Source organism: Listeria floridensis FSL S10-1187, assembly GCF_000525875.1.
In the GTDB taxonomy this organism is placed as follows: Bacteria; Bacillota; Bacilli; order Lactobacillales; family Listeriaceae; genus Listeria; species Listeria floridensis.
On the sequence record NZ_AODF01000001.1, the window covers coordinates 57672 to 115342 of the forward strand.

General features: G+C 40.7%; 50 protein-coding genes and 8 pseudogenes (2 of these 58 cut by a window edge). 20 read left to right on the forward strand and 38 right to left on the reverse strand.

The features are described from left to right. The 3 genes and pseudogenes from MFLO_RS17080 to MFLO_RS00310 form a co-directional block, all read right to left on the reverse strand. A protein-coding gene (locus tag MFLO_RS17080) for an ABC transporter ATP-binding protein (protein WP_420912508.1) crosses the window boundary here: on the reverse strand, nucleotides 1-805 show its 5' portion. 122 nt of this gene lie to the left of the window's left edge; the window shows 805 of its 927 coding nt (coding positions 1-805); it begins with the start codon at nucleotides 803-805; the stop codon falls past the left edge of the window. Beyond that, nucleotides 806-1602: pseudogene (locus MFLO_RS17085) on the reverse strand (ABC transporter permease); the annotation flags it as partial. After that, the gene (locus tag MFLO_RS00310) at nucleotides 1599-2081 is read right to left on the reverse strand and encodes a MarR family winged helix-turn-helix transcriptional regulator (RefSeq protein ID WP_036095502.1); all 483 of its coding nucleotides are present in this window, start codon (nucleotides 2079-2081) and stop codon (nucleotides 1599-1601) included. The gene MFLO_RS00310 and the pseudogene MFLO_RS17085, both read right to left, overlap by 4 nt. A 209-nt stretch (nucleotides 2082-2290) precedes the next feature. Between MFLO_RS00310 and MFLO_RS00315 the strand changes: the two genes are divergently transcribed. The 3 genes from MFLO_RS00315 (at nucleotide 2291) to MFLO_RS00325 (ending at nucleotide 4553) form a co-directional block, all read left to right on the forward strand. Then, entirely contained in the window at nucleotides 2291-3628 is a 1338-nt protein-coding gene (locus MFLO_RS00315; protein WP_036095505.1) for an MATE family efflux transporter, read from the forward strand. A gap of 96 nt (nucleotides 3629-3724) precedes the next feature. Further along, a complete protein-coding gene (locus MFLO_RS00320; protein ID WP_479481398.1) occupies nucleotides 3725-4084 on the forward strand; it encodes a magnetosome magnetite crystal formation protein family in 360 nt (119 codons plus the stop codon). Between the two features lie 76 nt (nucleotides 4085-4160). Continuing rightward, entirely contained in the window at nucleotides 4161-4553 is a 393-nt protein-coding gene (locus tag MFLO_RS00325; protein ID WP_036095509.1) for a hypothetical protein, read from the forward strand. 422 nt (nucleotides 4554-4975) lie between these two features. On the opposite strand, the gene MFLO_RS00330 is transcribed toward MFLO_RS00325, so the two are convergent. Continuing rightward, nucleotides 4976-5479 carry a GNAT family N-acetyltransferase gene (locus MFLO_RS00330; RefSeq protein WP_036095511.1) on the reverse strand — a complete coding sequence of 168 codons (504 nt, stop codon included), beginning with the start codon at nucleotides 5477-5479 and terminating at the stop codon, nucleotides 4976-4978. Nucleotides 5480-5590: 111 nt separating this feature from the next. Here MFLO_RS00330 and MFLO_RS00335 point away from each other — a divergent pair, with 111 nt between their 5' ends. The 3 genes from MFLO_RS00335 to pepC all read left to right on the forward strand — a co-directional run bounded on the left by MFLO_RS00335 (nucleotide 5591) and on the right by pepC (nucleotide 8358). Next, nucleotides 5591-6145, forward strand: a complete 555-nt coding sequence (locus tag MFLO_RS00335) for a biotin transporter BioY (protein ID WP_036095513.1) — start codon at nucleotides 5591-5593, stop codon at nucleotides 6143-6145. Between the two features lie 91 nt (nucleotides 6146-6236). Beyond that, nucleotides 6237-6926: a Crp/Fnr family transcriptional regulator gene (locus MFLO_RS00340; RefSeq protein ID WP_036095516.1), complete on the forward strand. Its 690-nt coding sequence runs from the start codon at nucleotides 6237-6239 to the stop codon at nucleotides 6924-6926. 106 nt (nucleotides 6927-7032) lie between these two features. Further along, nucleotides 7033-8358: an aminopeptidase C gene (gene pepC, locus MFLO_RS00345; RefSeq protein ID WP_036095517.1), complete on the forward strand. Its 1326-nt coding sequence runs from the start codon at nucleotides 7033-7035 to the stop codon at nucleotides 8356-8358. Nucleotides 8359-8703: 345 nt separating this feature from the next. Here the strand turns inward: pepC and MFLO_RS00350 are convergent, their stop codons facing one another. The 3 genes and pseudogenes from MFLO_RS00350 to MFLO_RS00360 all read right to left on the reverse strand — a co-directional run bounded on the left by MFLO_RS00350 (nucleotide 8704) and on the right by MFLO_RS00360 (nucleotide 11245). Beyond that, the gene (locus MFLO_RS00350) at nucleotides 8704-9156 is read right to left on the reverse strand and encodes a 2-thiouracil desulfurase family protein (protein ID WP_149022924.1); all 453 of its coding nucleotides are present in this window, start codon (nucleotides 9154-9156) and stop codon (nucleotides 8704-8706) included. 82 nt (nucleotides 9157-9238) lie between these two features. Then, nucleotides 9239-10151 (reverse strand): annotated as a pseudogene (locus tag MFLO_RS00355) (pseudouridine-5'-phosphate glycosidase). Then, nucleotides 10148-11245 carry a PfkB family carbohydrate kinase gene (locus MFLO_RS00360; RefSeq protein WP_420912507.1) on the reverse strand — a complete coding sequence of 366 codons (1098 nt, stop codon included), beginning with the start codon at nucleotides 11243-11245 and terminating at the stop codon, nucleotides 10148-10150. The pseudogene MFLO_RS00355 and the gene MFLO_RS00360 overlap by 4 nt, the downstream one beginning before the upstream one ends. Before the next feature lie 278 nt (nucleotides 11246-11523). Between MFLO_RS00360 and MFLO_RS00365 the strand changes: the two genes are divergently transcribed. The 3 genes and pseudogenes from MFLO_RS00365 (at nucleotide 11524) to MFLO_RS00375 (ending at nucleotide 14471) form a co-directional block, all read left to right on the forward strand. Further along, on the forward strand, nucleotides 11524-12717 hold the full coding sequence (locus tag MFLO_RS00365) for a quaternary amine ABC transporter ATP-binding protein (RefSeq protein WP_036095521.1): 1194 nt from the start codon (nucleotides 11524-11526) through the stop codon (nucleotides 12715-12717). Next, a pseudogene (locus MFLO_RS00370) lies at nucleotides 12710-13562 on the forward strand (ABC transporter permease). The gene MFLO_RS00365 and the pseudogene MFLO_RS00370 overlap by 8 nt, the downstream one beginning before the upstream one ends. A 12-nt stretch (nucleotides 13563-13574) precedes the next feature. Beyond that, nucleotides 13575-14471, forward strand: a complete 897-nt coding sequence (locus MFLO_RS00375; protein ID WP_036095523.1) for a glycine betaine ABC transporter substrate-binding protein — start codon at nucleotides 13575-13577, stop codon at nucleotides 14469-14471. A 195-nt stretch (nucleotides 14472-14666) separates the two neighbouring features. Here MFLO_RS00375 and MFLO_RS00380 read toward each other — a convergent pair whose 3' ends face one another. Then, on the reverse strand, nucleotides 14667-15428 hold the full coding sequence (locus MFLO_RS00380; RefSeq protein WP_036095525.1) for an SDR family oxidoreductase: 762 nt from the start codon (nucleotides 15426-15428) through the stop codon (nucleotides 14667-14669). A 167-nt stretch (nucleotides 15429-15595) separates the two neighbouring features. Here MFLO_RS00380 and MFLO_RS00385 point away from each other — a divergent pair, with 167 nt between their 5' ends. Further along, a complete protein-coding gene (locus MFLO_RS00385; protein ID WP_036095526.1) occupies nucleotides 15596-16159 on the forward strand; it encodes a TetR/AcrR family transcriptional regulator in 564 nt (187 codons plus the stop codon). On the opposite strand, the pseudogene MFLO_RS00390 reads toward MFLO_RS00385, so the two are convergent. From MFLO_RS00390 to MFLO_RS00415, 6 genes and pseudogenes are all read right to left on the reverse strand, one after another. Further along, nucleotides 16145-16860: pseudogene (locus MFLO_RS00390) on the reverse strand (pseudouridine synthase). The gene MFLO_RS00385 and the pseudogene MFLO_RS00390 sit on opposite strands and share 15 nt — an antisense overlap. 101 nt (nucleotides 16861-16961) lie before the next feature. Further along, nucleotides 16962-17201, reverse strand: coding sequence for a hypothetical protein (locus tag MFLO_RS00395; protein ID WP_051993340.1), 240 nt, complete (start codon nucleotides 17199-17201; stop codon nucleotides 16962-16964). Nucleotides 17202-17380: 179 nt separating this feature from the next. Next, nucleotides 17381-18148 (reverse strand): Two component regulator three Y domain-containing protein, encoded by a 768-nt coding sequence (locus tag MFLO_RS00400; protein WP_241433477.1) that lies wholly within the window; start codon nucleotides 18146-18148, stop codon nucleotides 17381-17383. A gap of 216 nt (nucleotides 18149-18364) precedes the next feature. After that, nucleotides 18365-18730 (reverse strand): DUF3221 domain-containing protein, encoded by a 366-nt coding sequence (locus MFLO_RS00405; RefSeq protein WP_036095528.1) that lies wholly within the window; start codon nucleotides 18728-18730, stop codon nucleotides 18365-18367. Nucleotides 18731-18813: 83 nt separating this feature from the next. Beyond that, nucleotides 18814-20586 carry an ABC transporter ATP-binding protein gene (locus MFLO_RS00410; RefSeq protein WP_036095530.1) on the reverse strand — a complete coding sequence of 591 codons (1773 nt, stop codon included), beginning with the start codon at nucleotides 20584-20586 and terminating at the stop codon, nucleotides 18814-18816. Next, a pseudogene (locus tag MFLO_RS00415) lies at nucleotides 20579-22307 on the reverse strand (ABC transporter ATP-binding protein). The gene MFLO_RS00410 and the pseudogene MFLO_RS00415 overlap by 8 nt, the downstream one beginning before the upstream one ends. A gap of 294 nt (nucleotides 22308-22601) precedes the next feature. Here MFLO_RS00415 and MFLO_RS00420 point away from each other — a divergent pair. Both MFLO_RS00420 and MFLO_RS00425 read left to right on the forward strand, forming a co-directional pair. Further along, nucleotides 22602-23369 carry an ABC transporter ATP-binding protein gene (locus MFLO_RS00420; RefSeq protein WP_036095532.1) on the forward strand — a complete coding sequence of 256 codons (768 nt, stop codon included), beginning with the start codon at nucleotides 22602-22604 and terminating at the stop codon, nucleotides 23367-23369. Between the two features lie 4 nt (nucleotides 23370-23373). Then, nucleotides 23374-25161: an FtsX-like permease family protein gene (locus tag MFLO_RS00425; RefSeq protein WP_036095533.1), complete on the forward strand. Its 1788-nt coding sequence runs from the start codon at nucleotides 23374-23376 to the stop codon at nucleotides 25159-25161. A gap of 62 nt (nucleotides 25162-25223) precedes the next feature. On the opposite strand, the gene MFLO_RS00430 is transcribed toward MFLO_RS00425, so the two are convergent. Further along, nucleotides 25224-25619 (reverse strand): VOC family protein, encoded by a 396-nt coding sequence (locus MFLO_RS00430; protein ID WP_149022925.1) that lies wholly within the window; start codon nucleotides 25617-25619, stop codon nucleotides 25224-25226. 125 nt (nucleotides 25620-25744) lie between these two features. Between MFLO_RS00430 and MFLO_RS00435 the strand changes: the two genes are divergently transcribed. Together MFLO_RS00435 and MFLO_RS00440 are read left to right on the forward strand one after the other, a co-directional pair. After that, nucleotides 25745-25963: a hypothetical protein gene (locus MFLO_RS00435; protein WP_036095538.1), complete on the forward strand. Its 219-nt coding sequence runs from the start codon at nucleotides 25745-25747 to the stop codon at nucleotides 25961-25963. Then, a complete protein-coding gene (locus MFLO_RS00440) occupies nucleotides 25908-26183 on the forward strand; it encodes a hypothetical protein (protein WP_149022926.1) in 276 nt (91 codons plus the stop codon). Before MFLO_RS00435 ends, MFLO_RS00440 begins: the two co-directional genes overlap by 56 nt. 71 nt (nucleotides 26184-26254) lie before the next feature. On the opposite strand, the gene MFLO_RS00445 is transcribed toward MFLO_RS00440, so the two are convergent. From MFLO_RS00445 to MFLO_RS00475, 8 genes are all read right to left on the reverse strand, one after another. Then, nucleotides 26255-27832, reverse strand: coding sequence for an amidohydrolase (locus MFLO_RS00445; protein WP_036095541.1), 1578 nt, complete (start codon nucleotides 27830-27832; stop codon nucleotides 26255-26257). Continuing rightward, nucleotides 27819-29060 (reverse strand): MDR family MFS transporter, encoded by a 1242-nt coding sequence (locus MFLO_RS00450; protein WP_149022927.1) that lies wholly within the window; start codon nucleotides 29058-29060, stop codon nucleotides 27819-27821. Before MFLO_RS00450 ends, MFLO_RS00445 begins: the two co-directional genes overlap by 14 nt. 139 nt (nucleotides 29061-29199) lie before the next feature. After that, nucleotides 29200-30042, reverse strand: a complete 843-nt coding sequence (locus MFLO_RS00455; RefSeq protein ID WP_036095544.1) for an STAS domain-containing protein — start codon at nucleotides 30040-30042, stop codon at nucleotides 29200-29202. Between the two features lie 166 nt (nucleotides 30043-30208). Beyond that, complete coding sequence (locus MFLO_RS00460) at nucleotides 30209-30691, reverse strand: GNAT family N-acetyltransferase (RefSeq protein WP_036095547.1); 483 nt, start codon at nucleotides 30689-30691, stop codon at nucleotides 30209-30211. Between the two features lie 146 nt (nucleotides 30692-30837). Beyond that, the gene (locus MFLO_RS00465) at nucleotides 30838-31407 is read right to left on the reverse strand and encodes a cyclic nucleotide-binding domain-containing protein (RefSeq protein WP_051993341.1); all 570 of its coding nucleotides are present in this window, start codon (nucleotides 31405-31407) and stop codon (nucleotides 30838-30840) included. Between the two features lie 249 nt (nucleotides 31408-31656). Further along, nucleotides 31657-32076 carry an Fpg/Nei family DNA glycosylase gene (locus MFLO_RS14365; protein WP_162148125.1) on the reverse strand — a complete coding sequence of 140 codons (420 nt, stop codon included), beginning with the start codon at nucleotides 32074-32076 and terminating at the stop codon, nucleotides 31657-31659. A gap of 25 nt (nucleotides 32077-32101) precedes the next feature. Further along, nucleotides 32102-32476: a DNA-formamidopyrimidine glycosylase family protein gene (locus MFLO_RS14370; protein ID WP_051993346.1), complete on the reverse strand. Its 375-nt coding sequence runs from the start codon at nucleotides 32474-32476 to the stop codon at nucleotides 32102-32104. A gap of 307 nt (nucleotides 32477-32783) precedes the next feature. Continuing rightward, nucleotides 32784-33122, reverse strand: coding sequence for a DUF805 domain-containing protein (locus MFLO_RS00475; protein ID WP_162148126.1), 339 nt, complete (start codon nucleotides 33120-33122; stop codon nucleotides 32784-32786). Nucleotides 33123-33247: 125 nt separating this feature from the next. On the opposite strand from MFLO_RS00475, the gene MFLO_RS00480 reads away from it, so the two are divergent. After that, complete coding sequence (locus tag MFLO_RS00480) at nucleotides 33248-33655, forward strand: GNAT family N-acetyltransferase (protein ID WP_036095550.1); 408 nt, start codon at nucleotides 33248-33250, stop codon at nucleotides 33653-33655. A gap of 59 nt (nucleotides 33656-33714) precedes the next feature. Here the strand turns inward: MFLO_RS00480 and MFLO_RS00485 are convergent, their stop codons facing one another. After that, on the reverse strand, nucleotides 33715-34467 hold the full coding sequence (locus tag MFLO_RS00485) for a WxL domain-containing protein (protein ID WP_036095552.1): 753 nt from the start codon (nucleotides 34465-34467) through the stop codon (nucleotides 33715-33717). Nucleotides 34468-34835: 368 nt separating this feature from the next. Here MFLO_RS00485 and pflB point away from each other — a divergent pair, with 368 nt between their 5' ends. Beyond that, on the forward strand, nucleotides 34836-37115 hold the full coding sequence (gene pflB, locus MFLO_RS00490) for a formate C-acetyltransferase (RefSeq protein ID WP_036095553.1): 2280 nt from the start codon (nucleotides 34836-34838) through the stop codon (nucleotides 37113-37115). Nucleotides 37116-37160: 45 nt separating this feature from the next. Here pflB and MFLO_RS00495 read toward each other — a convergent pair whose 3' ends face one another. Continuing rightward, on the reverse strand, nucleotides 37161-37934 hold the full coding sequence (locus MFLO_RS00495; protein WP_036095555.1) for an HNH endonuclease: 774 nt from the start codon (nucleotides 37932-37934) through the stop codon (nucleotides 37161-37163). Nucleotides 37935-38063: 129 nt separating this feature from the next. Between MFLO_RS00495 and MFLO_RS00500 the strand changes: the two are divergent. After that, nucleotides 38064-39480: pseudogene (locus tag MFLO_RS00500) on the forward strand (MFS transporter). A gap of 16 nt (nucleotides 39481-39496) precedes the next feature. Here MFLO_RS00500 and MFLO_RS00505 read toward each other — a convergent pair. From MFLO_RS00505 to MFLO_RS00565, 13 genes and pseudogenes are all read right to left on the reverse strand, one after another. After that, nucleotides 39497-40348 carry a helix-turn-helix domain-containing protein gene (locus MFLO_RS00505; RefSeq protein ID WP_036095558.1) on the reverse strand — a complete coding sequence of 284 codons (852 nt, stop codon included), beginning with the start codon at nucleotides 40346-40348 and terminating at the stop codon, nucleotides 39497-39499. Nucleotides 40349-40449: 101 nt separating this feature from the next. Next, nucleotides 40450-41061: a CPBP family intramembrane glutamic endopeptidase gene (locus tag MFLO_RS00510; RefSeq protein WP_051993349.1), complete on the reverse strand. Its 612-nt coding sequence runs from the start codon at nucleotides 41059-41061 to the stop codon at nucleotides 40450-40452. A gap of 226 nt (nucleotides 41062-41287) precedes the next feature. After that, nucleotides 41288-42000, reverse strand: a pseudogene (locus MFLO_RS14375) (class A sortase). 64 nt (nucleotides 42001-42064) lie between these two features. Continuing rightward, nucleotides 42065-43264, reverse strand: a complete 1200-nt coding sequence (locus MFLO_RS00525; RefSeq protein ID WP_036095565.1) for an isopeptide-forming domain-containing fimbrial protein — start codon at nucleotides 43262-43264, stop codon at nucleotides 42065-42067. Beyond that, nucleotides 43261-44469: an isopeptide-forming domain-containing fimbrial protein gene (locus MFLO_RS00530; RefSeq protein ID WP_036095567.1), complete on the reverse strand. Its 1209-nt coding sequence runs from the start codon at nucleotides 44467-44469 to the stop codon at nucleotides 43261-43263. Before MFLO_RS00530 ends, MFLO_RS00525 begins: the two co-directional genes overlap by 4 nt. Nucleotides 44470-44985: 516 nt before the next feature. Beyond that, nucleotides 44986-45621, reverse strand: coding sequence for a beta-phosphoglucomutase (gene pgmB, locus MFLO_RS00535; RefSeq protein WP_036095569.1), 636 nt, complete (start codon nucleotides 45619-45621; stop codon nucleotides 44986-44988). Next, nucleotides 45609-47795 carry a glycosyl hydrolase family 65 domain-containing protein gene (locus MFLO_RS00540; RefSeq protein WP_036095571.1) on the reverse strand — a complete coding sequence of 729 codons (2187 nt, stop codon included), beginning with the start codon at nucleotides 47793-47795 and terminating at the stop codon, nucleotides 45609-45611. The genes pgmB and MFLO_RS00540 overlap by 13 nt, the downstream gene beginning before the upstream one ends. Before the next feature lie 64 nt (nucleotides 47796-47859). Further along, nucleotides 47860-49014 (reverse strand): glycosyl hydrolase family 65 domain-containing protein, encoded by a 1155-nt coding sequence (locus MFLO_RS16110; RefSeq protein ID WP_241433478.1) that lies wholly within the window; start codon nucleotides 49012-49014, stop codon nucleotides 47860-47862. Beyond that, nucleotides 48938-50167 (reverse strand): glycoside hydrolase family 65 protein, encoded by a 1230-nt coding sequence (locus MFLO_RS16115; RefSeq protein ID WP_241433479.1) that lies wholly within the window; start codon nucleotides 50165-50167, stop codon nucleotides 48938-48940. Before MFLO_RS16115 ends, MFLO_RS16110 begins: the two co-directional genes overlap by 77 nt. A gap of 36 nt (nucleotides 50168-50203) precedes the next feature. Further along, nucleotides 50204-51226: a LacI family DNA-binding transcriptional regulator gene (locus MFLO_RS00550; RefSeq protein ID WP_036095573.1), complete on the reverse strand. Its 1023-nt coding sequence runs from the start codon at nucleotides 51224-51226 to the stop codon at nucleotides 50204-50206. Nucleotides 51227-51304: 78 nt separating this feature from the next. Beyond that, entirely contained in the window at nucleotides 51305-52120 is an 816-nt protein-coding gene (locus MFLO_RS00555) for a carbohydrate ABC transporter permease (RefSeq protein ID WP_036095577.1), read from the reverse strand. Beyond that, nucleotides 52120-52995, reverse strand: coding sequence for a carbohydrate ABC transporter permease (locus tag MFLO_RS00560; RefSeq protein WP_036095580.1), 876 nt, complete (start codon nucleotides 52993-52995; stop codon nucleotides 52120-52122). Before MFLO_RS00560 ends, MFLO_RS00555 begins: the two co-directional genes overlap by 1 nt. Nucleotides 52996-53072: 77 nt before the next feature. After that, nucleotides 53073-54461 carry an extracellular solute-binding protein gene (locus MFLO_RS00565; protein ID WP_036095582.1) on the reverse strand — a complete coding sequence of 463 codons (1389 nt, stop codon included), beginning with the start codon at nucleotides 54459-54461 and terminating at the stop codon, nucleotides 53073-53075. Nucleotides 54462-54778: 317 nt separating this feature from the next. On the opposite strand from MFLO_RS00565, the pseudogene MFLO_RS00570 reads away from it, so the two are divergent. From MFLO_RS00570 to MFLO_RS00580, 3 genes and pseudogenes are all read left to right on the forward strand, one after another. Beyond that, nucleotides 54779-56303, forward strand: a pseudogene (locus MFLO_RS00570) (AMP-binding protein). A 705-nt stretch (nucleotides 56304-57008) separates the two neighbouring features. Then, entirely contained in the window at nucleotides 57009-57401 is a 393-nt protein-coding gene (tagD, locus tag MFLO_RS00575) for a glycerol-3-phosphate cytidylyltransferase (protein ID WP_036095584.1), read from the forward strand. Nucleotides 57402-57438: 37 nt separating this feature from the next. Continuing rightward, nucleotides 57439-57671, forward strand: partial view of a CDP-glycerol glycerophosphotransferase family protein gene (locus MFLO_RS00580; RefSeq protein ID WP_036095587.1) — the 5' end (the start) only. 2104 nt of this gene lie beyond the right edge of the window; only the first 233 of its 2337 coding nucleotides appear in the window; the start codon lies at nucleotides 57439-57441; the stop codon falls past the right edge of the window.

A 57671-nucleotide genomic window follows, 5' to 3' on the forward strand; every position in this document is an offset into this window, starting at 1 on the left:
GGTCAGAATCTACAACCGAAGTAATCCGCTGCGCGACGATAATCGTAACAGCATTTTCAGTTTCCGGTTTTAAATTTTTACGTAGAGCAGCATCCGTTTTAAAATCAAGCGCCGAGAAGCTGTCATCAAAAATATAAATTTCTGGTTTGCGAATTAAAGCGCGAGCAATGGCAAGGCGTTGTTTTTGTCCGCCAGAAAAGTTATTTCCGCCTTGTTCAACGCGAGCATGAAGCCCTTTCGACTGACGTTCAACAAAATTTTTCGCTTGAGCAATTTCGAGCGCATCCCAAATTTCGCCTTCTGTCGCATCTTCTTTACCATAACGCATATTCGACTCAATATCCCCAGTAAATAAAACGGCCTTTTGCGGCACTAAGCCGATTTTTTCGCGTAATGCTTCCTGCTCCATTTCGCGAACATCCACACCGTTTACCTTCACAGAACCAGATTCGACATCATAGAAGCGCGGAATCATGTTTACAAGTGTAGACTTGCCTGACCCGGTACTTCCAATAATTGCAATGGTTTCACCGGCTCGGGCTTTAAAAGATATATTTTCGAGCACCGGTTTTTCCGCCCCTTCATAACGGAACGTTGCCTCTTCAAACTCAAGCATGACCGGTTTGTCGCTCGTTTTTGGTGTAGCCGGATCTACAATTTCAGCATTCATATCAAGCACTTCATTAATCCGTTCAGCTGAAGCTCCAGCACGCGGAATGAAAATAAAGACTGCAGAAAGCATCATGAAACTCATCATGATCTGCATAGCGTATTGGATAAATGCCATCAAATCGCCGACCATCATGCTGCCTTCGCTGATGAAGTGTGAACCAATCCAGATGATTGCGATACTCGTAAGATTCATAATCAGCATCATGATTGGGCTCATGAGCGCAAGCAAGCGGTTTACTCCGATCGCAGTCACGGCATAATCATTATTGGCTTCTTCAAATTTAGAAAGTTCATCTTTGTTGCGGTTAAATGCACGAATAACACGAATCCCCGTCAAACCTTCCCGAATGACGCGGTTTAATTTATCCATCTTTTTTTGCAGATTTTTAAACATTGGCATCGCTTTTCCGCCAAGTCCAATTACAAGCAAAAGCAGAAGCGGCAACACAACCACGAAAATAAGCGAAAGTTTAGCGTCATGCTGACCGCCATAATAATTCCGCCTATCAGCATGATTGGTGCCATCACCATCATCCGAAGCATCATATAAAGGACGTTTTGAATTTGAACCACATCATTTGTTGTCCTTGTGATTAATGACGAAGTTCCCACTTTATTAAATTCCTGCAATGAAAAATTTTCAACTTGATTAAAAATCTTGTCACGTAAATCGCGTCCGAACCCCATCGAAATTCGCGATGCTAAATAAACGATGACAACAGATAAAAGAACGGCTCCGGCAGAAATCAAAAGCATGAAAGAACCCGTCTTCCAAATATAGCCTTTGTCGCCTTGGACAATTCCTTTATCAATAATATTCGACATTAGCGTTGGTAAATATAGCTGTCCTAAAACTTGGACAAATGTAAGAATAAGTACTACTGCAATTCCAAGCGAGTACGGTTTCAGCCGTTTCATTAAACGCATCATTTTGGCGCTTCGCCTCCTTCTTCATAGTTCGCTTTGCTGTTTAAATAGTCCGTAAGTTTGCTGAGTAGACGGATTAATGTCCGCATGTCCTCTTCTCCTAAGTAATCTTGCATATCAAGGAAGCTTTCACGAAAATACTCGACTATTTGATCAGTCAGTTTTTTCCCTTTATCCGTAAAATTAATGTAAGCTGCCCGCTTATCCGCAGGATTTTGGATTCGCGTAATTAATCCTTTTCCCTCTAGGGCATTGATTTGCTGGGTAACACTCGGTTTAGATACGCGTAGCCGCTTTCCAATTTCGCTTACACTGACACCAAGCTCTGAATCACTCATGCGAACACCGTGAAATAACGTAAACATGAAACGAATCTCAGCTTTTGTGTAACCGTCAATCTGGAAGTTCATCATTTCAGCACGCTTGAAGTGCATGAAAGCCCGTACAACTGATTGTCCTAAATCCAACTCTTCTGATTGCATCTCATTGCCCTCCTTTTTATTTAGTTTACTTAACTAAGTATATGAATTTTTGACTAAAAGTCAAGTAAAAGATTCGTCATTTTTCCTAATCAAAGTGTAAGAAATTAAACATCTTTAAATTATTCAAAAAAGGCTATACTTATAGAAGTGATTCGCTTATAATATGTCTTGCTACTAGTTTCATTCCCTTTTTGAAAGGAGGACGATAAATGGATTCAAAGAAGACCGCTTCTCTCAGTTTATTTGCACTCGCTTGGCCAATATTTCTCGAACAATTTTTACGTATCATGATGAGTTATATTGATGTTTTTATGTTAGGGCATTATTCGGACGAAGCCGTTGCTGCAACTGGGGTAGCTAATCAAATTCTTGTTATTTCTATTATTATGTACGGTTTTATTAGCGTCGGTGTACAAATTCTGCTTGCACAAATGATAGGTGCGAGAAAACACGATATGATCGAAAAAATTATTACAAACGGGTTGATTGTCGCCTTTCTAATTGGACTGGTTATGAGTGTTGTTTTTATCTTCGCAAGCGACAGCTTCCTTCGACTTGTTGGCTTGAACGAAGAGCTTGTCCGTGTCGGATCGCCATTTCTTGAAATCATCGGCGGGAGTTCGATTATCATTGCGATTCACTCTTCGATTTTGCCAATTCTTCGTGTTCACGGCTATGTACGCCAAGCCATGCTTGTTCCAATCACACTCAGTATTATTAACGTAATCGGCAATTATTTATTTCTTTATGGCCCGCTAAGCTTCCTTGATCTTGGTGTGGCTGGAGTTGGGATAGCGACTATGGCGGCGAATTTTATCGGGATGGTCATGGCTGTTTATATGTTGAAAAAATATATTGGATATATATTCACTTTCGGGAAACTCAAATTTTATTCTAAAAAGCTACTCTTCGCCATTTTACGGCTAGGCCTACCCTCAGCTGGGGAAAACATGTCCTATGCCGGTTCTCAGTTAGTTGTCACTGCAATCATCGCGTTACTCGGAACGGAAGCTTTGACGACAAAAGTCTATGCGTCAAGCGTAAGTCAGTTTGTAGCTCTATTTGCCATTGCGATCGGTCAAGCTTCACAAATTCTCATCGGACGCTCGGTCGGCGCAAAGGAACTTGACAAAGCCTATAACCAAGGGCTTCGCAGCTGGAAAATTGGACTCGCCATTGCGCTTTCGGTCAGCATTTTGCTTTATCTCTTTGCCGAGCCGATTATGGGGCTTTTCACGGACAGCGAAACGATTATCCAGATGACGAAAGAGCTATTTTTACTTTCGATCGGGCTTGAACTTTTCCGTGCTACAAATATTATTTTAATCAGTAGTCTTAATTCAACAGGAGATGTGCGCTTCCCGTTCATTGTCGGCATCATTGTCATGTGGATTGTCAGTCTGCCGTTTTCTTATCTTCTCGGAATCACAGCAGGGCTTGGTCTAGTCGGCGTTTGGCTTGCTTACTTGATTGACGAAGGCATTCGTTCAATTTTGATGTATCGCAGGTGGCGCAGTAAAGTGTGGACGCTCAAATCTGTATTATAACTTACAAAACTGTCACGCGAATTTCAGAAATTGTCACATGATTCGAATGAACGCTAAACATCCTTCCTTTATAATGAAACTATGATAAAGGAAAGGATGTTTTTTATGAACAGCCACAAAATGGTTAAATCGCTCAGCTATTTCAGCATATTTTTCGCGCCGATCTTAGTTCCGCTTTTCATTTGGGTTTTTGGCGAGGCAAAAGACATTCGTCATCATGCTAAAATCGCGCTTATCTCTCATCTTGCACCAACTATCGCTTTATTCTTTGCATTTTCGATTTTCTCACTTGCACATATCAGCACCGATAGCGCGGATACTTTAGGATTTATCGCTTTTGCAGGAATAATTTCGTTTATTATCTTTTCTATTGTATTATTTTTCTTCAATATCATTCGAGGTGTACAAATGCTCGTTCAAGATGATGAAGATTATTATGCCGCTGAATATAAATAAGTCAAAAAGCCGGAACAGCACATCCGGCTTTTTTTTTGATATACTAGATACGTGAAAAAATGGGGGTGAAAAATAGGTGCGCTTTATATTTGCTTACTTAACCGTGTTTGTCTTAGGAATTTTTTCTTGTCTGGGACTTGAAGCGCTGCTTTTCGGCGAACTGACAGCTCAGCTTATTTTTACCGCAATATTATTTGCTGCGCCGATCGTCCTTGTTGGCGGGACAGTTGCCGAAATTTATTACGGTTTTGGAAAACGCGTTTCTTGGCAACGATTTGCAATTTACGGCTTTGGTTTTGGTTTATTTGTAACCATTATTATCACAAGTATTTTGCAAATAGCGTCGATGGCCGTTGTCATTTTGATTTCTATTTTAGGTGGCCTAGCCGCTGCCGTCTTGGCTTTGATTTTCTTCAGTTTCCGTGGCGGAAAATCCGGCAGCGGAAAAGCAGTTAATCGTGCTGAATAAAAACAATGAAGAACAGCTGCTTGCATGTTATGCGTTGCTGCTTTCTTCATTTTTTTTTGTTTTTCCTAAAGAAGTTTTAAATAACTTATACTTAGAGAAACGGAGATTATCTCACGAAACAGTCTCACTTAAAAGGGTTACAACAAAACGGGATGTATGAAATATAGACAACTTATGACCATGAATATTTTGCTCTCTGCTTTATTTACGATCTCTCAAGTACATATTTATTTGTTGAAGTATTGTGTTCAGATGGTCAAACTGCTGGATCATCGAGGCAATAAGTAGTGCGCTTATGCGACGAGTGACAATCCTCAAAATAAAAGCCCATTGCTGAGCACACAGCAACGAGCTTTTTGATGTAACTAGATCATCTTTTCGAAATCACTCTATCAATGTATCTTTGAAAGCAAACTTTAAACCTACCTCTCATCTTCTTCCACATTATGAGTCAAATGAAGCCGAACTGTTGGGAGTTTGTAGCCATAAAAATCATCATCAAACCGTTCAAATTCAACAAAGCCTTTACGTAAATAAAATGTAAGCGCCGATTCATTTTCTGCCTCAACATTTACAAACATCGGAAGCGGTAAATTAAAAAGATGAATACCTTCTTCTAAAATTCGTGTCCCGTAGCCCTTCAACTTTTCGTCTGGTAGCAAATAAAATGCTGATAGTTCGCTTTTCCCTTTATCCAGTTCGATAAAATTGGCAAAGCCGAGAATTTCACCTTCCCGTTCGAGTACTACAAACGGCGTCGCACTGATTCGATTTTGCAGTGTATCTTCATTGTAAAATTTGTTTAAAAAGCTGTCTTGAACTTCTTCTGGAATAATTGTTTCATAGGTATCATGAAAGGAAATGACTGCCACATTTCGAATAAATTTCGCATCTTTCGGCTCTGCTTTTCTAATTATTGTCGTCATCACGAAACCCCCTAATTAAAGCGTTGCCAATATTTACCCTTTTTCCCTTGTCAAAAAACCTTTTTAATGTTAACCTTTAAAAATAAAAGTTTACAATAGGAGGAACTTGTTTTGCGAAATCAACAATTAAAATTTCTGATATTGGATTCATTGTTTGCCATTATCATTGCTATTTTAGCACAAGTTGCCATTCCGATTGGTCCTATTCCATTTACAGGACAGACCTTTGCAATTGGACTTGCTGCAACAATTTTAGGGGCAAAACACGGAACCATTTCGGTTTTTGTCTACATTATGCTCGGCATAATCGGTATCCCCGTTTTTCAAGGGATGACTGCCGGAATAGGTATTCTCATTGGAATTACAGGCGGATATATCATCGGCTTCTTAGCCAATACCTTCATTACAGGATACATCCTAGATAAAACGCGCTATACGACTGGGATAGCCATCACTGCGAACATTATCGGGGCGCTATTCACACTTCTCTTTGGAATGATTTGGCTTAAAATTGGAGCAGGAATGTCCCTTACCAAATCCTTTTACATCGGATTTCTCCCTTTTCTCATCCCAGGCATTATCAAGGCTGCCCTTGCCGGCATTTTCGGAATTATGATTCGAAATCGGTTGGTTAAAAGCCGCCTACTTTCAGAGAAAAAGCTTTAAACGCTCATCGTTACACAGTTCAATTAATACAAAAACCCCTGATTCTTGATTATAATAGAAAAGTAAATTTTTGAAAAAGGGGAAGCTACATATGTCATTTGAAAAAGAGCTGGAAGAGTCTCACGGTGATTTATTGCAGCAGTTGCAGTCAAAAAGGGAAGCCGTTCTTCCATACTCACGAGTTCATTTTAAACGCGGTGAAACCATCCTTTCTGAAGGAGAAAATCATTCCTTTTTTTATATCATTTTGGATGGAGCCGTTTCAATGAATAAAGAAACCTATAAAGAAGATACTATCCTCGCTTTTTTCGGAAAAGGCGACCATCTTGGGTTTTATCATCTTGACGAGCAGGCGGTTTCACCCGTTTCCTATGAAGCTGTGAGTGAAGTCAGTGCTTACTGCTTCAAACGAAGTTATGTTCGTGCAGAGCTTGAGCAGCAAAATAATTTGCTCTATAGATTGGCAAAGGAAACACTGACTCCTGCCTTGGAACGCGAAGCAGTCGTTCATCTTCCGTCTAACGAAAAGATTTTGGCCGGACTTCTTACTATCGGCACCAAATTCGGACGTTTGGAAACTGATGGTTCTTGCCTTATCCCTTATTATTTCACGCAGAAAATCCTAGGTAATTACTTAAATCTAGCACGTGCTTATGTGGCAACAAACCTGCGTAAATTAGAAGAAGATGGTATCCTGATGCTTTCTCCGAAACCTTGGCGTATCAAACAGTTCCATAAACATTGTGAGCGGCTTAAGCAAGACTATCTGCTTCATAGATAGCACAAGCGGCACGAGCTTTTTAGCTCGTGCCGCTTGCGTTTTCTTGCAGTTCTTGCTTTTCTAGCAGTATACTAAAATAGTATTGAAGTGAAAAAGGAGGATTCCCATGGAAAAATCAATAAGTCACAAACAAATCACAGCTTTTTCTAACAAACTCAAACAAAATCCTGCTAACCAAATTTTTAAAGATGCGATTATGAAAAACGGTATCAAAGCTACCACCGAAAATGGTGAAGTCATCCGCCAAGTTCAACCTGTTTTTTCGACAGAAATTGCAACAGACAAAGTGAGCAATCAGAATCAAAGCGGTCGCTGCTGGATGTTCGCTGCATTAAATACATTCCGGCATCAATTAAACAGCGCATTCGGCTTAAAAGACTTCGAACTTTCCCAAAACTACATTAATTTTTGGGACAAATTTGAAAAAGCAAACTATTTCCTCGAAGCAATCTCTTCAACAAGCGATAAAAAACTAGACAGCCGCACCGTTTCCTTTTTACTTGAAACACCGCAGCAAGATGGCGGACAATGGGACATGCTCGTGTCGATCATCGAAAAATACGGAGTCGTTCCAAAAAGCGCAATGCCAGAAACTTTTGGAAGCCAATCATCACGTGAGTTGAACGAGTTGCTGAATGCACGCTTGCGAACTAATGCAGCAATTTTACGCCAAGCAAAAGAAAAAGATCGACTTGCGTTAAAAGAAGATATGCTTGCAGAAATCTATCAAATCCTCATGTTCGCACTTGGCGAACCGCCTGAAACATTTGATTTTGAATACCGCGATAACGAAAATAAATACCATCAAGAATTGAACATGACGCCTCAAACATTCTATCAAAAATATATCGGCTTGAACTTGGCTGATTATGCTCCGGTCATCAATGCCCCGACAGCCGATAAACCATTCAATCAAACATTCACCGTTGACTTCCTTGGAAATGTCGTTGGCGGCAAACCAATCAAGTATCTAAATGTAGATATAGATACCTTAAAATCGCTCGCAAAGAAACAAATTGCATCTGGTGAAACCGTCTGGTTCGGCTGTGACGTCGGACAAAGCTCCGAACGGACAAGCGGTATCATGGACCCAGCAATTTTTGATTTGAAAACAGCATTCGGTTTCAAGACAGCGATGACAAAAGCTGAGCGACTGGATTATAAAGAAAGCATGCTGACACATGCGATGGTTTTAACCGGATTCAACGAGAAAAACGGTAAGGTCGATCGCTGGAAAGTAGAAAATAGTTGGGGTGAAAAAGTCGGAAATAATGGCTACTTTACTGCCAGTGATGCGTGGATGGATGAATTTACATTCCAAGTTGTTATTCACAAAAAGTATCTGTCAAAAGAACTCCAAGAAGCATTGAAGCAAGACCCTATCCACTTAAAACCGTGGGACCCAATGGGATCACTTGCCAGCTTTAAGTAATAGTATTTCGATGAATTCATTAAAAAGCTGAGAATTTCAAAAAATTCTCAGCTTTTTTAACATATAATCTATGAAATTCAACAGCACGAAATCCCATGTCATTACTTTTTGGTAATTCTGAGTCAAAGTACACCTTCACAAAATAATAGTTGTACCTTAATTTACATTTTTAGAAATTTTTTTTATTAAGTGATTGCTAATATAACACATACACAGTTTATAAAAAGTGAGGTGACTATGATGCCCGATGTTAGTGACTTCGTTTCAGATATCTAGAGATTAATTGAGCCTAGCAAGAATCTAGGCTCGCAAGGCCAATCAAGCTGATCAGCCGTAGCACTTGTTTTATCCCAATTTCACTTCTTCATCTGACAACACCTCAATTCCATGAAGCTTCAAATAAGCTGCTGTCACACCAAGTCCAGCTTTTGCTTTTCCGCTAAATGTCCCGTCATAAATTCGGCAAACGCCACACGATGGGCTTTTTTCTTTTAAAATTACCGTTTCTATCTTCAATCTTTCAAGCCGTTCAAGAGTTCGCTTCGCTCCTTTGAGGTAAGCATCTGTGACATCTAAGCCATCAATATCCTTCACTCTCGCAGCTCCATTCCACACATCAAAGCCGTCACCACCAACAATTTCGGCCGGTTTACGCGGTATGTCAAGCCCACCAATCACTTCTGGACAAAGTGCAATCGCTTTACCCTGTATGACTAACTCTTTCAATTCGTAGTTTTCTTTATGATTCCCGTCGTATCGACACGGAATTCCCGCAAGACAGGCGCTTACCATCTTCAAAAAGCAGCTCCCCCTTCTTGTTTTTAATTTTACTCTAACAAAAAAACGCCATGACCTCAAGTTCCGAAGCCATGGCATGCTTTTATAAATTTTGGTAGGCTACCGCGATTTTTGAACCGATTAACGCATTATGTTTCACCAGCTCAATATTTGCTTCAAGGCTTTTGCCTGCCGTAAGTTCTTTTACTTTTCCAAGCAAGAACGGCGTAACATCTTTTCCGTGAATTCCATTTTCATCCGCTTCAGCTAAAGCTTGCGCGATGACACCATTGATCACATCCGCATCCATGGCGTGCTCTTCCGGAATTGGGTTGGCAATCACTGCACCGCCGCCAATCTTAAGATCCCACTTGGCTTTTAAGCTTTCTGCAATGATTTCTGGTTCATCTGCACGAATCGTTAGTTCAATCTCACTTGTCCGCGTATAAAATGCTGGAAGCACGTCTGTTCCGTATCCGATCACTGGAACTCCCTTTGTTTCCAAGTATTCCATCGTCAAACCAAGATCAAGAATTGATTTCGCCCCTGCACAAATTACCGCTACATTTGTCTTCGCAAGTTCTTCCAAATCCGCCGAAATATCCATCGTCGTTTCCGCACCGCGATGCACGCCGCCGATTCCCCCAGTAACAAAAATCGGAATTTCTGCAAGCTCTGCACAAATCATCGTTGCAGCTACAGTGGTTGCGCCAAGTTTTTTTTGTTGCAATTAGATAGCCGATATCTCGTCTAGAAACCTTAGCAACTTTAGAACTTTTCGCAAATAATTCAAGTTCTGCGTCTGACAACCCAATCTTGATTTCACCATCCATGATTGCAATCGTTGCTGGAACGGCTCCATTTTGACGGATAATTTCTTCTACTTCACGCGCCATCTCCACATTTTGCGGATAAGGCATTCCGTGTGAAATAATCGTTGATTCGAGTGCCACAATAGGCTTCCCAGCAAGTTTCGCTGCTTTTACTTCTTCTGAAAACGAAAGATATTTTTTCATTTTAATTCCTCCAAATCTTTTTCTAATTGAGACGCTGACAAGTCTTGTCTCACGGTATATTCTGACATTAAAGTTTTGGCTGCATTGATACTTCCTGCTTGGATGGTTTCACGGAGCGGACTTCCGCTAAGCCATGCGTAGATAACCGCTGAGCAGAAGGCATCCCCGGCACCCGTAACATCACGAATTTCATCTACGATAATTGCCGGTTCATGTAGGATTCCTTCGGCGTTATTTCCCGCCATCGCCCCAAGCTTCCCATTTGTGACAACAACATTTTGAATACCGAGTGCAAGCCACTTTTCGACAGCTTGTTTCCAATCGGCCTCAGTTTCAATTGCCATTCCAAGGTATGTTTCCGATTCATCGCGATTGCAGATCAGCCACGTCACTTGCGATAAATCTCCCGGCAGGCGCTGCATTTTCGGAGAAGAAACAGGCACTAGGATAAGCGGCGCCTGATTGATCTCGGCCGCATTAGCAAGGTAGCTGAGCGTTTCTTTCGGACAATTCAAATCTGCCACAATCGCACTTGCATTTGAAAGCAGGGCATCATTTTTAGCAATTACAGCTGGCGTGAGATGGTCGTAAGCTTCCATGTCAGCAAGCGCCACATGCAGATTGCCGTTCGGCTCTAACACAGCAGTATATGACCCTGTTGCAACCCCAGAAAACGCCGTAACATAATCCAGATTCATATAAGCGCCGCTCGCCTGACGAATCGCATCCCAGTCCGCATCCAAACCAGATACCGTCAGCAAAACCGCATCCTTTCCAAGACGACCCAGATTTTCCGCCACATTCCGCGCCACTCCGCCGGCGCTCTGCGTAGAACAAACCGGATTTGATGTCCCAAGCTGTACATCTTCTTTTAAATAAAATTTGCGATCTACATTTGCCCCGCCAATACAGATAATTTGTTTGGCTTCATTTAAAATATAGGCTTTCCCGAGAATTTGACCTTTGCGAATCAAACCCGATATTAAATTTGCAACAGTTGGTCGTGATAAATTCAATATTTCTGCCAATTCTTGCTGTGAAATATAGGGGTTTTTTTGAATTGAACGGAAAATTATTTCTTCTTTTTCGTTCATTTTTTGATCGTGTGCTTTCAGTTGAACAACCTCCCTTCTAAACTTTTGTTTATTATTTAAACTTAAGTTTATTTTAACATAAAAACGTTTTTATACAAGCAAAATTAAAATTTTTTTTAATTCACGACAAGCCCCAAGCTGATGCGCCTCATTACGATAATAAAAAGTTATGAATAATCGTATCGGATGAATTTTACTGTAATATTCGTTACAATGGTAGATGTTCGTTTTATTTCGCAAAAAATAAAACGCTGGAACGTAAGAAAGGAGCAATTAATTTGAGTAAAATAGAAGTTAAGAACTTAACGAAGATTTTCGGTAAGAAAGCTTCGAAAGCTTCTTCGCTACTATCTCAGGGTAAATCCAAAACTGAGATTTTAAAAGAAACTGGAGCTACAATCGGTGTTAATCAGGCTTCCTTTAAAGTCGAAGAGGGAGAAATCTTTGTGATTATGGGGCTTTCTGGAAGCGGGAAATCCACACTTGTGCGGCTTCTAAACCGATTGATTGAACCGACAAGCGGTGAAATTTGGTTAGACGGAAAAGAACTTTCAAAGCTTGACAAGAAGCAACTTCGCGAGGTGCGCAGAAAAAGCATGAGTATGGTTTTTCAAAGTTTTGGTTTATTTCCAAACCGCTCGATCTTGAGCAATGTTGAATACGGTCTTGAAGTACAGAAAATTCCGAAAACAGAACGTGCACAAAAGGCAGCGGAAGCGCTTGAGCTTGTAGGGCTGTCTGGTTACGGTGAACAATATCCATCTCAATTATCTGGTGGAATGCAGCAACGTGTCGGACTTGCTCGTGCACTTGCAAATAATCCGGATATTCTTTTGATGGATGAAGCTTTTTCGGCACTTGATCCGCTTAATCGTAAGGATATGCAAGATCAACTGCTCGACTTGCAAGACAAGATGCAAAAGACCATTATTTTTATCACGCATGATTTGGATGAGGCGCTTAGAATCGGCGACCATATTATGATTATGCGCGACGGCTCGGTTGTTCAGACTGGAACTCCGGAAGATATCTTGGCGCACCCAGCAAATGATTATGTTGAGAAATTTATTGAAGATGTGGATCGTTCGAAGGTCTATACAGCAAGCAATGTTATGATTCGTCCTGAGATTGTTAATATCGAAAAGGATGGTCCACGCGTTGCACTTAAACGAATGCGTGAAGCGGGGACATCAAGTATTTTTGTTGTTCGCAAAGGTCGTGAACTCGTTGGAATTGCTCACGCTTCAGATGTTTCTAATCTCGTGAAGCAAAATATTTCTTCGCTTGAATCTGTGATTCAAACGGATGTTCCAACAACAAACCCGGATACTCCGCTGGTTGAATTGATGGATCAAATGGCCACTACGGCGATACCGGTTGCAGTAACAGAAAATGGCAAACTACGCGGTATTATTATTCGCGGCTCTGTTCTTGCTGCACTTTCAGGAAATGAGGTGAATGCGGATGCCTAATATTCCAAGTATTCCACTTGCAGAGTGGATTGATAATTTGGTAGATAGTTTAACGCAATTTGAAGGTTTTTTTTAATGTGATTACAAATATGATAGGCGGCGTTGTAAATGCTTTTCAGTGGGTTTTTGATCTTCTTCCCGCCTGGTTATTTATTATTTTGGTTCTTCTTCTTACTTTTTGGATCAATCGGAAGAAACAAAAATGGGGATTGCTTGTTTTTGAACTGATTGGGCTTCTTTTGATTTGGAACCTCGATTTTTGGCGCGACATGACGCAAACACTAACACTTGTTTTGACAAGTAGTTTGATTGCTCTTGTGGTCGGAATTCCTCTTGGGATTTGGATGTCGAAAAGCAATATAGTTGAAGCGATTTTCAAACCAATTCTTGATTTCATGCAGACAATGCCGGCCTTTGTTTACTTGATTCCAGCTGTTGCTTTCTTTGGAATCGGGATGGTTCCTGGGGTTGTTGCTTCGGTCATTTTTGCAATGCCACCTACTGTGCGGATGACAAATCTTGGGATTCGCCAAGTTTCGACGGAGCTCGTTGAAGCCGCAGATTCTTTTGGCTCAACAGGCTGGCAAAAGCTGATTAAGGTTGAACTTCCAATGGCGAAATCAACCATGATGGCTGGGATTAACCAAAGTATTATGCTTTCGCTTTCTATGGTTGTTATTGCTTCGATGATCGGTGCAATGGGGCTTGGAACACGTGTTTATTTTGCGGTTGGTAGAAATGATGCCGGCGGCGGTTTCGTAGCTGGGATTGCCATTGTTATTGTTGCCATTATTCTCGACCGTTTAACGCAAAGCTTTAATAAAAAGAACAAGATTGAAAACTAAGGAGGAATCAAGATGCGAAAAAAATTAGCAATCGTTGCCTTGGTTAGTGCGCTCCTTCTGGTTCTTTCCGCTTGCGGAACGAAGCTCGCTTCCTATGATCCAAAAAAACCGCTCGGCGAACAAATTAATTACACGATTACTGGTATTGACGCCGGTGCCGGTATTATGCTCTCAACGCAAAACGCGATTAAAGACTATAAACTAGACGACTATAATTGGCAACTTCAAACAAGTTCTACGGCCGCTATGACTTCTACGCTTGAAAAGGCGATTAAGGATAAGCGTCCGATTGTTGTAACCGGCTGGCAGCCTCACTGGATGTTTACAAAATTCGATTTGAAATTCCTAAAAGATCCAAAAAACGTATACGGCGATGCTGAAAACATTCACACAATCGTTCGTAAGGGACTGAAGCAAGATATGCCTTCTGCCTACACAGTGCTTGATCGCTTCCACTGGACACCTGAAGATATGTCGAAAGTGATGCTTGAAGTGAACGACGGTGTTGACCCAGAAAAGGCCGCGAAGAAGTGGATTAAGGCAAATCCGGATAAAGTGAAGGAATGGACTGACGGTGTTGAAAAGGTAAATGGAGACGCAATTAAGCTGACTTATGTGGCTTGGGACTCTGAAATTGCTTCGACAAATGTGGTTGCAGAAGTGCTTCGCCAGTTGGGTTATAAGCCAACAATTCAAGCAATGGAAATTCAACCAATGTGGGCTTCTGTTGCGACAAATGCAGCCGATGGTATGGTTGCGGCTTGGCTTCCGAATACGTCAGGTGTTTACTACAAAGATTATAAGTCCAAGGTTGAAGATTTAGGTGCGAACTTGGAAGGTGCGAAAGTCGGCCTTGCGGTTCCAACCTACATGACAAATATTAATTCGATTGAGGATTTGAAGAAATAAAAAAGAGAAGTAACCAGCTCGAAGCGAGCTGGTTACTTCTCTTTTTTGCTACTAAAATGCCAGGTGCTTAAATAAACGCGATGCGGCAGGTTATTTTTTTGATCATATTCGTATAAGCAAATCAATATCTGGATCATCTTTATACGTAATAGAAAGCTCGTAACCGTCGCCAGCCTAGCTTTTTTTTAAAAGTGATTAATACGCTGTCCAACCGCCATCTGCCTGAACAACGACACCATTCACAAAGCTCGATTCGTCTGAGCCTAAGAATAGTGCTACTTTAGCAATTTCGTCAGGTTCCCCAACGCGCGGGCTTACGCCCATTCCAACCATTGCACGCGCTTGTCCGAATTCGCTTGGTGCCGAAATTGTGTTCCCGATATTCGTGTTCACTGCTCCTGGTGCAATCGCATTACAGCGAATGTTTTTGGTTGCATACTGGAAGCCCACGTTTTTCGTAAGTCCGACAACCGCATGTTTGGAAGCTGTGTATGCTGCTCCAGCACGAGAACCGAATAATCCACCCGCTGATGCGATATTAACAATTGCTCCACCGCCAGCTTCCTCAAAAATTGGAATGGCTCTACGAATCGCACGCATCACACCTGTTGTGTTAACGGCAAGCACGCGATCCCATAAGTCATCCGTCAGTTCCGCAATCGGAACAAAGTTATCCATAATTCCAGCGTTATTAACTAAAATATCCAGTCTACCATAAGTATCCATTGCAAGGTCTATCATCGTATCAACATCTGCTTGTTTCACTACGTTTGCTACAACCGCGATCCCCTCACCGCCAGCTGCTTTAATTTCTTCTACTGTTTTTTCTGCTGCTTCTAAGTTTAAATCTGCAACAACTACTTTCGCTCCTTCTTTAGCATACAAAATTGAAATTTGTTTCCCCATGCCAGAAGCTGCGCCTGTAACGACTGCTACTTTATTCTCTAGTTTCCCCATCTTTTATTTCCTCCTTGATTCGCTTTTTGTTGCAAGAGTATAACCTCTTATATAAAGTATACGCGCGCTTGTAAGCGGATGCAATCAGTAAAGAGAAGGCTTTTTGTTGCATAAGCAACAGATTTTTGATATATGTTGTTTATGGAAAAAGATGGGAGCAAGGCATAATGACAGATAAACGCATTCAAAAAACAAAGCGAGCTTTTTATCAAGCTTTTCTTGAGTTGTTAGATACTAAAAATGTGGAACAAATAACCGTCTCAGACCTCGTCAAACAAGCAGACGTTAACCGTACTACTTTTTACAGGCATTACCGGGAAAAGGAAGATTTATTAAATGAAATGATTGCAGATGTACTTGCTGATTTACGGCGAGCTTATAACGAACCATATCAAGCGGAAGCCCATTTTTCAGTGCACCAGCTCCAACCGGATATGATTAAAATTTTTGATCATGTTGAAAAAAACCAGAAGTTTTATCATCATGTCATTACTTCTAAAATTGGTCCCGGATTCCAAAACGAAGTATGCAACGTCATCAAAAAGTTAACGCTACGAGATGCCCTTCATTTTGATCATTCGGCTGATGCACCGAACTTAGAACTGCTCGCGAGCTATCAATCACACGCGATCTTTGGCATGATTGTTTATTGGGTTGAGACAAATTTTCATGATTCTAAGGAGTATATGGCAGAACAGCTGTTTTTGATATTAAAACTAAAACGCCTGTAACGCTTCTAATTCACTTTTTGATAGTTCGCGGTACGCCCCGAGCGGAAGATTTGGATCGAGCACAAGGCTTCCCATTTGCTCGCGTTTTAGATAGGTCACTTTTTTTTCCGCGCGCTTCGAACATTTTTTTTCACTTGATGGAATTTCCCTTCGTGAATAGTCACGCGTGCCTCGGATTTTACCTCAGTTGCCGTCAAAATTGTTAGCTCGGCTGGAAGCGCTGCGTAGCCGTCTAAAAATGTAACGCCCTTTTCAAAAACAGTGACATCTTCATCCGTAAGTTTTCCTGTGACCTTCGCAAAATACACTTTGTCGACATGCTTTTTCGGGGCAAGCAATCTATGCGCCAAATCGCCGTCATTCGTGATTAACAGCAAGCCCTCTGTATCTTTATCCAGCCGTCCAACGGGGAATAGACCGCGAAAACGATCTTCCGGTTGAAACAAATCAAGAACTGTCCGGCTTCTTTCATCCTCTGTTGCACTGATAACCCCGCTAGGTTTATGAAGCATAAAATAGCGTTTGGCCGCATAGTCTATCAACTGTCCGGAAACAATAACCTGATCTCGTTCTGGATCGATTTTTTGAGCTCCGTCGCGAACGCGCAGACCATTCACCGTCACTTCTTTTTTCTTTAGCACCGTCTTAACGTCCTTCCTCGTGCCATAACCGGCATGTGCCAATAATTTGTCTAAACGCATGTGGAAAACTCCTTTTTCATTGTCGAGCTTTTTGCGCTCGAGCTCTCTTGTCCGATTCTAACAGTTTTTCTTGCTTGAAACAACGAAAAAAAAGAACCCGTTTACGAGTTCTTATATGTGCTTTCTAATTTAGCTGCGTAGCAATTTTCTGCTTCTTGCCCCGACAATGTTTGCTGCAGTCGATATTCATCCAGCTTTCGCTCGATCAAAACAAGAGTTTTAAAACCGTCGATACTGGCTTGCTCGTCAAGCAGTTCTTTCAGTTCAAGAAACAGCCGCTCAAGTTGTTTTATATCTGTCTGTGTTGTTAGTGGTTCTTGTTTTTTATCTCCCTTTCTCATTGCCGATTACCTCCTCATGTAACCCCTTACTTACTCTCTATTTTACTCAAAATCAGCGGCTTTAAACCTATTTTGATAAAATTTCACAGATTATACATATTTGAGTCCCTTTGACGATTTTTGACTCCCTTTTGCTATATAAAAATACCTCAAATCAAAATAGATTCGAGGTATAACGACTACTTCTTATCTGATGTTAAATCATTTAGCGTTTTAACTAAGAACTGCGGGAAGAATTTAGCCACTTCGCCATGCTCTTCGTATTCTTCTCTGTCGCGATGAAGCTCATAGCCTTCTTCTTCCAAGTCATCAAGCAAAAAGCTGATATGCTCCCAGTATGTGTGTTCCTTATCCGAGTAGTGAACATAGAAAATCGGCTTTTTCTCCGGCTTAGATTTAATTCGGTCAGGAAGAATTTGGTTGAGCTGATCAACTGTATAAACAGGCGGATCACCGGCGATTCCTTTAAAAGTGTTTGCTTTTTGCGGAATATCAGTCAGATAGTTTCCAAGCAAATACTGCGGTGCCCCAGCAATAACAGCATCAGCACCAAGTTTTACAGCATAATACATTGCTGCGTAGCCGCCTTTACTTGTTCCAATAAATATAATTTTTTTGTAGTTACGTTCCTTCATTTTTTTGCTGACAAGTTCAGTCACAGCATCTTCAAGCGCAGAATCCCCATAATCAAGCAAGTAATAACCGGCGATTTTATTGTGTCCAAAATTATCTAAGATAAATAATCGATCAGCGTCAACTTCGTCAGTCGTCTTAATGTAATTGTATGTTGCCGGAAGTCCCGGACGCGGGAAGGCATTAAAGATCACCACTAAATGATCACGGCTCTTAGATTTTTTAAACATATAATCAAGTGTAAGGCCGCTTTGATGATGGTACTTACGGCTAAGAAACCGAAAATAGATTTTGGCCATTGTTTTTTTCAGCATTAGAATAACCTCGCAACTCATATCATATTTTAGAAGCAGTTTATTGCTACTTTCCATAGAATATCTTTCTATTTTTATTATACCTTAGCCGCGTGAACCCTTACAATAACTACAATAGTCGTATTTCACTATCCTAAAGAAACATTTTAATCAAAAATATTTAGACTTCGTAATAAAGAAAACAAATTACTAAGTTACACTATGAAATATCACACTTCAACTTTTGACGATTTTTATAATATATTTATAGGCAATTCTTTCCGGAGAGCTTTCCTCGACTTCAAAGCCGCTCTTCAAATACACATCCACTTTATCCCCCACCTTAAGATCTGCCACATTCAACGACCTTTCATCTTTCTTATTTTCAATCTTGCTAATTGATTGAAGTTCAACCGGTCCCTCGACTTTTTTGCCATCCTCAGTTTCAAGGTTGTTGACGGAAACGCTCGTATCTCCGCTAGCCCCGTTTTGATACACTTCGCCCGTGTAAATGACATATTTTTCTTTTGGTTCTTCTTCTTTGCCGCAGCTTGCCAAGACAACCGCAAGAACCATTGCTAAGCTGATTAATACTTTTTTCATAACTTCTCCTTCAAAAACTTTTCTTCCATTATAACATGAAAAAGCCCCGCTTCTTCCTCGGAAGAAGCGGGGCTTTTTTCGACTTATTCAAGCACAAATTGATTATGATAAAGTTCGGCATAAAATCCTTTTTGTTTCAGAAGCGATTCATGCGTCCCTTCTTCAATTACTTCACCTTGATGAAGAACTACAATATGATCGGCATCTAGGATTGTTTTGAGTCTATGTGCAATAACAAAACTCGTTCGTCCTGAAATGACATTATCCATTGCTTTTTGGATTTTACTTTCCGTAACTGTATCCACATTACTTGTTGCTTCATCAAGAATCAGCAAGCTTGGGTTCGTTAAAATCGTGCGCGCAATACTAACAAGTTGTTTTTGACCCACACTGAAAATGTTGTTTTCATCGCTAATTTCAGTTTCATATCCTTTATCAAGTGTCATGATAAAATCATGAATATGAGCTTGTTTTGCCGAAGCAATAACTTCATCACGCGTTGCATCTGGTTTCCCGAACGAAATATTATCATGGATAGTTCCTGAGAACAAGACTGAATCTTGGAGCACAATTCCAACTTGTTTACGAAGCGAGTGCATTTCGATATCGCGGATATCTGTTCCATCAAACAATATTTCACCGGAATCGACATTGTAGAAGCGATTTAACAAGTTCATAATGGTGGTCTTCCCAGAACCAGTAGGCCCAACAAGCGCCACCATTTGTCCTTTTTCGAGCTTGATGTTCACGTCTTTTAGAACAGGTTTTTCAGGCTTGTAACCGAAATTAACATGATTCAGTTCCACGCTTTGATGAACACCATCAATGTCCTTCACATTCGGGCGCTCAACTTCGTCTTTTTCTTTGAAGACTTCGCTCACGCGGCGGGCACCGGTAATTGCGAGTTGAAGCATACTATATTGAGACGAAATTTGCGTAAGCGGCATATAGAACTGCTGCGAATACTGCACAAACATCACGATTAATCCGAGCGCTACTGTGCGGTCAAGGCTACCGTTCAGCGCGAGGTATCCACCGAAGAAAATAACGATTGCTGTGTTTAACAGCGAAATCCCTTGCATAACTGGGAAAAGCAACCCTGAATATACTTGTCCTTTATATGTCGCATTTTTTACGATGCTATTGTGTTTCGTAAAGCCTTCAATGGTCTCTTCCTCAAGTCCGTTTGTGATGATCACTTTTTGACCGGAAATCTTTTCATCAATATACGCATTAAGACGTCCGAGGCTATCTTGTTGAAGATCAACATAACGGCGCGCTTTACGAATGATTACAGCTGCGATAGCAACGGCGAACGGTGAAGCAATCAATGTAACGAGTGCCAGTTCGACATTTTGCATGAACATCATGATGATAACACCGATCATCAGTGCAAGATTGGATAGTACTTGCACGAGCGCTTGGTTAAGCGTGTTCGAGATATTATCCATATCGCTCGTGAAACGACTTAGCATTTCACCGTCATTATGACTGTCAAAGAATCGGATTGATAGTTTCTCCATTTTTTTGAACAAACCGATCCGCATCCGGTTAGTCGATTTCCCAGAAACACCAGCCATAATGATACTTTGGACAAATGTTGCAACGGATGTCAACACGTAAAATAGTAACAGCAGAAGTAAGATATGATGGAACTCTGTTTTGTCGTCAATACCTTTTGTAAAGAGATTAACAGCATAGTTGGCAAGCTCTTGAATAGCGTTTCCCATATATTGTGGAGCTTTTACTTGTAAATAAGTGGCTCCAATAACTGCAAGTAAAACAACAAGCAGTTGAAGCTTATATGCGCGGAGATAATGCCAGAAGAATTTTGTAATCTGTTTAAATTCACTCATTATCCCACACATCCTTTCCTTTTTGGGTCTCATAAATTTCTTGGTAAATCGGGCTTGTTTCAAGAAGTTCATGATGACTTCCTACTGAAACAAGATGCCCATCATCAAGTACTAAAATCTTATCAGCTTGAATGACAGAAGAAATTTTTTTGAGCAATGATAAACGTGGTTGTGTCTTGAAGTTCTTTTCCAAGAGCTTCTTTAACTAGTTTTTCTGATTTCGCATCAAGTGCGCTCGTACTATCATCGAGAATCAAAATTTTCGGGTTACCGATTACGCCGCGCGAAATGGAAAGCCGCTGTTTTTGACCGCCAGAATAGTTATTCCCGCGCTCTTCAACGATAGCTTCATAGCGTTTATCTTGACGTTCGATAAATTCTTTCGCTTGTGCAATCGCCGTTGCATGCTCCATTTCTTGTTCAGACGCATTTCTTTTCCCGTGACGGAGGTTATCCGAGATAGTTCCTGAAAAGAGAATGGCACGCTGGAGAACAAGCGAAACCGTGTTGCGTAGCGTATTTTTATTCAGATGTTTTAAATCCTTGCCGCCAATCAAGATTTCTCCTTCTTGCGGGTCGTAAAGCCTTGGAATTAGTTGTGCCAAGGTCGACTTGCCGGAACCAGTAGCCCCAACTACGCCGATCATTTCCCCAGGAGCCACTTTAAAGGAAATATCCGAAAGCGAATCTTCATCATCGCCCTCATAGCGGAAACTGACGTTCTTAAATTCCACACTTCCTGTAAGCTCTTCTTCTTTTGCATCTGGATCATAAGTGATATCTGGCTCTGTATTTAGCACTTCGCTGATCCGTCCAAGTGAGATGAAAGCCCTTGAAGCCATCATTGTCATCATTCCGCCGATAATAATCGCCATCATGATTTGCATCAAGTAGTTCATAAAGGAGGCAATGGCTCCGATGACAGTTGGATCATCCTTGACCATGTCGCCGACAAAATAGATTGAAACGACCACCGCTAGGTTTGATACAAGCATGAAAGCAGGAATCATCACAGAAAAAAGAATCCCAACGCGAATGGTATGATGCGTTAGACTGTCGCTAGTTTTTGAAAAGCGTCCGATTTCATTATCTTCTTGAACAAAACTTTTAACAACGCGCATCCCAGCTAAGTTTTCTTTAGCAATCGCATTGACTTTATCAAGGAACATTTGAATTTTGGCAAAGTGCTTGCCCATTGCGCCGAAAGTCAGCATTACAATGAGTACGACTAAAACGACGAGCAAAATAATGACCCACCAAAGCGCCGGTAGGGTAATCATTGCCAAAATAAAACTTCCGATAAACATGATCGGAATCCGTGTTAGTGATTGAAGCGACATCATCACGAGATTTTGAACTTGTGTAATGTCATTTGTTTGCCGGACAACTAAGTTTCCGGTTGAAAATCTTTCGATATTACTGAATGAAAAAGATTGGACTTTGCGGAAACTGCTTTCGCGGATGTCCGCCCCGACTCCCTGCGCAATTTTGGCAGATAAAATTGTATTTAAGATACCTGCTATTAAGCCAATAACTGCAATGACGATCAAGAGAATCCCAATCGAAGAAATGTCATCCATCTTATCTTTCACGATAGCATCTAAAACTTGCTGCAGAAGTTTCGGCTGCCATAATTGTGAAACGACCATGATCGCAACGAAAAGTGTTGAAAAGATAGTCTCGACTCGATACTTTTTCAAGTGTTGTAGTAAAATTTTCATTGTTTCCCTCCCCATTCGAAACGAATTTGACGAACACTTATTCTAATTCAATTAAAAATGTTTTTCAAGCTTTAATTAAATAAAGTTTGAAAAATAGGTCTTCAGGCTGATTATTAAAACTCAATTTGAACATGGAAACCCGCATTTGACGCTTTTTGCGGCACTTTTTTGCTAAACGTAAAGTAAATGACAATATTGTAAGATGCAACACCTTTTTTTTGTCACCTGAGTCGAGGGTATTGCTACTCTGTTTAGGTTAGGGTAGAATTAAGATATTCTTAGGAGGTAATCATTGTGACAAATAATGTGGTTCAAGTTGAACATGTTGAAAAAATTTATGGCAAGAAAAACGAAAATAAATCAGTTGCATTACAAGATATTTCTTTTTCAATGAAGAAAGGCGAATTTATCGGTATTATGGGACCATCTGGTTCTGGTAAAACAACACTTCTCAATGTACTTTCAACGCTCGATCGTCCGACTGGCGGCGAAATTTCGATCGCTGGACGTGATGTGACACAGATGAAAAACGATGAGTTGGCAGATTTCCGTGCCCAGTCGCTCGGCTTCATTTTCCAAGATTTTAACTTACTTGAAAACCTGACGTTATATGAAAATATTGCGCTTCCGCTTTCCTTGCAAGATGTAAAAGCCAAGAAAATCAAGGAACGCGTTGAAATTGTATCGAAACAGCTTGGTATCCATGATATTTTAATGAAATTTCCGGCTGAAGTTTCTGGTGGACAAAAGCAGAGAACTGCTGCTGCGAGAGCGCTCGTTCATGAGCCAGCAATTATCCTTGGTGATGAGCCAACTGGCGCACTGGATTCTAAAAATGCTACTGGATTGCTTGAAACGATGACGGATTTAAATCAAAATCAAGGCGTCTCCATTTTGATGGTAACGCATGATCCCCAAAGCGCAAGCTACTGTGAGCGCATCCTTTTCATCCAAGATGGAGTGCTTTATAAAGAACTAAACCGCAGCGGCAGCAGGAAAGCCTTTTATCAAGAAATCTTAGATGTGCTCGCAACACTTGGTACCGAGCAGGACGGGGAGTGATCACATGATTTTTAAACTCGCACTTTCCAGTATGAAAAGTCGTTTAAAGGATTACGTTGTACTACTGATTGGTCTTGTTATGGCCATCTCAATTTTTTACATGTTTGAAACGCTCGCTTTAAACGATGCTTTTATTAAAGAAAATTCGATGATTTCAGCAGTTGGTTTCGTTTTCCATGCAGGTTCCGTATTGCTTGCAATTATCACAGTCGCATATACGATTTACGCCACTTCATTTCTGTTCTCGCTTCGACAACAGGAATTTGGGATGTATATGACTCTCGGTGCTAAAAAACGTAAAATTTCGTTGATTATGTTTATCGAAACGATGTTTATCGGCCTTTGTTCACTTGTGATTGGCTTAGTACTCGGAACTGTTCTTGCAAGTGTTGTTGGTAATCTTTTAATGAAACAACTTGATTTTACCTCTACTACTTATGCACCATTTTATTTGCCTTCACTATTTACAACTGTAGCGTTTTTCGTTATTTTGTTCTTACTCGCAGCATTGTTTAACTTATTCCGACTCTCAAAAGTCACTGCGCTTGATCTCGTTCATGCAGAATCGAAAGCCGAACATATTGTAATCCGCAAAAAAGCGGTTATTTTTAAAGCTATTCTCTCAGTTATTTTGCTTGTCATCGGTTATTACGTTATGATCGATATTCGAAACACTCAGTTTGCCGGTATTATTATTGCTCTTTTTGCTATTACTTCCGGTACTTATCTTTTCTTTGCCACGTTTTTACCACTTGTGATTAAAAAGTTGCGAGATAAACAAATTAAGAAAAGCAAACGACTTAATTCTTTTACCTACGCCCAGCTCAGCTTTCGAATTAGTCAGCTTTCACGTGTCCTCGCAACAGTAGCTATGCTGATTGCACTAGGAATGGGGGCTATCGCGGTAGGGTTTGCATTCCAAAATAATGGTATTTTACTTGCAGAACGCACCGCACCATATGATGTTGCCATTGCAAATCCAACGAAAGCTGAACAAGACGTGATTGACACAATGAAGTTCAAAGAAGATTTTCAATATCGTTTTAAAACGGATGCTAAAACCATCTATTTTAACTTAAAAGAATTAAAGGAACATAAACCACTTGGAACAAACTTTACAACGAGCGGTATGGCAGAAGCGAAACGGATTAATGCGAATCCGGATACAGATTCGGCGGACTGGAATCAGTTGCTTCGTTCTTCAATTCCACTGTCCATCATTGGTGAGCGCGACATCAAATTTGTTGAAAATGACGTGTTCGCTCAACAAGCAGGAAAATCCGGCGTACTCTTCTTCGGGAAAGTTCCAGACTTTGAATCTAGTCTCACTTCACTTGAAAAACTCGATAAACTTGAGCAAAAGCGCGATTCTGAAGGTATTATGAGTAAATATGCCACTTATACCAACTATAAAATGTTCGCAAGCGGAACCGTGTTCATGGGATTCTTCCTCGGTTTTGCATTTCTTACCATGATGGCAAGCTCGCTCATGTTCAAAATTTTAACGGGCGCGACGCAAGACATCAAACGTTATCAAATGCTTGAAAAAATTGGAGTTAGACGCCGCTTGCTTGAACATTCAATCCGAAAAGAAATGTTTTTGATTTTCTTATTCCCAGGAATCATCGGATTTATCCACGTAGCAATCGGGATGGAAATGTTCTCGTTTCTGATGGTTAACCCCTACTACCGCTTCTTTATTCCGGTTCTCCTATTCCTTGCGATTTACAGTATTTATTATTTCATCACAGTTTGGCTTTACAAAGGAATCGTTTTGAAAAAAGCAAAATAAAAAAGAAAGAAGCCGGCGTGGATAAACCAATTCTCCGCTAGCTTCTTTCTTCTTTGTTTTGACTAGTAAACTAATTGCCATGTCACGCCGAAGCGATCCGTAATCCAGGCGACTTTTTGAAAGTCGCCGACCGCTTCTGGTCCCATCATGACGGTTCCACCTTCCGAAAGGGCTTCAAACAGTCGATCAAATTCAGCTTCAGCGTCAAGCTTGAATAAAAAGGAAGTTGCCCAGCTAAATGGCACCGCATACTTTTCTTCCATATCCATTGCCATGAACTTCTCACCGGAAAGCTCAAATTCGGCATTCAGAACCTTGCCGGGCTCGCCTCGCTCGCCCTCACTGAAACGCGTCAGCGAAAGCAGTTTACCATTCGCAAAGAGCGACACATAAAAGGTTACAGCTTCTTCTGCATCCCCGCTAAATGTTAAAAAAGGAGTAATTTTCGAATCCGTCATAAGCATTCCTTCTTTCTGTATTTTTTACCATTTACCCACTTTTTGGTATTTTAATCCAGCTACTTTTTTAGCTTTTTTATGTTATACTGGATTTACAATAGAATGACAAGGGGGGACTCAGCAACATGAAGGATATCTTAGATTACCTTGAACAGCATGTTGAACAATTAGTCGATTATTGGTTATCCTCATATTATGTCAAATCAAATGAATATGAAATGCGCAAGCACATTGACGGATTTATGCTTGCTCAGCGCAATGAAACGCTGTCGCTTTACGAGGCGGCCTTTGAAAACATTAAAAAAAAACGTTCATGCCGTTCCGGTTTTCGAGGCACTTGGTGAAGACCGCCGCGATATGGATACAAGCTTCGAGGATGTTTACCGCAATTATCATTCCGTTTACTCTGCCGCACTCGAATATTTGTCGATTCAAATGAAAAACGGCAATGTCCATTTTGAGGCTACTGCTTTTAGCGAGTTTGTTTTATTTTTCCGCAAGATGGAAATGAACTCCGGCTGGTATTTGTTTAACGGCTACTTAAAAAATAAGATTTTAAAATAGTTTTTAAAAAAACCTGCGTCAGAAATTTCGATTACGAACTCTGATGCAGGTTTTTCAATTTATTTCCTTCGCTACCGTTCAAAAACCGTCTTGTCATTCACGATCGTTCGCACCACTTGAATCTCTCTCAGTTCACCTTCCGAGCACTCAAATGGATTTGTCGCAACAACCGTAAAGTCTGCCACAAAACCAGGTGCAATCTTGCCGCGCGAACCTCGCTTATAGCTCGCCTTCGCGCTCCCAGTCGTATAAAGCTGCACTGCTTCATAAACAGTCAAGGCCTCTTCTTCAAAATAACGTTTTCCGTTCAAATCACGATTTGCTGAACGGACAACCGCCGCATGAATTCCATAAAACGGATTTGGAATCTCAATGGGCGCATCACTTCCGCCTGCAAGATCAAATCCATTTTCAAGCAGGGTTTTCCAAGCAAATGCACGCGGCGGATAATTTTCTCCGAGCACATCAAGCGCCCAAGGCAGATCACTGCTTAAAAATTGCGGTTGAATATCAAACAAAAGCGGCATCCCTTTCGCTTCTTCGATCAACTCATCCGTGAGCCAAGGCGTGTGAATCATCCGATCGTGTTGCCCAGAACGCGGCGGGTATTTCTTAAGCATTCGAATCACATCACGAAACGCCGCGTCACCCAAAATATGAATCGCAACGGGAAGTTCGGCGCGCCGCGCGCGCCGAACAAGCGCCTCAAATTCCGCATCTGTTTGAATTTTAAGCCCATGCTGCTTCGGATCATCTGCATATCCAGCCGTCATATAAGCCGTTCTCGAACCGACTGTCCCATCATAAAAAATCTTCATACTATCAAGCTCGACATAAGGATGCCCATCCATGAACTGCTCGTGAGAACTTTCAAAGGCATCAAATTCTGCATTATGAATCAAAAGCTGCGCTCGAAATGGGAAATCATCCGAGAACGTTTCCCGAAAAGCCGCCAGCGTGCCGTTAAAACCGTTAAAATAATGCAAATCCTCCGAATGAGCACCCGTTATTCCCTTGCTCCACAAATCGCGAACCGCAAGCTTGAGCCACCTTACCAAATCGGTTGTGTGAGGTTCTGGAAAGCGATCCGTAGCCAGATAAGTCGCATTATCGCGCAGTATCCCCGTAAATTCCTGTTTTTCATCCAAAACGATTTCACCGCCACCAGAAAACGAATCTTCCGGCGTAATCCCTGCCGCCCGAATAAGAGCCGAGTTTACGCTGACGCTATGATAATCAATCCGTCGCACCAAAATTGGATTCGTCGCGCTCACCGTGTCAAGATCTTGCCGCGAAAGTAGCGTCGGATCGTCCGTCCATGTGTTCTCGTCGTAGCCTTCAACAAACAGCCAATCGGTTTTGGATAAAGGAGCAAGCCGCATGCGAATACGTTCGAGAGCTTCCTGTTTGGAATTTGTGCCGCTTAAATTCAAGCGTTCAAGAGCCTGACCGTACCAAAGCAAATGAATATGCGAGTCGACAAGCCCCGGCAAAACCGTATTCCCAGCTAGACTAATCCGCTCCGCCTCCGGAAAATCATCCGAACGGACATTCACCGCTTTAATCACTCCGTTTTCCACAAGCACATTATCGGTAAATTCCCCTTCCTGTTCCATCGTATAAAAACGTGCATCCTCATAAAGCTTCACGCTGCTCCGCCTCCTTCAATACAAATTTAGCTTGATCGCGTTTTTGCAAAACGCGCTGCAAAGTGATCGAGACCGCCGCAAGCGCGAGCAGAACAAAAATGCCGATAAAAAGTGTTGTAATACCGCCAAAGCTTGTGACAAGTGTTGCCCCAAGAAACGGGGCAAGCATCCGCGCCGCAGTTGCCATTCCGTTCACAAGCCCTTGATAAAGTCCTGCGCTCCCCTTTGGGGCAAGCTGATAAGCGATCGTCGGAATCGCCGGCCAAGCAAACATCTCACCAAGCGTCAGAAAAATCATCCCGAGCACAAAACCGCTATAAACCGTAGCGTTCATCGCCACAACAAACGACAGCGCAAAAAGCACAATCCCAATGTAAATCTGTGCATGCAAGTATTTCTTAAAACGCGACACAACTGGAATCAGCACAAACTGTCCAAGCACAATAAGCGCCCCGTTTAAACTCCAAAGCTTTCCGTATTCTGCATTCGTAACACCCATTGTATCCACCATGTAAGTTGATAAATTCGATTGCCACTGAACGTGAGGCAATTGGCAAAACAAATAAGCTGCGAGCAGAAATACCATCGAAAATGCCCCAACAAGCGTTGGCAACGAACGCTTCATACCACGTTTTCGGTGCTTTGTGTCCCCATTCACCCGTTCCGATTTCCAGTCGATTTGGCGGAAAAACCAAAAGAAGAATCCAGCATAAAGAACGGCAAAAGCAAAGGCCCCGATATAAACTGTTCCCATCCCAAACTCACTTAATAATCCAGCAAGGAACGGCCCAACTGCCACACCAATATTTTGTGCTACATAGATGGCATTAAATCCGGTGCGTCCGCCGCTTGGATGCGTCAGACCTGCGGCAGCATAAAGACCGGAAAATACCATTCCCATCGCGAACCCGACAATCCAAAGATTCCAAACAAACGATGGAAAGCCGTGAAATAAACTGAGGCTAAGAGTACCACCTACTAAGATAATCGTTCCAATCACAAGCGAAATGTATCCAGAAAAACGGTCAAAAATCAAACCGCCGATAATACTCGAGATAATCCCGACGAATGAATTTACAAGCAGAACTGCGGATGCCGATGTTGCTGACATGCCAAGTTCGCCCGTCATGTAAATCATATTAAACGGCCAAATAAAAGATAAGCCGGTGTATAAAAGTACCATTCCAACGATGACAATCCATAGATCACGAGGTAGTCGTTTTGTCACTTTTTTCTTTCCTCCCACTTTTTTATAATCCTGAACTAGCATATCACAAACGTTACCAACACAAAAAAGGGGCGGAACTGAGAAAATGAAAAGGACTAGATTTGCAAGCAAAATTGCTACATCACTCTAGTCCTTGGCTTTATTTTTTTGCTAACCCATGTTCAATCACAGCAGTCAGCGTCGCTTCAATTTTAACATCTTCAAAGTGGATTCCAAGTTGAATCGCCGTCTGCGCCACTTCTGGGCGAAGACCGGAAAGCGTCGTTTTTACACCGATCAAGCGTAGCGTCTCGATCAGTTGGAACAGCTCCTGTGCAACCATCGTATCAATAATCATCACGCCAGATAAGTCAATAAACAAATGAGTGATTTCACGTTTTGCACATTCTTCAATCGTATGCTCTAAAACCACACGCGCCCTTGCTGTATCAATATCCCCTACAAGCGGTAAAAGTGCTACTTCTTTCGTCAACGGAATAATCGGACAGCTCAGTTCTAAGATCGTTTCCTGCTGTGCATGAAGCCGCTCTTCTGCCTTATGTGAATTTTCACGAACAAACCAAACCATAATATCGCTGAAACGCTTAATAATTTTCCGGTTCCAATACTTAATTTCTTCGTAAGATAATACCCCTTTATGCGTCTCGCAAAAATCTTGAATCAAGTCAAGATACTGCTCTTCGACACGAAAAAATTGTTCAATAATTTCATGAACCGGTGTATCTAAATGTTCCACATCACTCGATAATTCAACCAGCCAACTTCTAAATAGTTCAGCGAAATTTTGATCTCCCTCTAAAAACAAACGGCAAAATAATAAATGAAACTGATAGTTCTGCTGTTTAAGACGTTCAATAACCTGCGTGTCAGAAGTAGCATAAACCCCGTGCAACCCTTCATGATCCATTGTTGCATACCAATTTTCAGTCAAGTCGCTTGTCTGCTCCATTAAAAAATCATACAATTCTTTACTTTTGTACAACCTAATCTCCCTTTCTTAAATGTTTTCCCCTTGTGACAATAAGTATATACTAAATCACTTTTTTTGTAAAAAGCATCACAATGAATTTTGTGTTGTGGAACCCCTTCCAAACATTGCTAGTCTGGCACAAAAAAAGCGGCGCAGGAAACCTGCGCCGCACACACTCTCAGTTCAAATTTTTGCGATAAAACTTTGAATCTACAGCCATCACATCAAAATCAACTGGTAAATCTGCCTGATTGATCTCTTCATAGCCATTTTTCTCATAAAATCGATGAGCCGCCTTAAACAATGCAGTTGTTCCTAGATAAATCCGCGTTTTACCTTGTTCCGCGCAAAATTTTTCTAGAGTTTGCAGCAACCCCAGCCCTGTTTGATACTTTTTTCCGCGGTAAAGAGGATCAGTAAACAGCTTGCGAATTGCGACATTGCCGTCACTTAAAAAAATGACAGCGATTGTTCCAATAACTTTATTCCCTTCGAGAGCTATCCAAAAATGACCTTTTGCACCAGAATAATAACTTGGAATATCTGCTAAATCCGGTTGATCGCTGAGCGTAATCTCAACCCCAAACTCCTCTTGCTGGATTCCTAATACAAGCTGCGTGATTTGCTTTTGATATTCTGCTTGATAGCTTTTTATTTCCATATCCTTCCTCTTTCCCGCCTCGAAATCGCATCATTTTTTACTAATCAAACCTTCTCACTTTCCTGCATTAATGTCAATCGCTTTGAGCTGAGTTCCATCAAAAAAGCCTCTAACCCCATTAAGGTTAGAAGCCTTGGTTTGCTAAATTAAGATTCGATGCTCACTGGTTCTTCAAGCGGAATACAATTGGGACGAGTTTCCCAGTTTTTCTTATCTAAAAGTACCCAGTTGCGGTTTCTGATCGCGATCATATTTTCCATTAACAAATCATTTTTAATCTTCACAAAATATTCACGGCTAACATTGCTGTAGCGTGCAAGTTCAGACTGATTGCAAGAAATTGGAATATAAATTTCATTTTCGCTCTCAACGCCGATATCTAAAGCAATTTGATAAACAAGCGCTTCAACACGTTGTCTTGCTGGTAAACGATAACGCTCAAGCGCACCAGCTAAACGGTGAATGTTTTCTTCTGCGATTTCTTCTAAATATTTTTCATCTTCAATTTCAAGCAAGAAGCACTTGCCACGTGAAAAATATTGGAAAAATGACGCGCCTTCCGGATCAACGTGAAAAACGCTACCTTGTTTTAAAACCTTTATTAAAGTTCCATTTGATTCTTGCATGATATGGCCATCCACAACAAGAAACAGCCCTTTTTCTTTAATTTCTTTGTTTCCAGAAAACGATAAAACATTCTTTTTAGATACGTACATATTTTTTCCTCCTTCAGGACTTAGCAGTAATCATGTATTTTAAAAAAAGATGAATCGCGATTTTTTAATCTATAACTTCATTATAGCTTGATTTTTTTCCACTATCCTATCCTAAAAGATAAAATACAGTGCAATATGTGACTTTTTTTTTTACAATTTCGTCAAAAAGTACATTTTTAGAAGTGAATTTTGCTGATTTGCTAGACAAAAAACATTTAAATCACGATTTTTCAGTTTTATTAAAAAAGACTATTCAAGCGGTTGACAATGTATACAATAATATATTGATCCACCCAAATAAGCTTGTTTTACAATTTCTCCGCCGCAGACTGGACAAGGATTCTTGAATGTCTTTTGCGATAGAATCGTTTGGTACTGTCCTGCCTCTCCGAACAGATCCTTTTCTGTATCCCTGCCACCATTATCACGTATTTCTGCTAAGACATGCTTGATAGAAACAAACAAGCGATGCTTATCTTCTTCCGTTAAAGAAGCCATCTTGCATTTAGGATTAATTTTGGCTCGAAACAAAATATCTTGTAGTGTACCGTTTCCAAGACCTGGAATGCGCTGGTCTGTTGCCAAAAAGGCTTTTACACTCCATTTTTCGTTAGTCATTAAACTCAGGAAATACGTTTCATCAAACTCTTGCGAATAAGGTGATGGCAACTCATGTGCAGCAAGCCAGTATGGATTAGCATATTCCGTTTTTTTTAAACAAAAAGAACATACCGTACATTCTAACTGTGGCAGCTAAAGCTGATCCGTCGGTGAAACTTATGAGAATTTGATGTTTCTTCGGAGTAGCATCATGCGGCTGTAGCAGATAAAAGGTCACTCCTTCACTGAAAGTAAATTGATACTCACCGAAATCCCATTCAATGAACCCGCCGTAAGAACGAATCGACTGTATTTTTTTGCCGACTAATTTTTCACTATAAGGTTCATTTGCTTCAGTAAAGAAGGCAAATTTATGCGGAGAGAATTGCGTTATGACATTGCTGATTTCTTTCCCCTCTAGAATCTTCATTTGTTTTGCAATTACCTGGCTTTCAGGAAGTTCAATCATTCAAAATACCTCCTTAGATTTTTTTACAAAAAAAAAGCCAGAAGCATCTGGATCCGAGCGTCTGACCTTAATGGGATGGAGTGACTTCTGTTAATTTGCAAATCGTACAGATGCCTGGTGAAGCGAATACGAATCACATTTTTAACAGCGTGCCTTGTAACATAATCAATTTTATCATAAAGGAAAAACGAAAAAATAGTCTATTGTAGTAAAAACGCGTAGCAAATGTGACCATTTCTTGACAATTTTATCTTAATCTCTTGATTTTCGTATTCCAAAGATGAAAAATGCAATGATACAAACAATATTAATGATGAGAACCGTATAAAAAAAACAGTAACGAAGCGGAAAACATCAAACAAGCGCGACTGATAATATAAAAACCGATAAAGACTAGCGTAACCTTTGGATTCACTTGGCTGTCGTTTGCTCTTCTGCTTACAAGTGTCATTAGCGGAATTGCACAAATCAAATCAAATAAAATTGAAAGATAGCTGAACACACCTATATAATAGGAAACACGTAATAGAATTTGACTGATAACGAGAAAGGAAAGAATGTTGACCCAAAATTCCGTTCGCTTTGCTTTCCCAGAAAAATTAATATAGTTGATCCAAAAAGATTGAAGTGCTTTTAAATAAATCATCGTCTGCTCCCTTTTCAACATAATCATTTTCTTCTTTTTAGCTTACTTGATATTGTTTCATTTAACAACCTAGCTTTGAAAACTTGCTACCAGTTGTGTATGATAATAAAAAAAGGAGAAGTATTATGAAAATATCACATGAAATTCCACGTGCTGAAGAATATGTGCATCTACGTAGCATCACTGGATTAAGCATTAAAACCATTGAAAGTGCAAAAATTGCCTTACCGAATTCCGTTTTTGCAGTTACAATCCGCGACAACTCTAACGGAACCTTAATCGGAATGGGACGAATCGTTGGAGACGGGGCTTGCATGCTTCAAATCACAGATATTGCAGTTAATCCAGCTTACCAAGGCCAAGGTTTCGGCAAAAAGATCATAGCCGAGCTGATTGATTTTATTGAAAAAAAACTGCCACAAGATGCTTACATCAGCTTGATTGCGGACTTGCCTGCTGATCGACTTTACAAGCAATTTGGCTTCGTTGAAACAGCTCCCGACTCAATCGGAATGACTCTCAAGCGCAACTAAAAAAAAGCCTTGGCGCGCTAAAAAGCGCGCCAAGGCTTTTTTAAAAAATTAAGTAAGTATCAAAGTGGACCGTCAAGTAAGTTCCACGTTAATGTCGTGCTATATTCTTCGTTTGCTGCTTTTATAGATGTTCCTGGAACATGAAGCTTGATACTTTTTTCTCCATTTGCAGACGTTCCAAAATTAGCAAACCAAGTACCCATTCCTTTACCAGCTGCAGCTGTCAGAACTGTATTGGCTTGTCCGATATGAGCCACTTCAATTTCAAAATCAGTGGCAGGTGTAGGCGGAGCAGCCAGGCTAGTACCATTAGTGTTAATATTGGCGAATGAAAGTTGCGCCCCTACAAGGATATTACCATTTACCGCAGATTTGAATTGACCTTGTTGTGTCACTTGAAGAGTCCAACCCGCAGACGTTCCACGTTTATCTGTTACCTGAACATAGTTAGGAACCTGCTTTGTCGTTCCATCTTGAAGAAGCAGTTTATCGAGTTTTGCGTAATAATCTTGATCCGCCGCAGAAATGTCTTGATCGCCAAACTCAATATTCGAAGCACGGTCAATACTTAATGAACCTCCTGTTCCAGGCTCAACCGGATGTTTCGCTCCAGGATCTGGCACAACTGGATTCTTTGGATCTGGACTACTTGGATCTAATGGCGGAGTTACACTTGTATCTTCCTTAAAAGTCACATACCCTTTCGATGTTGTTTGAGCTAATGATGATGGCGCTGCATATGCTCCCGACGCAAAGCTAAGCACTGCTGCTGTGCTTAGCACACCAACTGCTGCAATTTTTACTAATTTCATTCTTCTTCCTCCTTTATTTTTAAACTACACCCCTACTTTAAAGCTTTTCTCTTCTTCTTTTTCGATACATTGTCTCAAAAAAAAAAATCGCACAAAATTTTGACAGCCTACTTTTTCAAACCCCTCATCATTCAATTTTTTCCCGCCAAACTCCCTCTGCCTCAATCTATCTTTCTTTCATTGATACAGAATCTTAGAACTGTATTAAAACACCCTTAAAAATCGTATCTCGTTATATAAAAGATTTTATCTTTTTACTATTGTTTTCGCTTTCACAATAGGTTATGATCATAGTGATAAGAAATATTGCTCATTCACTCACGTTAAATAGTTAACAAAATAAAGGTAACTTAGGAGGAAAAAACGCTATGACAAAAGCATGGGAAGGTTTTAATGGTACAGCTTGGCAAGATTCCATCAATGTTGGCCAATTTGTACAAGATAATTACACACCTTTTGAAGGAGACGAAAGCTTCTTAGAAAACAGCACACCACGTACAGTTGCATTAAATGATAAAATTAATGATTTAATTGCCGAAATGGACGCTAAAGGCGGCGTTCTTGATATGGATAATAAAATTGTATCAAACGTTGCCTCACACAAAGCCGGTTACGTAGATAAAGATTTAGAAGTTGTAGTAGGTCTTCAAACAGATAAAGCATTCAAACTTGCTTTCATGCCAAATGGCGGTCTTCGTACAGCAGAACAATGTTTAATTGAAAATGGTTATGAAGTTGATCAACCAACACACGATTTCTTCATAGCTAACCGTCCAACAGCAAACGACGGAATTTTCCGCGCATACACTGACGATATCAAACGTGCTCGTCACTCACATATTGTAAGCGGTTTGCCAGATGCTTATTCACGCGGACGTATCATTGGTCTTTATCAAAAACCAGCTCTTTACGGAGTTGACCGTTTGATTGCTGAAAAACAAAAAGATTTGAAACAAATTCCTGTCACTTCGGATGAAAACATTCGGCTACGCGAAGAAGTTTATATGCAAATCAAAGCACTTAAAGACTTAATTACACTTGGAAATGAATATGGACTTGAACTTGGACGTCCTGCTGAAAATGCATATGAAGCTGTTCAATGGACTTATATGGGCTACCTTGCTTCTATTAAACAAGCAAACGGTGCTGCAAGCTCATTCGGTCGTATTCCGATTTTCCTTGATATCTATATCCAACGCGATCTAGAACGCGGCATCATCACTGAACTTGATGCACAAGAATTGATCGAACAGTTAACACTTAAACTTCGTATGGTTCGTTTCGCTCGTACAAACGGATACAACGAATTATATGCTTCTAATCCAACTTTCGTAACAACTTCGATGGCTGGTATGGGAGCTGACGGTCGTCACCGTGTTACTAAAACAGATTTCCGTTTCTTGCACTGCTTAGACAATCTAGGAAACTCTGCAGAACCTAACTTGACTGTCCTTTGGGATACACGTCTTCCTGAAACATTCAAAAACTACTGCATGAAAATGAGTGTGAAGCACTCTTCTATCCAATACGAAAATGATAAATTAATGCAAGAAGAAGGCTATGGCGATATGCAGTGTATTTCTTGTTGCGTAAGCCCGCTAAACCCTGAAGCTGATAAAGATAAAGGGGAAACACACAACTTGCAATACTTCGGAGCACGCGTAAACGTTCTTAAATGTCTACTTGGCGCAATCAATGGCGGTAAAGACGATCTTCACAAAGAACAAGTCTTTAACGTGGTTGAACCCATCACATCTGAGTACCTCGACTACGATGAAGTTCTAGAAAAATTCGATGTATCAATGGACTGGCTTACTGACACATATGTAGATGCAATGAACATCATTCACTATATGACGGATAAATATAACTACGAAAGCATGCAAATGGCATTCCTTCCAACAAAAGTTACAGCTAACATGGGATTTGGAATCTGTGGATTTGCTAACGTTGTTGATAGCTTAAGCGCAATTAAATATGCGAAAGTTAAAACAATCCGCGACGAAGATGGCTTTGTTTACGACTATGAAGTGGAAGGCGACTTCCCGCGTTACGGTGAAAACGATGACCGTGCTGATGATATCGCAGTAATGGTTCTTAAAATGTTTAAAGAGAAACTTGATTCGCACAAACTTTACAAAGATAGTGAAGCAACTGTTTCTATTTTAACAATCACTTCTAATGTTGCTTACTCTAAACAATGTGGTAACTCTCCTGTACACAGAGGACCTGTCTTCGATGAAAATGGAAAAATGATCAAAGAACCTGAATTCTTTAGCCCAGGAGCTAACCCATCGAACAAAGCAAAAGGCGGCTTCCTTGATAACCTAGCGAGCCTTACAAAAATTCCGTTCCACTATGCAAATGACGGAATCTCACTTACAATCCAAGGTGCACCGAAAATGTTCGGTAAAACTTTCGAAGAACAGCATTCAAACCTTGTTGGTATCCTTGACGGCTACTTTGAAAAAGGCGGACAACACATCAACCTTAACGTCCTCAATCATGAAGAAGTTATTGAAAAAATTAAAGCAGGTATCCCTGTTATCCTTCGTATTAGCGGTTACTGCTTAAATACAAAAGACTTAAACGACGAACAAAAAATGGAGCTTTGTCAAAGAATGTTCCACGAAAAATTAGTCGGCTAAGAAAACAATCTAAAAGCCCGTTTCCTCACTGGAAACGGGCTTTTTTTAATTACCACTATACATTTGCTTTTCAAAGTGTAGCAACTGCTCTTTTTTTATCGCTTCAACTCGCTCAACTATCTTTGGTTTCCCTGAATGAAAGTCGAGATGTGCTTGTTTTGAAAGCGTAATTAAATTGCTTGCGTGATCACTCCCGCCTTCTGAAACAAAAATAAGATGATGAATCGCCAGTTCCGCTCCAGAAGCCGGAATTCGAATATGATGCCGGTTAGTAAGTGCCAAATCAGCCCCAGTTGCGCAGCAGTAAAACTTGTCGCGCAAGGCGATTCGATATGGAACTGTGCTCATTCCGCGTTTTTGGAACGTGACACGGCTGTAATTTCGCGAACATTTATCCGCACAAAAAGAACGTCGTCCAGCTGGAAGCTCACTGCCGCACCATTTGCATAAATTCGGATTAGAACGAAAATCAGTTGAAAACGCAAGGGTTTCTCCGAAGATTTTTTCATACTCGGACAAACTTAACCATCTTCGTTCATAAGTTTCGCTTGCTGCTTGATAGCGCAGTGCACTACCTTTCGCTTTATAGTGATACTTGCTCGGCAGAAGTTCTGCTGCTTTTTTTGCCGCACTGCGCAGCTCTCGGTCAATTCCGCTCGTTTTTAACGGAATGCTGCCCTGCCCAAGCTGAATGACAGACTTGCACTTGAAGCAAATCGCAAAATTCGGTTCGTCTTTTCCCCGAGCAACAAGTAGTTCTAATCGTCTGGAGCACGTCGGACAGTTTGCACCCATTATTTTGATACGCTCGTAACCCATTTGATCCCTTCTTGTTTCGTTTTTCTCTATTGTAGCTTGTTTTATCTTGTTTGAAAAGCAGTCCATAGCTTGCTTTCTCGCTTTTTAAGGATTAGTATTTACTTATCACGACTTCGGAAGGTGGAACTCATGGAAAAAAACAGCCGCACTCAGAAATTAGCTCTTACGGCTGTCATGCTGGGTGCTTTTATTTCACTGCTTGACACAACAATCGTGAATGTCGCATTGCCGGATATCACGAAATCGCTTCACGCTTCAAGCGAGACGATCGAATGGGTCATCTCTGGCTATGCACTTGCCTTTGGGTTGATTTTGATTCTTGCTGGGCGTCTCGGCGATCAATACGGGCGAAAAAACTTGTATTTGATCGGAATAACGCTTTTTCTCATTATGAGCATCACGGCCGGTTTTGCAACATCTGAGGCAAGTCTTATCACTTCTAGGATTATTCAGGGACTTTCAGCCGGTTTATTTTTCCCGCAGATCAATGCAATTATTATGGATATTTTTAAAGGCGACAAACTTGGACAGGCTTTCGGTATCCTCGGCTCTGTCATTGGCATTGCAACAGCTATCGGACCGCTGACCGGAGGGCTTTTGATTCAACTTTTCGGTGCGGAAAATGGTTGGCGTTTTGTCTTTTTTGTCAACGTTCCGTTTGTACTCGTTACCTTGATTCTTGCTGGGCTTTATTTACCCAAAAATACAAAAAACGAAAAAGTCGCTTTCGATTTCATAAGCGTCATTTTGCTGACTGCCGGCTTGATGTTGCTTCTTTATCCTGTTATTTCAAGCGGGGCTGAAGGATTTAAACCTTATGACTTCGGCTTAATGCTGCTCTCTTTACCGGTGCTCGTAGGGCTTTATTTTTATAGCGTACGCGAAACAAAGCACGGCAAACAGCCATTAATTTCGCCGACACTTTTAAAAAAATAAATCTTTTGCATCTGGCATGGTGCTCTCACTTGTTTATTTCGCTGCGTTTACTAGTATTTTCTTCGTCTTTTCTTTAACGTGGCAATCCGGGTTTGGTCGATCAGCAATTGTTTCTGGCCTTGCGATCAGCCCATTCGCACTTGGAAGCATGCTGGCCGCCTCAAACAGCAATCGACTGATGCAAAGGTTAGGACGAAAACTGCTCATTATCGGCATTTTACTCGTCATCGGAGGTCTTACAGCTGTTTCAATGATTTTTCACTGGAACAGCGGCGCTTTTTCGCCATGGTTGACCGCTCTTCCACTTTTTATTTCTGGACTCGGAAGCGGCTTGATAATTTCGCCGCTCAACAGTTTTACACTTGCAACAGTGCCAGGAGCAGATCGCGGCGGAGCAAGCGGCATTTTCAATACAGCCCAGCGCATCGGCTCATCGTTCGGCATTGCATTTGTCGGTTCTGTATATTTTCATACTTTGCACAAAAGCACAGCAGGGGGAGGAGCGGCTGCTTTTTCATCAAGCTTACAAATGAGTATTTATGTCAACTTGGTTTTACTCTTACTTTGCTTAGGTTTAGTATTCCGCCTGCCGAAAGAAACCCGCTCGTAGCCGCGAGCGGGTTTCTTTATAAAAATATTTCCAGTTCTTGCGCCAAAGCCGAATGCCCTACTTCGTGTAATACATCAAGCACATAGCGCGTTTTCTTCCGACCTTCCGTTTCCTTGTCTTGTTTAATTGCCAAAACCCCTTCAAAAAACTTTCCGGCAAGCCGGTGAAAAAGCTCTTTATAATCTGTACTGATTAATTGCAGTTGTTTAATTAAAACCTCTGCATAATCAAGCCTTTCCCCGCGAAGTGTTAAGCTAATCAAATTAACGAGCATACTGCAAAAAATTTCCCGTCCTCGGTCATATGGCAAATATTGTTCTAGTGATTTAGATAACCTTCTGAAAAAACGAACTTGATGTTCAGCATCCATAAACTCAACGGTATTCCCGTAAAGTTGCACTTCTTGAAGTGTCCAGCTTTCAATGGTCTCCAAGCGTTGTTGAATGAGACTTTTGTCTTTCGAACTAACAACGGCAGGATCATAAATACCAGTCTGCTCCAAATGTTCAATCACAGCAATCCTACATCGTACTTCTGCAGCTCTTACTTGATCTATCGTGTCTTGTTTTAACAGCACTTCAGCTAAAAGCTTTTTCAAAGCCGCTAAATCATGGCGATTAGCATATTTGGAGTAACGATAAATATAATCAGAATAACTGTTTAAATGGTAATTATCTGATATATATAAGAATTCATCAATTTCCATCGATAAGCGATCAAGTACTTCGAGTAATAGCGTCGCTGAAATGCTATGATTTCCTTTTTCAAACTCGATTGCATAAGACTTAGATAGTATATTTTGATAGACATCTTTTTGTGTAAGTCCTTTTTGTTTACGAATTTGTCTAATTTTCCCGCCAAAATTCATTTCGCTTACCTCCTCAATATACCTGCAACCATTCATTTTCTTCATTATTTTACCCTAAACAAAATATAAGCAATTGAAGGTTTATTGTCGAGTAAATACAATCAGCTAAGAAGAAAGCCTAAACCGAGTGATAGTAAATCAAAAGCAATGTGTACAGCTAAGCTTACCCAAATCGAGCCAGATTTCAAATAAGCAAAGTTTAGCCAGATACGGGCTACTCCCTGAATAAGCAAAATATGCAAGAGTGTTTGGATGATATCTCCATTGCTATACGTCCAAAAATGAACTAAGCCGAAGACAAGGGCTGAAATAAGGATCGCTGTCCAATCAGGAATCCATTTTCGTAACCATTCTAAAATACTGATTGAAAACAATTCTTCTCCAAGTAGCATAAATGGCAAAAAGAAAAAAATATAAAACTGACCTGTAGCAGGATTACTTGTCGCTGAGCCATATACAGCTTGTTCGAGTATTCCCACCCCAAAACTCCAAATGATATTCGCGATTAAGAAAATCAAAAACCATTTGATGGGCTTTTCTGGTTTTCGAAAAAGCTGCTTAAAGCCCTTCCAGCCAAGCATTAAAGGTGTAGCGATCAAAGTAGCTACAAAAAGCGTTAGATTGTTAAAAATCCCCAAAAAGGCCACATGCGACATCATGTAAATCCCTGTCCCTAGCAAAGAAAGTCCAACCAGTATTCTTACTATCTTCATTTTATGATCCATTCTCCTTTAACAAGCAAACCTTAAATTGTTGATCTGCTTTTCCATATTGGTATACTATGCAATCCCTTTATTGCTACGCAAGTATAACAAGATTTACATTGCACCATAAAAAAAGTCCGATATATCGGACTTAGATGAACTCTATTTACAGCAACTAAAAAACACCTTAACAAAATGATTGGAAATCCATTTGTTAAGGCGCCTTACAAACTAGTTAACTTGTAACCGGAACAGCTTTCACCACTATCCTCTTGTCGGTCTTTACAGCTTCATCGCACGTAATCAGCGTCAAATGCGCATCTGAGGATTCATCCATCAAATCGCCGCGCTTATAGGAAACGATTTGTTTGGTTGTAACTTTATAACCTACCTTTTCATTTGTACCATCTTGTTGCGCCATCGTGACTTGAATCAGATCACCTTTTTTAATTGATATAAGTCTGAAAAAAGTACGCCGGATTCTCCCATATTATGTCCGAGCAAAACAAAATTCCCTTTGCCAACTTCTTGATCTTGTCGATACGTCGTTGCTCCAACGTTTAAGTTAGCAGCGTTAGTTCCGCCTAAAATCGGCAGTTTAAGTCCAATTTCAGTAATTTCAATCGTACCGATCGCTTTATTAAGCGTTTTTTGATAGGCATCGGATTTACGAAACTCACTCAGCTCGCGAATCGTCGGTTGTTCGACTAAATCGCTTTTTTGATAATCTGCTTTGGTCGTCGTTGCACTTAGCTTCGTCGGAATGACTGTTTCTTGTTTGATCGTCTTCAAGTCCGCTTGTGCTAATCGATTTTGTGCGAATAACGTCGCTCCGAATCCTACGAATATAAAGAAAAGACCAAACAAAATAATCAACCCAATACCTTTTTTCCTGTTCTTCTTTGCTTTTTTACCATGCGTAACCGTACGCTTTTCCAAGTGTCTCATTCCTTCGTCCAAAAAATGCTAAGACAACAATCTGCCTTAGCATTTCTGTTATTTCAAGCTTTTTTTAAAACAATCCCTTAAAGAAATCCAGCAACTTGTAGCCGGTACCTGCCGAACCCGTCTTAGGAATTTCGTTTACCGCTTCTTGCTCCGTCTTTGTCTTAGGGTTCGACTCTTCGGTTGGATTTGTCGGAACAAGTGGTTTATCAACATCTGGTGCAAGCGGCGTCAATGGATTCAATGGATCTGCCGGTGTTGGCGGTGTTACCGTTACAACTGGTGATTCTAGTTCTTCATCATTGACTTTCATATGCGCCGTATTTGGAATCATAATTTCACCATTTCCATCCATATACGAGGATAAGTCTGCCCCTGCTTTTACTTTAGCCGAAACTTGCACGGTCAATTTCTTACCTGTAAATTTCGCTGGATTCGTTGCTTTCCATTCCAGCTTTTCAGTCTCTTCGTTGATTGTAAGTTCACCTTCCGCTGTTACATCAACACCGTCACAAGTGATGCTTACATCTTTCGTTTGGATTTCTAGCACGTCTTCCATGTCATCCCAGAGAATTAGCTCCGTAATTTTTTCATTAGTCGGCACTTGATAGTCCAGTTTATACGTAATCAAATCTGTGAGCGTGACGTCTTGATGGGTAACTTCTTCATCATCCGCCAAAATATGCTTATTAACAGAAGGTTCTACTGGCGGCGGTGTTACGGTAACAACGTTTGATGGTACATCTTCATCGTTTACAGTCATGTGCGCCTCATTCGGAATAACCACCATTCCGTTTTCATCGACATAAGTTGACAAGTCAGCATCTTCTTTTACGGAAGCTGATGCACGAAGCGTTAATTTTTTACCAGAAAATTCTTGTGGGTTGGTCGCCGTCCACACAATTTTTTCAGCTTCTTCGTCGAATTTAAGCGTTCCTTTCGCCGTAACATCTTGATTACCAAGATAAACTTTTGCGTCGGCTGTCGATATGTCAAGCACATCTTCCATGTCATCATAAAGAACTAAGCTGGTTAATTTTTTATTATTAGGCACTTCAAAGTCCATTTGATACTGGATTGCTTCGCCCTTTTCAAGGTCTTGATGTTGTTTCAGTTCGCCGTCTTCTAAAATTGATTTGGTCGCACTCGCATCAATTACAGGCGGCTTCGTGATTACGGTATTACTATTTTGTGACTCATCACCAATCTTCACTGTCGCTTGGTTTGGAATTTGAATTGAACCGTCTTGAACAACATAATCTGTCAAATCGGCTCCTGCTTTAATGGCTGTTTCGATTTTATAGTTATAAGTATTGCGATAAAACTTGCTGTTTGCAGAACTTCCGGTTTTGCATTTAACACAATTTGATTGCCATTTGAATCATTCGTAAACCAGCTTGTTACATCTGTACCTTCTTCATTAAAGACTTTCACGCTTTTCACATCAAGCACATCAGCCAAAGTATCCGTAAATCTGTAGCTTGCATAGTAAAATTCGGCCCACTCATCTGGAACCGTATGGAAAATATCATATGTAAAAGTTTCAGATACATTCTGCAAATTATTGCTCTCAGCTGCGGTTTCATCCGAATCAGATACTTGTTTTACAGGGACAAGCGTTTCTGTCCGCAGCGGTTTTTTCGCGAGATAGCCAAAATAGTCTCCCGCTACCACTTCATCATTTGGTTTCGATGCAACAGTCAAGTCCCGATTGTCACGTCCCCAGCGGAAGCGCAGTTCGGAGGCATCTGAATATAGGAACGTAAACATCGCATCTTCATCATAATCATTTGATGAATAGGCGCTAGGTGCATAAAATTTCCAAGCCCCGCCATTTGCGTCATATTCTACTTTTGAATTTGCTACAGGAACCAAAATTTGGTCAACAGCCGCTGCGGTTTCTTTTGAGAATGTGAATTGCTGTAAATAATCAATATCATTGATTGTCATATAACCCGAAACTTGGATTGGAGTGTTGGTACCATGTTTTACGAAGTGCCATGTTTGGTCGACCCAATTATACTGCTGAGTGATATGTCCGATACTTGTTTTAGAGTAAGCAATGTAACCTTGATTCGCATTGAAGGATTCAAAGTCATTGATTGTAATTACCAAATCAATTTCTTCCCCTTGGTATCGTCCAACATTTGTATACTTTACTCCGATTTTTCCTTTTTGAGCATCTGTCGGTTTAATCGCATACCAATCTTTGGAACGACCCGCCAAGTTTGCCATCTCCGTCCATTCGCCGCCGAAAGGGATTACTTCTGTTTCTGCTTTATTAAAGTCTGCCACAAATTCATATTCAGCACTTGCTACATCATTTGCACCTGGAACTGAGGTATTGGGTGCATTTAAAATTGGATCAGCAAACGCGTTATACGGTAGGTATAACGCCGAAACAAGCATAACTCCTGCTATGCCGGCTTTAAACACACGTTTCTTATTCTTTCTGCCTTGTAAATCTGTCATAAGTACGCTCTCCTTTTTCGTTGTTAGTTAAATTTTGTATTAAATACTGTCAATTATAACGATCATTTAGCTACTTTTATCACAAGCTTTCTAAAATAGATTTCTATGCTATTTGGAAGGTCTAATTTCTATTTTTAGTATACTTTTTATTCTATTTAAATTAAAAGATTATTTAGAGCGTAGACTTGCATTTACTCGAAATCTTCGCCCTATCTCCACCCCAATTTATCAGCCAACCAATGAAAAGCATCATCACTTTAGTATAGCATAGAACAATAGTGAAATTTTTGTCTAATTAGTGAATTTTTATGACAATTATACGGTAAAATCACTATCCTTGGGCTAATTTTTATTCATTTTTTACTTAATTTTGAGGAGGGTGTACGTAAAAGCTAGGTTCTCATCCTAAGATGTGCAAGGTTAGAAAAAAGAGACTTCCCGAGAAATAAAAAGCAGAAATTGATGGGGATTTTGATTTCAAATCCCCAATAATTTCTGCTAATTGTTAATTTATTCTCAAGAATGTACTAATTTATCCAAGCCTGATACTACGCGGTTTGCTTCCTGTAAAATAAGCGGATTGCCGATTCCAATGACATACATGCCGCCTGCTCGCCCGGCTTCCACTCCAGCTTCCGCATCTTCGAATACCACACAGTCTTCTGGTTTAAGCCCAAGCTCATCAGCGGCTTTTAAGAAAACCTCAGGATCTGGCTTTGCTTTTGACACTTTGTTGCCGTCGATAATCGCGTCAAATAGATCAATAATGCCGAGTCCTTCTAGAATCATCACTGCATTTTTACTAGCAGATCCGAGTGCAATTTTCTTCCCTTCCGCACGGCTTTGCAGCAAATATTCCTTTGCTCCCGGCAAAATTTCTGATTCGTCGAGATGAGAAATCATTTCCACGTACCAGTCATTTTTCTTCTTCATCAGTTCCTGAAACTCATCTGCGCTTTTTTCTACCCCGCCGATTTCAAGAATAATTTCAAGCGATCGCACGCGGCTGACACCTTTTAATCGTTCATTATCTTCTTCTGTAAACGGAATCTGAAGCTCATCCGCCAATCTTTTCCATGCTTTAAAATGATACTTCGCTGTATCTACAATTACTCCATCTAAGTCAAAAATTTCACCTTTTACCGTTGCCATAATTTACTTCCCTCCTGCGTAATTTCCGCGCGGTACTTCACGCCGCGCACTGTCACATTAAAAGCCAGACGAGCCCATTTTTTTGGTAAATGCGGGCTAAGTGAGACTTCGCCATTCACCATTTTCAACCCGCCAAATCCAAGTACCGCAGCCATCCATGCACCACCATTTGCTGCCGGATGTGTGCCGCCGATATAAATCGTTCCGGCAAATTGCTTCGACTCGCCGGTCAAATCAACCGAAGCCGTTTTCATAAAGTATGGATACGCCCATTCTTCGTTTCCAATTTCACAAGCAAGCAGTGCATAGATACACGGGCTGAGAGACGAACCGTGTTCCGTTCGAGGTTCATAGTATTCCCAGTTGCTGCGCTTCACAGCTGCACTATATTCCTCTTTGAACAAGTTGAGCATCAAAACAACATCCGCCTGCTTCAAAATTTGCGTATCCGAAGCAACACCGTAAGCGCCGCCCCAATACTCTTTCGGGTCAAGCACACGTTTTCGTACCTCTTCGAGTGAAGCATCCTCAAGTTTGAAATAGCCGTCAAATTGTTCAACCAACCCTGTTTCCGGACAAGGTTCCGGTACGTATAACTGTTCCTTCATTTCTTTCAGCTTCAAAAGATCGTCATCCAACGCGAGCTTTGAGAACAGTTCTTCATAGAAATCAGGGTATTTTTCTTGTAGCAGTTCAACCGTCTTGAGTGCCGTTTGAAGTGTATAGTCCACCATTTTACTCGTGTAAGCGTTATTATAAACGCGTTCATGGTATTCATCTGGACCGATGACATCAATGATTTCATAGCGAGCCAGATCGCTGTTGTAGTAGGCATAGGAATAGTAAAATCTTGCACATTCCAAGATCACTTCTGCTCCGCCGTCAAGAAGAATCTGATCGTTTCCGCTGAACTGATAGGATTGCCACAAGCCGTGCACAACTGCTGCACTGATATGTACTTGTTTATCGCGGAAATATGTCCGCATCGGTCTCCCGGTAAAGACATCGGTTACATTGAAATCCGAGCAGGCATCTCGACCGTCTTCTTGGCTTTCCCACGCATAAAATGCTCCGCGATACCCATATTCTGCTGCCTTTTTACGTGCCCCGTCAAGCGTGTGAACACGATAATGCATCAAATGCTCCGCAACAGAAGCATCTGTATACAAATAAAATGGTAACATAAACATCTCCGTATCCCAAAAGATAGCCCCTTTATAGGTCTGTCCAGATAGACCGCGAGCTGGAATGGAAACTAGATTGGAATGATGCGGCGCAATGATTAGCAAGTGATAAATGCTGTATCTCAGTGCAAGCTCAGCTTCATCATCCCCATCAATTTCAACATCGGCTTCCGCAAAACGAGAGCCAAACACTGCCGCGTGTTCATCAAGCAGCGATTCATAGCCGCGTTCTGCTACCGAACGAACAGCTTGCTTGGCTGCGTGAAGCGGGGCATCCAGATCAACCGATGTGTAAACCGAGATAAATTTCGTTAGTTCATAGTCTCGGTCGGAAGATGCTGTAAACCTGAAGATACGGTACACCCCCATTTCCTCCCGAACAATCTCTTCATCTGCTTCAAAATCAAACGAAACTTGCTCTGCGACCACAATTTTATGCCCAAGTTCGCCAGTTGTCGCTTCTGCTGTAAGCGTTCCGTTTTCTTCCACTAAAACTTGCTTGGCAAAATGCGGTCCGTTAATATCCCAAACATCTCCATCAATGCCGGTTTTCAGAACTACTTCGCTGCCTTTTGGAACCCGAAACACATACTTGAGCGCCGCGATATGCACATCCGCTGAACTCACGAACCGCTCCGACCAAATGTGAACATCGCCATTATTTATGGTAAAGCGGGAGTTTCGCTTATGAAGCGCCGATTTCAGCTCTAGCGACTGCCGATGTTCGGTTGGCCGAATTTGTGTCACACTGCACGCTTCCCCGTCCACAACGAGCTCTGTAAAAAAGCCGTTCGGAGCATTGACTGGTTCTCGCCACAGATCGCCTTTCTGATCATATACACCTAACAAATTGACTGCCGGAAATTCTGCTTTGCGCGCTTCTTCCATCGTCCCTCGCACGCCCATATAACCATTTCCGATCAAAAATTTATTACCGAAGTTAACCTGCTTATCCGATTTGAATCCTGTTTCCGTTACTTGCCAGTTCATGCTGCCCCTCCTTTTTTCAGAAATATGCCAGAACAGTTTGTTCTGGCATATTTCGCTTCATCATTTAATTTTGCCATTCAGCTGGAATCGCGATGCATTTCGCGGTGCTATCAAGCGTTTCTTCCTTGCCGTAAATCATCACCGCCGCAGTTTCAGCATTTAAAACTCGGAATATCGCTTCCGTTTTTTCCACGTGTACTTCGATGATTGCTTGTTTATAATCCACACGGAATGTATAGCTGTTCCACTTTTTTGGAATCGTTGGATTTAGGATCAAGACTGGTCCGTCACTTCGCAAACCGCCGAATCCGTATACAATGTTCACCCATGCTGCCGCAATCGAAGTGGTATGCAAACCTTCCCTTGTATTACGGTTGTAGTTATCAAGATCCATCCGCGTTGCAAAACCAAAGAAATCAAAGGCTTCCTCATGTTTGCCAAGTTCTGAGGCAAGCACGGAATGAACAGAAGGTGAAAGGGAAGATTCATGAATCGTACGCGGTTCATAGTACTCATAATTGACCCGTTTTTCCGCTTTGCTAAACTGTTGGTTATACAAAAATTGGAACATCAAGACATCGGGTTGTTTGATCATATCGTTGCGGTAAATTCGGTCATATGACCAGTGGCTGTAAAGCGGGAAATCTTCGACCGGAATTTGATCGACATTAATATGAGGCAAATCGAAATAGCCGTCATGCTGCTCAAAGAGACCGTTCGCCTCTTGCAGTAGAAGTGTTTGATCCGCCGCGTTTTTCCATTCATTTATTTCTACTTCGGTAACGTTCGTCTTTGCTTGAAGCGCCGCGTATTGCTCGGGAGCCGTGCTTTTCATTTCCTTCAAAACTTGAATCGTATAAAGGAACGTCATTTTTGCCATGTAATTCGTGTAGCTGTTGTGGTTGACCATAACTTGAAACTCATCCGGACCCATTACACCGTAAAAACCGAATTTTCCTGTTGCGGCACTATAATCGCCACGAGAACGTAAGAAACGTGCTATTTCTGTGAGCATTTCGGCACCATGATTATACAAAAATTCATTATCTTCTGAAAGATGAACGTAATGCCATATCCCATAAGCCACGCCAGTACTTGGTTGGAATTGTGTACTTGCATGTTGCCAAAGTGTACATGCTTCTTCACCATTTAGCGTTGCAATTGGATAACAAGCTCCTTCGCAATCTAATTGCCGCGCTCGAATTTTTTGCTTCGGCAAGTGTAGAATAGCGAAACTCCAGCAAATTTTTAGCTGCTTTCAAATTCGTGAAAAGATAGTATGGTAAACAACATGTTTCAGTATCCCAAAAAGCATGACCGTTATAAGCTTCACCGGTCAATCCTTTTGCGCCGATGTTATTCGTCGGGTCTTGACCGTGATACGTTTGCTGCAATTGGAAAATACAATAGCGAATGCCCTGCTGATTTTTCAGGTCACCGTCGATTTTAATATCAAACTTTGCCCAAACATTTTCCCAAAACGCTTGCTGTGAAGCTTTAGCCGCCTCATAGCCACACTCGTGTTGTTTTGAAAGATTAGAGTGCCCCTTTTGAACGAATTCCGCTTCTGCTAAACTGATATTTTTCTCAGCCAAATTTGTAATATACTTAGTGAGCGAATCCTGCTGCGCTTTTTCAAGCGGAAAATCGAACGTATAACCGACAAACTTTTCTGTCTCGAGTCGTTCACATACAATCTCGCGGCTTACTTCAAGTTCAAATCCAGAGAAAACCCGCTGATTTGAGCTCGTCGTATCGCTTACGATATAGGCTCCCTTTTCAGTAAAGCCTTTCTCTGTCGTATTCCAATATTTAGCATCATTCGATCCGTGTGTTGTCCCGAAGTTTTGTCCAACCGTTACTTTGATCGCTCCGCTAAAATTTTCCGGCTCAAACGTTATTTTTTGAAACGCTTCCGTATAATTTTCCATATGCAAAAAGCGTTCAAACGTTATTTTCAAACGTTTACCTGAATGTGTAATCCATGTCAGCGTCCGACTGAGTTCCCCCGTTTTAAGGTTCAGTTCGCGTTTAAAGTTTTCCATCTGAATCTGGTTCATATCAAGCATTTCACCATCAAGTTCAAGCTTTGTATAAAATGAATCCACCGCATTGACCATAAAATGCGTTTTTGAAACGATACCTTTATAGTTAAGTCCCGTTTCAGCATGGTCGCGTTCATAAATACCATTAAAATAACTGCCTTGAAGTGATGGAGCAGTTGTCCCTTCTTCAAAATAGCCACGCACGCCCATATATTCATTTCCTAGGGAGAAAACTGATTCAGCTACTTCGTTATAAGCTGGATCAAAACCTTCCTCAATGATCTTCCAAGGATCAAGTTTAAAATACTCATCTGCAATCTTTGCCATAGTTCCCCCCGTACCGCCGCAAATTTTAACAACTGTTTACTTCTTAGAAACTGATTTCCGAATCACAAGCTCCCCGTCAAGCGACGTATAACGGCTTGTATCCGCGTTGTCGTCTTGAATAATCGAATGGAGCGTTTCCATACCGAGCTCACCTTTTCGAATCGAGTCCAGCCGAATTGTCGTTAATGGCGGATCGCTTAGACGCGCATAGCGGATATCATCAAATCCGATAATTGACGTCTTTTCTTTATCATATAAATTCCGTTCTTTCAAATAATGAATCAGCTCAACTGCAAGAAAATCTGCCGTTACAACAATTGCGCTGTAGCCATCAAGCGTTTTCGCAATTGCTTCGAAGTCATCATGAAAAAATAGTTTGTCGTTATCATAATCAAGCCCTGCATTTTCAAGTGCTTCCAAATAGCCGCGATACCGCTCGCGAATAACGCCTGTTCGGTCCGCTTTAAATGGATATGTGAAAAAAGCAATGTCTTGGTGCCCTTGTTCAATTAAAAAATTAGTCGCTTTGTAGCTTGCTTCATAGTCATTCGTATTGACAAATGCCCGGTTATGCTGTTTCTTCGCTATTTCGTAGTTTCTATCTGAGAGATGCGTATCAAGAAAAACAACCGGAGCTTGAATCCGCTGATTCACTTCCTCAAAAAATTCTTCTGAAACACCGACGCCGATGAAGCCTTCAAATTTCCAGTTTGATTGAACAGACTCCACATCTTCTACCGAAACAACAGCATGAACAAGCGTAAAATACCCGAGTGCTCTTGCTTTCTGCTCAATCCCTTCCAAAACTTCGGCAACGAACGGATCGGCGAAATTAAACTGGTCGTTATCAGCATAATACAGCAGTCCAATCAAATTAGAAGATGATTGTACGAGCGCACGAGCGTTCATATTAGGCGTATAATTATATTTCTTAATAATCTTTTCAATCTGCTCAATCTTGTCTTGTGACACACGATGCTGCCTTTTATTGACTACATTTGAAACAGTTGTCATGCTTACGCCTGCTTCTTCGGCAATTTGTCTGATCGTTATCTTCATCTCATCATCTCCACTTATGCGTATTCTACCGCTATTATAGCGTACTTGAGACCCATTTTCTCTCTCAAAACGTTCTCCTTATTTTCCGGATCCTTTCGCTACTCCTGCAATAAATTGCTTTTGGAAAATGATATAAACTACGATGATTGGAATAATCGAAAGCGAGGTTGCCGCGAATAAGCCTCCGTAATCCGTTCCATATTGCCCGTTGAACGCCCGAAGTCCTACCGAGATCAATTGCTTGTTTTCATCATTGATCATAAGGAATGGCCAGAGATAGTCTTCCCAACTCCATAAGAATTGGAAGATTGCAAGACTTGCAATCGTGTTACGCGACATCGGCAAAATAATCCGATGGAAAATATAGAAGTCCGATGCTCCGTCGATTCGTGCTGCTTCAAGCATTTCATCTGAGATGCCAGAAATTGATTGGCGGAATAAGAATACGCCAAATCCGCTTACCATCGCCGGAATGATCAAAGCTTTATACGAATCAAGCCAGCCAAAATCAAGCATCATTTCGTATTTAGGAATAATCGTAACCGCCCAAGGAAGCATCATTGTTGAAAGCACAATTCCAAACAAGAGCCCGCGTCCGCGAAATTTAAATTTCGCAAAAATGAAGCCGATTAAAGCACTCGTGTAAATCACGATCGCCGTTGTGACAACCGAGATAAACAGACTGTTAAAGAACATCCGCATGAAATTGAATTTTTCTTGGATGCTGACATAGTTTTCAAGTGTGGACATTTTCGGGAAGAATCCGCCGTTTACCTTTACGATCTCCGCATTCGTTGCAAACGATGAAACAAGCATCCAAACAAACGGAATCACCGTGATGATCGCAAGGATGAGTAGTATTCCATTAAATAGCGTCAGTTTCACCTTATTCATTACGATGTCTCCTCCTTGCCCGTTATTTTAAACATAATCAGCGTAAGTATCCCAATGACAACAAACAAAATAACCGCCATTGCCGAAGCTGTTCCGAAATTATACTTCTCAAATGCTTCATCGTAGATCAGATAGGAAATCACATATGTATCTGTTCCCGGACCGCCTTTTGTCATAATTAAAATTTGAATATAAGCTTGCAGGTAAGCAATCAAAGAGGTAATCACCACAAATAGTGTTGTCGGCTTCAAAAGCGGCCACGTAATACTTCTGAACTTTTGCCACTTGTTCGCCCCGTCAATATCAGCTGCTTCATATACATCATCAGGAAGCGCCATAAGCCCTGCTAGAAAAATAACTGTTGCATAACCAAAGTCTTTCCAAACCGTCATAAAGATAATTGCCGGCATCGCCCACTGCGAATCCATCAGCCAGTTAATATCAAGATTAAAAACTTTATTAATTAGACCAAATTGCGGATTGTAAAGCCACATCCAAACAAAGGATACAGCCACAAGCGGCGTAATGGTTGGCATGTAGAACATTCCTCTAAAGAAGGTTTTAAATCTTGCGAGCTTCGAATAAAGCAAAACAGCAAGTCCTAAGCCGATAACAACCCGGAAGACAACTGCGAAAAATGTGAAAACAAAAGTGTTTTCCATCGACTTCCAGAAAAGCTTGTTCGCAAGCACATCTTTATAATTATCAAGACCGACAAAATTATATTTATCGATCAGCGGATTCCAGTCGTGTAAACTTCCGGCAAACGCTTTGTAGATTGGATAGACAAGGAAAACAGCGAAGTAGAGAACTAGTAAAACAATCGTGATGTTTTTTAAGTTGAAAATAGATGGTCTTAAACCCTTCTCATTCACAACGTCTCCTCCTCTTTCTTATAAAACCGAGAAGGATACAAAGGACGCACCCCGTGTATCCCTCTTCCGGTCAAAATTTATTTCTTAGCCTCATCATAGAATTCATAAGCGGATTCAAGCGATTTAAAGTCCGTATCTTTCATTTCAGACTCCATTTTTTCCTGTCCATCTTTGATCGCTTGCTTCATGTTTTTGCCATTGTAAAGTACATCATCAAACGTTTGATCGCCTGTTTTTTCAACCGTTGCTGGGAAAGCACCCGGCCAAATTAAGCGGTCAACCCGCGGAGCAATTGCCTTGAGAACTGGATTGGCTAAAATGTCAGCATCATCCTTAAGTGACTTCTTCGTTGGGAAAGAAGCGAGCGATAAGGCACCTTTTTTCGAATAATCATCATTTGCAAGCAAGTATTTCAAGAAATCTTGAGCAACCGCTTGTTGTGCTTTTGATTGGTTCTTGTTAATCCCTGGTGTGCTTTCGCCGTTATAGCGGTCATAAGCAAATGGAACATCCTTAGTTGGTGTTGGCGTTGCAAACACGCCGAAGTCAATATCTGGATACTTCGTTTCCAGTTCGTTCAGATACCAGCCCCACATGTAAACCATTGCAGTTTGACCGTTTCCAAAACTTTGTTTGGCTTCTTTACCAAAGTCCTTCGATCCAACTTTGTCTTTTTCATAGAGATCAATCAAGAATTGCATATTTTCAATGGTCGTTTTGTTGTCGTAATTCGCTACTTTGCCACCATCTTTAAATAACAGGGTGCCCTTTTGATAATTAAGTCCTTCATAAAGCGCGCTGTAGTTCTCGAAGTTATAGTTAAAACCTGCCTGTACAATCTTGCCGTTTTCAGTTTTTGTCAATTTTTTAGCGACTGCGCGAAATTCGTCCCAAGTTTTTGGAATATCATTTTCCGTAAGGCCTGCTTCTTTCCACAGCGCTTTATTATAATAAATGTTCCCAGTGTTGATTAAGCTGTCAGTGTAATAAACTTTACCATCTACAACATGCGAATCAACAGAAGTGAAATCCGCTTTAAGATCATCAACCGAGATATCGTAAGGTGCGAGATATGGCATCAAAATGTCGTTTTGCGAGTTATGTATGCCGAAGATTGCTGGACCATTCTTTCCTTTCAGTGCAAGCGGTAATTTTGTCCAAAAATCATCCCAAGGCGTTTTTACAATTTTAATTTTTACGTTTGGATAAATCTTTTCGTAATCTTTTGCCAGTTCAATTACAGGATCTCCGTCATTCCAAGTCCAATAATCAATTTGAATTGGCTCTCCATCATTCACAAGCTTATTGGGTTCAAATTTAACGGTTTGCCCAATTGCATCAAGTCCCTTATCCTTCTTCGTATCCTTCGTTCCCGAACCCGCTTTGTCACCGCTTCCTGAACCGCCACAAGCAGTTAGGCCTACTAATAGAAGCACAGAGAAAAGCGCCATTAAAACCTTTTTCATGATGAAACCTCCCTAAAATCATAATTTTATTAAGTTTAACGTTAAACTTAAGATAGATTAAGAAAGATTTAACGTTAAACCCAATCTGTTTCAATATGTTTTGTTACTTGTTGAACTACTTTGAGTTTAACGTTAAATCTATTTTTTGTCAAGCGCTTACATCTTGTTTTTTCACATTCATTTTATCAAGGTTTTTCAACACTTTGACTTCGTTTTCTTCATATTCACTTACTTTTACAGACAAAAAAATATTTTTTTATACAAGTGAAAAAATGAACATGCTATAATAGTAACAAATTAAAATAAAGGAGATTTTTATGCGAAACAAATACGAACCATTAAATTTATATAGTAATTTCAAGGCCAGTGCAGCGCTTTTTCCAGAAGTTCCCATTTATTTTGATGAGCCACTTGTAGCTTTTCCAGAATTTGGACTTGAAACGACCTACCGAGCTGCAAAAGATGCTATCGTAAAAAAAGCTAGTTTATTGAAAGAAGCTGGTTTAACGGAAGGTGATAAAGTAATTATTTACAAATCACCAAAGTTTGATACCTACTTGCTTGCTGTGGCTGCTTCATATATTGGCGCTGTTCCGGCGATGATTTCCTATCACTTGCCGGTCGAGACGATGAATGTACTTGCGGAACGTCTTGAATTTCCTTTTGTTTTGTTCGATGAAGAAACCGCGAGCAAAGCAGCCTTAACTGCAAATATTCCTTCCGCGAAATTGATTCAGGCTGAAGTTCTAGCAAAAAAAAGAACCTGCTCAATTAGCCGAGCAAGTCAAACTTCCGCTTGATGTGATTTCCTATATGACGCATACTTCTGGCACAACTGGTATCCCAAAACTGATTGCACACAGTGCGAATTCTATGGGTTTCCGCGTTCAGTGGCAGCGTAATATTCTCAGCTTGATCCGCGACAAGGAACTCGCTGCATTTCACATTTCGCCGGTTCATTCACGGTTTAACATCGGTATTTCGTCATTGATGTCACAAGGTTTTCCGCTTTTCCCAATCGCTCAGCCTGATGCAGAAAACATTGAGAAAATCATGACAACTTATAAGCCTTCGATCGTCGAAACTCATCCAAATAATTTTGTTCAGTGGGTATCTCTTGCCCGCGAAAAACCGGAAACGTTTGCGAGTATACGCTACTACCATTCCACCTTTGATGCGATCAACAAAGAAACGATGGCAGTATTTTTAAATTGTTCAGAGCGTAAACGTCCTGTTTTCATGCAAGTGTACGGTCAAAGTGAATGTGGTCCGATGATTCTTCGCTTCCACACGAAGAAAAGCCTTGAAACCCTTGATGCACGAAATATGGGATATGGTATGAAGGAATTAACGGACGTTCGCATTGTCGACCAAGCTGGACTTGAAGTCCCAAATGGCACCTCTGGAAATATTCAGATGCTCTCAAAAGGCCGCGCACTAACTTACTATAAAGAAGATGCCCGCTTTGCTGAGAATGTTTATGGTCCTTTTTGGGACAGTGGCGATTACGGCATGAAAAACCAAGCCGGCGCCTTGTTCCTGCTTGATCGCCAAGTTGACCTTGTTGATCACATTGATAGCACGCTTGCGATAGAAGATAAGCTACTTGACAGCCTGACATTTTTAGATGAAGTCGTGATCATCCGCGGAAAAAACGGAACGCCTCAACCGATCATCTCTGTCGTTTCTGGAAAGGAAATGGATTTTGATGCTTGGTATTCTGCGGTAAACGACTTACCTCAGTTAAACGAACCAATCGTAATGGCTTATGAAGATATTCCGCGTACAGCTACGATGAAAGTTCAACGTCTTAAGATGGAACGTGGATTAAATGCTGAATAAATACGAAAAATCAATGCACCCGCATGGGTGCATTGATTTTTTAACAAGCTTTATACATCTCTAGATAAAAATTCGACTTTGCTAAAGAATAAAGAAATATTGCTGTCAATTTTTACCATCAACCAACAAATTATTATCAGCATAAATAATTCATTCCTTTCTTTTAAACCTTTCGCAACTTAAAATGAGACTTTTCTTAAACAATCTCTTTATAACCATATATTTTTAAATATAAATATCGAAATTTTCTTATAAATATATTTGATTTTCTTTTGTTATCAAACCATTGATACTACGCTATTTAATTAATATGTATAGACTTTTAGTTAACTTTTTTACAAAACTATATTGTATAAAAATTCGTTTAAAGATATAATCAATAAGGGTACGAACGTTGACATGACGCTTGTTAAGTATCTATTAATACATTAGTTTTTCCTTTGTAAATTTATTTGTTTTTATATTTTTTAGTGAAAAACAACACATATTAATTATAAGTTTGAATAAAAATATATTTTTTTGTACAAAGAAATTAGAAATTACATTCAAACAAAAAATAAGTTTTATCCACACTTCACTATAGGTATACGGTGAAGTTCTGTCATGTCTAAAGAGAAAATTTAAGGAGTGGTATAAAATCGTTCGGTTACATTGGGAGTTAGTTAGTCATTTTCTAAAACGACAACAAAAGAGGAGCGAAACATTATGAAGAAAATTATTACTTATGGGACCTTTGATTTGTTACACTGGGGGCACATTCGTTTGTTAGAACGCGCAAAGTCGCTAGGGGATCACTTGACGGTCGTTTTATCAACGGATGAATTTAATTTAAAGAAAGATAAAGTGGCCTACCACAGCTATGAAATGCGCAAGTATATTTTAGAATCAATCAAGTACGTTGATGCCGTTATTCCTGAAAATGATTGGTGTCAAAAAGAACGCGATATCACAGATAACGCTATCGATCTATTCGTTATGGGAGACGATTGGAAAGGTAAATTTGATTACTTAACTGATTACTGCGAAGTGGTTTATCTAAGTCGAACTAAAGGGATTTCGACGACACGGATCAAAATGGAGCTGCAAAATCACGCATAAGGCAGTGCTTGACTGAGGAAAAGGGAGATTTTCACATATGAAAAAAGTAGCGATTATAGGATTTAACATCTTTGCACCAGGGGGAACTAGTCGCAGTAATATTAATTTGACGAAGGATTTTATGGATCATGGCTTCCACGTCGCCTTATACAATACACTGCCATTTACTAAAACCGACATCATTACGCTAAAGTATACAGAAAAAATCAAACAAAATATTTCTTTTCATTCTATTTTCGACCTTGGAAAAAGACAGGATATTGATATCTA

Excerpts from the sequence above, each read along its gene's own strand:
- MFLO_RS00380 (WP_036095525.1), bottom strand. The coding sequence starts at position 15,428 with ATGGGGAAACTAGAGAATAAAGTAGCAGTCGTTACAGGCGCAGCTTCT.
- MFLO_RS00375 (WP_036095523.1), top strand. The coding sequence starts at position 13,575 with ATGCGAAAAAAATTAGCAATCGTTGCCTTGGTTAGTGCGCTCCTTCTG.
- MFLO_RS00555 (WP_036095577.1), bottom strand. The coding sequence starts at position 52,120 with ATGAATAAGGTGAAACTGACGCTATTTAATGGAATACTACTCATCCTT.
- MFLO_RS00330 (WP_036095511.1), bottom strand. The coding sequence starts at position 5,479 with ATGACGACAATAATTAGAAAAGCAGAGCCGAAAGATGCGAAATTTATT.
- pflB (WP_036095553.1), top strand. The coding sequence starts at position 34,836 with ATGACAAAAGCATGGGAAGGTTTTAATGGTACAGCTTGGCAAGATTCC.
- MFLO_RS16115 (WP_241433479.1), bottom strand. The coding sequence starts at position 50,167 with ATGGCAAAGATTGCAGATGAGTATTTTAAACTTGATCCTTGGAAGATC.
- tagD (WP_036095584.1), top strand. The coding sequence starts at position 57,009 with ATGAAGAAAATTATTACTTATGGGACCTTTGATTTGTTACACTGGGGG.
- MFLO_RS00395 (WP_051993340.1), bottom strand. The coding sequence starts at position 17,201 with ATGAGAAAGGGAGATAAAAAACAAGAACCACTAACAACACAGACAGAT.
- MFLO_RS00435 (WP_036095538.1), top strand. The coding sequence starts at position 25,745 with ATGAAGGATATCTTAGATTACCTTGAACAGCATGTTGAACAATTAGTC.
- MFLO_RS00400 (WP_241433477.1), bottom strand. The coding sequence starts at position 18,148 with ATGCTGAAAAAAACAATGGCCAAAATCTATTTTCGGTTTCTTAGCCGT.
- MFLO_RS00405 (WP_036095528.1), bottom strand. The coding sequence starts at position 18,730 with ATGAAAAAAGTATTAATCAGCTTAGCAATGGTTCTTGCGGTTGTCTTG.
- MFLO_RS00425 (WP_036095533.1), top strand. The coding sequence starts at position 23,374 with ATGATTTTTAAACTCGCACTTTCCAGTATGAAAAGTCGTTTAAAGGAT.
- pgmB (WP_036095569.1), bottom strand. The coding sequence starts at position 45,621 with ATGGCAACGGTAAAAGGTGAAATTTTTGACTTAGATGGAGTAATTGTA.
- MFLO_RS00465 (WP_051993341.1), bottom strand. The coding sequence starts at position 31,407 with ATGTACGTATCTAAAAAGAATGTTTTATCGTTTTCTGGAAACAAAGAA.
- MFLO_RS00540 (WP_036095571.1), bottom strand. The coding sequence starts at position 47,795 with ATGAACTGGCAAGTAACGGAAACAGGATTCAAATCGGATAAGCAGGTT.
- MFLO_RS00510 (WP_051993349.1), bottom strand. The coding sequence starts at position 41,061 with ATGAAGATAGTAAGAATACTGGTTGGACTTTCTTTGCTAGGGACAGGG.
- MFLO_RS00320 (WP_479481398.1), top strand. The coding sequence starts at position 3,725 with ATGTTTTTTATGAACAGCCACAAAATGGTTAAATCGCTCAGCTATTTC.
- MFLO_RS00310 (WP_036095502.1), bottom strand. The coding sequence starts at position 2,081 with ATGCAATCAGAAGAGTTGGATTTAGGACAATCAGTTGTACGGGCTTTC.
- MFLO_RS00550 (WP_036095573.1), bottom strand. The coding sequence starts at position 51,226 with ATGAAGATAACGATCAGACAAATTGCCGAAGAAGCAGGCGTAAGCATG.
- MFLO_RS00475 (WP_162148126.1), bottom strand. The coding sequence starts at position 33,122 with ATGATTTATTTAAAAGCACTTCAATCTTTTTGGATCAACTATATTAAT.
- MFLO_RS00485 (WP_036095552.1), bottom strand. The coding sequence starts at position 34,467 with ATGAAATTAGTAAAAATTGCAGCAGTTGGTGTGCTAAGCACAGCAGCA.
- MFLO_RS00495 (WP_036095555.1), bottom strand. The coding sequence starts at position 37,934 with ATGGGTTACGAGCGTATCAAAATAATGGGTGCAAACTGTCCGACGTGC.
- MFLO_RS00460 (WP_036095547.1), bottom strand. The coding sequence starts at position 30,691 with ATGGAAATAAAAAGCTATCAAGCAGAATATCAAAAGCAAATCACGCAG.
- MFLO_RS00530 (WP_036095567.1), bottom strand. The coding sequence starts at position 44,469 with ATGACAGATTTACAAGGCAGAAAGAATAAGAAACGTGTGTTTAAAGCC.
- MFLO_RS00385 (WP_036095526.1), top strand. The coding sequence starts at position 15,596 with ATGACAGATAAACGCATTCAAAAAACAAAGCGAGCTTTTTATCAAGCT.
- MFLO_RS00505 (WP_036095558.1), bottom strand. The coding sequence starts at position 40,348 with ATGAATTTTGGCGGGAAAATTAGACAAATTCGTAAACAAAAAGGACTT.
- MFLO_RS00360 (WP_420912507.1), bottom strand. The coding sequence starts at position 11,245 with ATGAACGAAAAAGAAGAAATAATTTTCCGTTCAATTCAAAAAAACCCC.
- MFLO_RS00315 (WP_036095505.1), top strand. The coding sequence starts at position 2,291 with ATGGATTCAAAGAAGACCGCTTCTCTCAGTTTATTTGCACTCGCTTGG.
- MFLO_RS14370 (WP_051993346.1), bottom strand. The coding sequence starts at position 32,476 with ATGATTGAACTTCCTGAAAGCCAGGTAATTGCAAAACAAATGAAGATT.
- MFLO_RS00430 (WP_149022925.1), bottom strand. The coding sequence starts at position 25,619 with ATGACGGATTCGAAAATTACTCCTTTTTTAACATTTAGCGGGGATGCA.
- pepC (WP_036095517.1), top strand. The coding sequence starts at position 7,033 with ATGGAAAAATCAATAAGTCACAAACAAATCACAGCTTTTTCTAACAAA.
- MFLO_RS00410 (WP_036095530.1), bottom strand. The coding sequence starts at position 20,586 with ATGAGTGAATTTAAACAGATTACAAAATTCTTCTGGCATTATCTCCGC.
- MFLO_RS00565 (WP_036095582.1), bottom strand. The coding sequence starts at position 54,461 with ATGAAAAAGGTTTTAATGGCGCTTTTCTCTGTGCTTCTATTAGTAGGC.
- MFLO_RS00480 (WP_036095550.1), top strand. The coding sequence starts at position 33,248 with ATGAAAATATCACATGAAATTCCACGTGCTGAAGAATATGTGCATCTA.
- MFLO_RS00340 (WP_036095516.1), top strand. The coding sequence starts at position 6,237 with ATGTCATTTGAAAAAGAGCTGGAAGAGTCTCACGGTGATTTATTGCAG.